Annotated in this window: 59 protein-coding genes (1 of these 59 only partly in view); 35 read left to right on the forward strand and 24 right to left on the reverse strand. The window is 54.5% G+C overall.

What is annotated here, in order from left to right; translation table 11 throughout:
• The 3 genes from B5F39_RS12580 to B5F39_RS14110 all read left to right on the forward strand — a co-directional run.
• A partial coding sequence (locus B5F39_RS12580) for a glycosyltransferase (protein ID WP_143330749.1) occupies positions 1-285 on the forward strand: 285 nt, incomplete at its 5' end.
• Positions 286-433: 148 nt separating this feature from the next.
• Positions 434-1,339 (forward strand): glycosyltransferase family 2 protein, encoded by a 906-nt coding sequence (locus B5F39_RS12585; protein WP_087368256.1) that lies wholly within the window; start codon positions 434-436, stop codon positions 1,337-1,339.
• Between the two features lie 115 nt (positions 1,340-1,454).
• Positions 1,455-2,537 carry a hypothetical protein gene (locus tag B5F39_RS14110; protein ID WP_143330750.1) on the forward strand — a complete coding sequence of 361 codons (1,083 nt, stop codon included), beginning with the start codon at positions 1,455-1,457 and terminating at the stop codon, positions 2,535-2,537.
• Here B5F39_RS14110 and B5F39_RS12590 read toward each other — a convergent pair.
• From B5F39_RS12590 to rfbB, 9 genes are all read right to left on the reverse strand, one after another.
• Positions 2,511-3,965 (reverse strand): oligosaccharide flippase family protein, encoded by a 1,455-nt coding sequence (locus tag B5F39_RS12590; protein WP_087368258.1) that lies wholly within the window; start codon positions 3,963-3,965, stop codon positions 2,511-2,513. The genes B5F39_RS14110 and B5F39_RS12590 overlap by 27 nt on opposite strands.
• A 58-nt stretch (positions 3,966-4,023) precedes the next feature.
• Positions 4,024-4,884, reverse strand: a complete 861-nt coding sequence (locus B5F39_RS12595) for an HAD-IIA family hydrolase (RefSeq protein ID WP_087368259.1) — start codon at positions 4,882-4,884, stop codon at positions 4,024-4,026.
• 20 nt (positions 4,885-4,904) lie between these two features.
• A complete protein-coding gene (locus B5F39_RS12600; protein WP_087368261.1) occupies positions 4,905-5,612 on the reverse strand; it encodes a phosphocholine cytidylyltransferase family protein in 708 nt (235 codons plus the stop codon).
• On the reverse strand, positions 5,612-6,646 hold the full coding sequence (locus B5F39_RS12605; RefSeq protein WP_087368263.1) for an iron-containing alcohol dehydrogenase family protein: 1,035 nt from the start codon (positions 6,644-6,646) through the stop codon (positions 5,612-5,614). Before B5F39_RS12605 ends, B5F39_RS12600 begins: the two co-directional genes overlap by 1 nt.
• Before the next feature lie 388 nt (positions 6,647-7,034).
• Positions 7,035-8,294, reverse strand: a complete 1,260-nt coding sequence (locus B5F39_RS12615; RefSeq protein WP_087368266.1) for a CDP-glycerol glycerophosphotransferase family protein — start codon at positions 8,292-8,294, stop codon at positions 7,035-7,037.
• Between the two features lie 33 nt (positions 8,295-8,327).
• Positions 8,328-9,218 (reverse strand): dTDP-4-dehydrorhamnose reductase, encoded by an 891-nt coding sequence (gene rfbD / locus B5F39_RS12620; protein WP_087368267.1) that lies wholly within the window; start codon positions 9,216-9,218, stop codon positions 8,328-8,330.
• A 13-nt stretch (positions 9,219-9,231) separates the two neighbouring features.
• Positions 9,232-9,780, reverse strand: a complete 549-nt coding sequence (gene rfbC / locus B5F39_RS12625) for a dTDP-4-dehydrorhamnose 3,5-epimerase (RefSeq protein WP_087368268.1) — start codon at positions 9,778-9,780, stop codon at positions 9,232-9,234.
• A gap of 3 nt (positions 9,781-9,783) precedes the next feature.
• The gene (gene rfbA / locus B5F39_RS12630) at positions 9,784-10,665 is read right to left on the reverse strand and encodes a glucose-1-phosphate thymidylyltransferase RfbA (RefSeq protein ID WP_087368270.1); all 882 of its coding nucleotides are present in this window, start codon (positions 10,663-10,665) and stop codon (positions 9,784-9,786) included.
• Complete coding sequence (rfbB, locus tag B5F39_RS12635) at positions 10,662-11,711, reverse strand: dTDP-glucose 4,6-dehydratase (RefSeq protein ID WP_087368272.1); 1,050 nt, start codon at positions 11,709-11,711, stop codon at positions 10,662-10,664. Before rfbB ends, rfbA begins: the two co-directional genes overlap by 4 nt.
• Positions 11,712-11,915: 204 nt before the next feature.
• On the opposite strand from rfbB, the gene B5F39_RS12640 reads away from it, so the two are divergent.
• The gene (locus tag B5F39_RS12640) at positions 11,916-12,380 is read left to right on the forward strand and encodes a low molecular weight protein-tyrosine-phosphatase (RefSeq protein WP_087368274.1); all 465 of its coding nucleotides are present in this window, start codon (positions 11,916-11,918) and stop codon (positions 12,378-12,380) included.
• A 30-nt stretch (positions 12,381-12,410) separates the two neighbouring features.
• Here the strand turns inward: B5F39_RS12640 and B5F39_RS12645 are convergent, their stop codons facing one another.
• Genes B5F39_RS12645 through B5F39_RS12655 form a run of 3 tightly spaced genes read right to left on the reverse strand, consistent with a single transcriptional unit; the run spans position 12,411 to position 14,400 of the window.
• Entirely contained in the window at positions 12,411-12,836 is a 426-nt protein-coding gene (locus tag B5F39_RS12645) for an adenylate kinase (RefSeq protein WP_087368276.1), read from the reverse strand.
• Between the two features lie 6 nt (positions 12,837-12,842).
• Complete coding sequence (locus tag B5F39_RS12650; RefSeq protein ID WP_158096054.1) at positions 12,843-13,658, reverse strand: MBL fold metallo-hydrolase; 816 nt, start codon at positions 13,656-13,658, stop codon at positions 12,843-12,845.
• A 49-nt stretch (positions 13,659-13,707) separates the two neighbouring features.
• Positions 13,708-14,400, reverse strand: coding sequence for a SprT family zinc-dependent metalloprotease (locus tag B5F39_RS12655; RefSeq protein ID WP_158096055.1), 693 nt, complete (start codon positions 14,398-14,400; stop codon positions 13,708-13,710).
• A 90-nt stretch (positions 14,401-14,490) separates the two neighbouring features.
• On the opposite strand from B5F39_RS12655, the gene B5F39_RS12660 reads away from it, so the two are divergent.
• From B5F39_RS12660 to B5F39_RS12675, 4 genes are all read left to right on the forward strand, one after another.
• The gene (locus tag B5F39_RS12660; RefSeq protein ID WP_087368279.1) at positions 14,491-16,344 is read left to right on the forward strand and encodes a YgiQ family radical SAM protein; all 1,854 of its coding nucleotides are present in this window, start codon (positions 14,491-14,493) and stop codon (positions 16,342-16,344) included.
• Positions 16,345-16,452: 108 nt separating this feature from the next.
• Positions 16,453-16,875: an OmpH family outer membrane protein gene (locus B5F39_RS12665; RefSeq protein WP_087368281.1), complete on the forward strand. Its 423-nt coding sequence runs from the start codon at positions 16,453-16,455 to the stop codon at positions 16,873-16,875.
• A gap of 233 nt (positions 16,876-17,108) precedes the next feature.
• A complete protein-coding gene (gene ahpC, locus B5F39_RS12670; protein ID WP_087368283.1) occupies positions 17,109-17,672 on the forward strand; it encodes an alkyl hydroperoxide reductase subunit C in 564 nt (187 codons plus the stop codon).
• Between the two features lie 266 nt (positions 17,673-17,938).
• The gene (locus B5F39_RS12675) at positions 17,939-20,026 is read left to right on the forward strand and encodes a glutamine synthetase III (protein WP_087368284.1); all 2,088 of its coding nucleotides are present in this window, start codon (positions 17,939-17,941) and stop codon (positions 20,024-20,026) included.
• A gap of 251 nt (positions 20,027-20,277) precedes the next feature.
• On the opposite strand, the gene B5F39_RS12680 is transcribed toward B5F39_RS12675, so the two are convergent.
• From B5F39_RS12680 to B5F39_RS12690, 4 genes are all read right to left on the reverse strand, one after another.
• Positions 20,278-21,108, reverse strand: a complete 831-nt coding sequence (locus B5F39_RS12680; RefSeq protein WP_087368287.1) for an SDR family oxidoreductase — start codon at positions 21,106-21,108, stop codon at positions 20,278-20,280.
• A 35-nt stretch (positions 21,109-21,143) separates the two neighbouring features.
• A complete protein-coding gene (locus tag B5F39_RS12685) occupies positions 21,144-21,671 on the reverse strand; it encodes a flavodoxin (protein ID WP_087368289.1) in 528 nt (175 codons plus the stop codon).
• 176 nt (positions 21,672-21,847) lie between these two features.
• Positions 21,848-22,003, reverse strand: a complete 156-nt coding sequence (locus B5F39_RS14305; protein ID WP_158096056.1) for a hypothetical protein — start codon at positions 22,001-22,003, stop codon at positions 21,848-21,850.
• Positions 22,004-22,549, reverse strand: a complete 546-nt coding sequence (locus B5F39_RS12690) for a flavin reductase family protein (protein ID WP_087368290.1) — start codon at positions 22,547-22,549, stop codon at positions 22,004-22,006.
• 170 nt (positions 22,550-22,719) lie between these two features.
• On the opposite strand from B5F39_RS12690, the gene B5F39_RS12695 reads away from it, so the two are divergent.
• The 4 genes from B5F39_RS12695 to B5F39_RS14115 all read left to right on the forward strand — a co-directional run bounded on the left by B5F39_RS12695 (position 22,720) and on the right by B5F39_RS14115 (position 26,567).
• On the forward strand, positions 22,720-23,640 hold the full coding sequence (locus tag B5F39_RS12695; protein WP_087368292.1) for an MBL fold metallo-hydrolase: 921 nt from the start codon (positions 22,720-22,722) through the stop codon (positions 23,638-23,640).
• Positions 23,641-23,661: 21 nt separating this feature from the next.
• Positions 23,662-25,002: a sodium-dependent transporter gene (locus tag B5F39_RS12700; RefSeq protein WP_239391276.1), complete on the forward strand. Its 1,341-nt coding sequence runs from the start codon at positions 23,662-23,664 to the stop codon at positions 25,000-25,002.
• A gap of 17 nt (positions 25,003-25,019) precedes the next feature.
• A complete protein-coding gene (locus B5F39_RS12705) occupies positions 25,020-25,883 on the forward strand; it encodes a VIT1/CCC1 family protein (protein WP_087368295.1) in 864 nt (287 codons plus the stop codon).
• Positions 25,884-26,171: 288 nt separating this feature from the next.
• Positions 26,172-26,567, forward strand: a complete 396-nt coding sequence (locus B5F39_RS14115; protein ID WP_143330751.1) for a hypothetical protein — start codon at positions 26,172-26,174, stop codon at positions 26,565-26,567.
• Between the two features lie 95 nt (positions 26,568-26,662).
• On the opposite strand, the gene gltA is transcribed toward B5F39_RS14115, so the two are convergent.
• Positions 26,663-28,075 (reverse strand): NADPH-dependent glutamate synthase, encoded by a 1,413-nt coding sequence (gene gltA / locus B5F39_RS12715; protein WP_087368299.1) that lies wholly within the window; start codon positions 28,073-28,075, stop codon positions 26,663-26,665.
• Positions 28,066-28,911: a sulfide/dihydroorotate dehydrogenase-like FAD/NAD-binding protein gene (locus B5F39_RS12720; protein WP_087368300.1), complete on the reverse strand. Its 846-nt coding sequence runs from the start codon at positions 28,909-28,911 to the stop codon at positions 28,066-28,068. The genes gltA and B5F39_RS12720 overlap by 10 nt, the downstream gene beginning before the upstream one ends.
• A gap of 249 nt (positions 28,912-29,160) precedes the next feature.
• Here B5F39_RS12720 and B5F39_RS12725 point away from each other — a divergent pair, with 249 nt between their 5' ends.
• On the forward strand, positions 29,161-29,406 hold the full coding sequence (locus B5F39_RS12725; protein ID WP_087368302.1) for a glutaredoxin domain-containing protein: 246 nt from the start codon (positions 29,161-29,163) through the stop codon (positions 29,404-29,406).
• A 121-nt stretch (positions 29,407-29,527) separates the two neighbouring features.
• Positions 29,528-30,928, forward strand: a complete 1,401-nt coding sequence (locus B5F39_RS12730; protein WP_087368304.1) for a glucose-6-phosphate isomerase — start codon at positions 29,528-29,530, stop codon at positions 30,926-30,928.
• A gap of 511 nt (positions 30,929-31,439) precedes the next feature.
• Here the strand turns inward: B5F39_RS12730 and B5F39_RS12740 are convergent.
• On the reverse strand, positions 31,440-32,072 hold the full coding sequence (locus B5F39_RS12740) for a hypothetical protein (protein WP_087368374.1): 633 nt from the start codon (positions 32,070-32,072) through the stop codon (positions 31,440-31,442).
• A gap of 275 nt (positions 32,073-32,347) precedes the next feature.
• Complete coding sequence (locus B5F39_RS12745) at positions 32,348-32,536, reverse strand: hypothetical protein (RefSeq protein ID WP_087368306.1); 189 nt, start codon at positions 32,534-32,536, stop codon at positions 32,348-32,350.
• A gap of 303 nt (positions 32,537-32,839) precedes the next feature.
• Here B5F39_RS12745 and B5F39_RS12750 point away from each other — a divergent pair, with 303 nt between their 5' ends.
• The 9 genes from B5F39_RS12750 (at position 32,840) to B5F39_RS12790 (ending at position 43,057) form a co-directional block, all read left to right on the forward strand.
• Entirely contained in the window at positions 32,840-34,240 is a 1,401-nt protein-coding gene (locus tag B5F39_RS12750) for a sodium:solute symporter family protein (protein WP_087368307.1), read from the forward strand.
• The gene (locus B5F39_RS12755) at positions 34,233-35,537 is read left to right on the forward strand and encodes a sensor histidine kinase (protein WP_087368309.1); all 1,305 of its coding nucleotides are present in this window, start codon (positions 34,233-34,235) and stop codon (positions 35,535-35,537) included. Before B5F39_RS12750 ends, B5F39_RS12755 begins: the two co-directional genes overlap by 8 nt.
• Positions 35,534-36,886, forward strand: coding sequence for a sigma-54 dependent transcriptional regulator (locus B5F39_RS12760; RefSeq protein ID WP_087368311.1), 1,353 nt, complete (start codon positions 35,534-35,536; stop codon positions 36,884-36,886). Before B5F39_RS12755 ends, B5F39_RS12760 begins: the two co-directional genes overlap by 4 nt.
• A gap of 43 nt (positions 36,887-36,929) precedes the next feature.
• On the forward strand, positions 36,930-38,111 hold the full coding sequence (locus B5F39_RS12765; RefSeq protein WP_143330752.1) for a hypothetical protein: 1,182 nt from the start codon (positions 36,930-36,932) through the stop codon (positions 38,109-38,111).
• Between the two features lie 291 nt (positions 38,112-38,402).
• Positions 38,403-39,599: an NRAMP family divalent metal transporter gene (locus B5F39_RS12770; RefSeq protein WP_087368315.1), complete on the forward strand. Its 1,197-nt coding sequence runs from the start codon at positions 38,403-38,405 to the stop codon at positions 39,597-39,599.
• Between the two features lie 54 nt (positions 39,600-39,653).
• Positions 39,654-40,403 (forward strand): 5-oxoprolinase subunit PxpB, encoded by a 750-nt coding sequence (gene pxpB / locus B5F39_RS12775; RefSeq protein ID WP_343217589.1) that lies wholly within the window; start codon positions 39,654-39,656, stop codon positions 40,401-40,403.
• Complete coding sequence (locus B5F39_RS12780; protein WP_087368319.1) at positions 40,400-41,464, forward strand: biotin-dependent carboxyltransferase family protein; 1,065 nt, start codon at positions 40,400-40,402, stop codon at positions 41,462-41,464. Before pxpB ends, B5F39_RS12780 begins: the two co-directional genes overlap by 4 nt.
• Positions 41,465-41,477: 13 nt before the next feature.
• Positions 41,478-42,251, forward strand: coding sequence for a 5-oxoprolinase subunit PxpA (locus tag B5F39_RS12785; protein WP_087368321.1), 774 nt, complete (start codon positions 41,478-41,480; stop codon positions 42,249-42,251).
• The gene (locus B5F39_RS12790) at positions 42,248-43,057 is read left to right on the forward strand and encodes a putative hydro-lyase (protein ID WP_087368323.1); all 810 of its coding nucleotides are present in this window, start codon (positions 42,248-42,250) and stop codon (positions 43,055-43,057) included. The genes B5F39_RS12785 and B5F39_RS12790 overlap by 4 nt, the downstream gene beginning before the upstream one ends.
• Before the next feature lie 81 nt (positions 43,058-43,138).
• Here B5F39_RS12790 and B5F39_RS12795 read toward each other — a convergent pair whose 3' ends face one another.
• The 4 genes from B5F39_RS12795 to B5F39_RS12810 form a co-directional block, all read right to left on the reverse strand.
• Complete coding sequence (locus B5F39_RS12795) at positions 43,139-43,990, reverse strand: DMT family transporter (RefSeq protein WP_158096057.1); 852 nt, start codon at positions 43,988-43,990, stop codon at positions 43,139-43,141.
• A 113-nt stretch (positions 43,991-44,103) separates the two neighbouring features.
• A complete protein-coding gene (locus tag B5F39_RS12800; RefSeq protein ID WP_087368327.1) occupies positions 44,104-44,907 on the reverse strand; it encodes a gluconate 5-dehydrogenase in 804 nt (267 codons plus the stop codon).
• A 16-nt stretch (positions 44,908-44,923) separates the two neighbouring features.
• Complete coding sequence (locus B5F39_RS12805) at positions 44,924-45,214, reverse strand: YciI family protein (protein ID WP_087368329.1); 291 nt, start codon at positions 45,212-45,214, stop codon at positions 44,924-44,926.
• Between the two features lie 61 nt (positions 45,215-45,275).
• Positions 45,276-46,430: a YjiH family protein gene (locus B5F39_RS12810; RefSeq protein WP_239391278.1), complete on the reverse strand. Its 1,155-nt coding sequence runs from the start codon at positions 46,428-46,430 to the stop codon at positions 45,276-45,278.
• A 538-nt stretch (positions 46,431-46,968) separates the two neighbouring features.
• On the opposite strand from B5F39_RS12810, the gene nadE reads away from it, so the two are divergent.
• From nadE to B5F39_RS12870, 12 genes are all read left to right on the forward strand, one after another.
• Positions 46,969-47,718, forward strand: coding sequence for an NAD(+) synthase (gene nadE, locus B5F39_RS12815; protein ID WP_087368333.1), 750 nt, complete (start codon positions 46,969-46,971; stop codon positions 47,716-47,718).
• 37 nt (positions 47,719-47,755) lie between these two features.
• Positions 47,756-48,502, forward strand: coding sequence for a YebC/PmpR family DNA-binding transcriptional regulator (locus tag B5F39_RS12820; RefSeq protein ID WP_087368334.1), 747 nt, complete (start codon positions 47,756-47,758; stop codon positions 48,500-48,502).
• Entirely contained in the window at positions 48,486-49,016 is a 531-nt protein-coding gene (ruvC, locus tag B5F39_RS12825; protein WP_239391280.1) for a crossover junction endodeoxyribonuclease RuvC, read from the forward strand. Before B5F39_RS12820 ends, ruvC begins: the two co-directional genes overlap by 17 nt.
• A 3-nt stretch (positions 49,017-49,019) precedes the next feature.
• Complete coding sequence (gene ruvA, locus B5F39_RS12830) at positions 49,020-49,625, forward strand: Holliday junction branch migration protein RuvA (RefSeq protein WP_087368336.1); 606 nt, start codon at positions 49,020-49,022, stop codon at positions 49,623-49,625.
• Positions 49,626-49,637: 12 nt separating this feature from the next.
• On the forward strand, positions 49,638-50,705 hold the full coding sequence (gene ruvB, locus B5F39_RS12835) for a Holliday junction branch migration DNA helicase RuvB (RefSeq protein ID WP_143330754.1): 1,068 nt from the start codon (positions 49,638-49,640) through the stop codon (positions 50,703-50,705).
• On the forward strand, positions 50,702-50,923 hold the full coding sequence (locus B5F39_RS12840; RefSeq protein ID WP_087368338.1) for a DUF2905 domain-containing protein: 222 nt from the start codon (positions 50,702-50,704) through the stop codon (positions 50,921-50,923). Before ruvB ends, B5F39_RS12840 begins: the two co-directional genes overlap by 4 nt.
• Positions 50,924-50,926: 3 nt before the next feature.
• The gene (locus B5F39_RS12845; protein ID WP_087368340.1) at positions 50,927-52,366 is read left to right on the forward strand and encodes a SpoIID/LytB domain-containing protein; all 1,440 of its coding nucleotides are present in this window, start codon (positions 50,927-50,929) and stop codon (positions 52,364-52,366) included.
• A gap of 1 nt (position 52,367) precedes the next feature.
• Entirely contained in the window at positions 52,368-53,420 is a 1,053-nt protein-coding gene (gene queA, locus B5F39_RS12850; RefSeq protein WP_087368342.1) for a tRNA preQ1(34) S-adenosylmethionine ribosyltransferase-isomerase QueA, read from the forward strand.
• 12 nt (positions 53,421-53,432) lie between these two features.
• Positions 53,433-53,675: a glutaredoxin gene (locus B5F39_RS12855; RefSeq protein WP_087368344.1), complete on the forward strand. Its 243-nt coding sequence runs from the start codon at positions 53,433-53,435 to the stop codon at positions 53,673-53,675.
• Between the two features lie 65 nt (positions 53,676-53,740).
• Positions 53,741-54,634, forward strand: coding sequence for a LysR family transcriptional regulator (locus B5F39_RS12860; protein ID WP_087368346.1), 894 nt, complete (start codon positions 53,741-53,743; stop codon positions 54,632-54,634).
• Between the two features lie 195 nt (positions 54,635-54,829).
• Positions 54,830-56,011 carry an alpha/beta hydrolase gene (locus tag B5F39_RS12865; protein ID WP_204245120.1) on the forward strand — a complete coding sequence of 394 codons (1,182 nt, stop codon included), beginning with the start codon at positions 54,830-54,832 and terminating at the stop codon, positions 56,009-56,011.
• A gap of 177 nt (positions 56,012-56,188) precedes the next feature.
• Positions 56,189-56,439, forward strand: the 5' portion of a protein-coding gene (locus B5F39_RS12870) for a flavodoxin (RefSeq protein ID WP_087368348.1). 220 nt of this gene lie beyond the right edge of the window; the window shows 251 of its 471 coding nt (coding positions 1-251); its start codon is at positions 56,189-56,191; the stop codon falls past the right edge of the window.

Here is a 56,439-nt window from a genome sequence, read left to right on the forward strand (position 1 = left end):
CGCAGAGAAGGATTAGGTCTTGCGGCTTTAGAAGCTATGACTTCTGGCTTGCCTTTAATTACTACATATGTTGGTGGAATCAAAGACTATACACAAGATGGTGTTACCGGATGCTGTTTAAACTGCCCATCAGATATTACAGCAATGACTTTAGCGATACGGACAATGCACGATCATGCCGAATTCAGGGAGCAGTGTGCTTTAAATAATGTGGAAATGGTAAAACAATTTGACCTCCATCGAAGCCTTTCTGTAATAGCACAAATATATAGAAACATGTATTAAATTGTATATAAGTATGTATAAATACAATAATGTTGGGTGTTTTGGGAAAATTTTTTGCCAGAATCATACATACTAGATTGAACGCTATTTTTAATAAGAACTACAGGTTAGTGCTTGTTAGGTTTGTATTAAAACGGAGGTCGTTTACATGTCCATAATTATATTGATGTCTACTTATAATGGAGAAAAATACCTAAAAGCGCAAATAGAGAGTTTATTATCCCAAACTATTAAGGTTGAAATCTTAGTGCGTGACGACGGATCGACAGATTCTACACAGCAAATACTTGATGATTATGCTCAAAGAGGAATGTTGAAATGGTACAGCGGCAAAAATTTAGGTTCAGGAAAAAGTTTTTTTGACTTGGCTTGTAAAGCGCCCGATGCTGATTTTTATGCTTTTGCAGATCAAGATGATATCTGGGAGAATAAAAAAGTTGAGCTCGCTGTGCAACAACTAATGAAATTACCAAATAATAAGCCAAATCTGTATTGTGGTAGTTTTGAGCCTGTTGATGCAGAGTTAAATCCAATTTTAGTGAATAAACAAGTAAAGAATAAAATAATATCTTTGGGTACAGCTTTGTTAGAATGCATTGCGCCTGGTTGTACGTATGTTTTCAATAAAAAGGCACTGGAAAAGTTTAAAAAATATAAAATGGAGTATATTTCAATTCACGATTGGGACTTATATCGAATCGTTATGTCTCTGGGCGGAAATGTCGTGTATGATAATGAGCCCCACATTCTTTATAGACAACATGGCAATAATGCTGTCGGATTTCAATCTAGGAATTTAAAACATTGGTATGGACGAATGAAACGTTTTTTATCTAAAAAGAATCGTAATACTAGGTATATGTCTGCGTGCCATATCAGAGAATGTTATTATGATGCAATGCCAGAACAAAATAGAAAGATAATATCAATACTAACTGAGTATCAAGACTCATTATGCAAAAGGCTGCGTTTTGCTAAATCCACTGAATTCGTTATGTCGCATAAAATTGATACATTTATACTCTCTATACTGGCTCTAATTAAAAGGGTCTAATGGTATGAAGCTACACTCATTATTTTCGAGATACCAATTTTTTCATATAGTAAATATTTTTCTTATTTTAGGATATGTTTCTTTTGTAATTTTTATGCCAGCAGATAATTTGTCTTTGAAAAAAATAGTTTTGTTTTTAATATTGATAATCAATGCGCCGCTCTTGATAAATAGATTTATTGAGTTTCGCCCGCGAATGATATATCTATTTGGCCTAATATATCCTGTGTGTATATGTTTATGTTCTATTATTAGCGGCGGATACGTATATGAATCTCTATCTGCTACATATTTTTTTATATCTTTGTTGCTAGTTGTTGTTATAATCGATTATGATATTCAGTATGAAAAAATTTTGGTTTTTGTGTTAGATTGTTTAGCAATTGTGATTTTGATTTCAGCTATTTTGGACTTTTTCGGTCTATATGACTTATATGATAATTATTTATTGATGTATTTACATCGTACAGGCAATGCAATGGTTGGTAAATCGATTATTTACACTGTGTTTTATATAATTTTCATAAAAACGTCACCTTTGTTGCTAATACCGTTATTGTATTATCTGAATAACCGGCGTTATCTAACGGCAATCGTTATATTGTCTGCTCTGGTTTTATCTGGAACTCGCGCAAATATTTTCATGGGCATATTGGCAACTTTTGGATTTTTTCTTTTGTGCTATGAAAATAGATATGCCAAAGTGATTATCATTATAGGGATTATTCTTCTTGGTTTTTATTGGAGCAACGAAATTTATAATATTTTAGTGAGCATTTTTCAAAGAAAAGCACATTCTGATGCTATTCGCTTAGGGCATTATTTATCAATCAGAGAAATACTGTCTGACCCTGTCAATCTTATATGGGGAATGGGATATGGCGTGCCTTTCTACAGTGCGGGTATCAATGCAATGACTTCTCAGACGGAGCTGTCTTATCTAGAAGTAATAAGGACGAGCGGCCTTCTTGGAGCTATTCCTTTGTTGTTTTTTTATATTTTTCCGCTTTATAAAATGTATAGTAATAAAAATAAAAGATATAAAATTATTGCTTGTGTTGGTTATCTTACTATTGCAGCAACAAATCCATTGCTGTTATCTACCACCGCATTTTTAATGTATATTTATATTTATGGTGATTATTATGTTGATTATTCTATAAAAGATAATTTATTTATTCTTTTTCATGCTGATTAAACTTTTTACAGTATCAATTATGTATCTGTGTTTTATGATCACAGCCAACGCGAGCGTAGCTATACAGGAGTAACGCAGGACAGGCGTCTTGTACGTAAACAGTATGGCGAAGCCGAAAGCCATGAAGAACGACGTGATGATAAAGAGCGTCTTCGTACTGTAGGCCTGCGCGCCGTCCAGATAGTCTCGGCATATTTTCTTCATGAATATGTAATGCATACCGGCGTAGACCATAAAGCACAGCAGCGTAGTGTATCCCGCGGCGTAGTAGCCGAATATGTCTATAAATATATAGTTCAGAATGAGCTTGAGCACGGCGCCGGACATCGTGGCTATAGCTATGAGGTGCGTCTTTTCGTAATAGAACTCAAAGACGGCGAAGAAGGTGTATGCGAACATGAAATACGAGCTCATAGCGACCGGCGGGATTATCCATATCGCGTCGTAGTATTCCGCTGGCGCGAATATCGCGACGACTTCTGGCGCGCAGGCCATGAGAGCGACGTTCACCCCAGCGATGATGATGAACGCGGGATAGGCCACGCGCGATATATTGCTTACATCGCGCGCCTTGATTTTCTTATAAAGCCACGGCTCTATAGTCTGGAGCATGGAGCTGTTAAACAGCGTCATGATGAGCGACACGGAGTAGGCTAGAGAATATATACCAGCCTCGCTCGCGCCTGTCATCTTCTCTATCATTATGCGGTCGGCTGTGTTCAATATAGAGCCGGAGAGATAATGCGGGACGAGCGGCAGGTTGAACAGCACCGCGTACTTCCAGACCTTCCACGAACAGAACTGCCTGCCGCGCAGCATCTGAGCAAAGAAAAGCCATGTATAGACGGCGAGCTCGACGACGGCAAGCCCGAGTATGCGGGCCGTGACCTTATCTTCCGCGTGAATAACGAGAAAAACGCCGAGCGCAGGCTTCGCGACGGCGACCAGCAAAGTGATTGCGACGAGCTTTATATACTTGTAGTCCACCCTCTGCTCCGTAGCCCAGAAACTGAAAACCGAAGAAGTCCATACCATAACGAGCATCGCCGTCATCTGCACGGTCGTCAGAGAGAACAGCCCGTTCCAGAAATCACGGAACAGAAAATACACGACGGCCCAGACGCAGACCAGCGTAAGGCAAAGCCCATGCATCGCTGAAGAATATTGCCGCTGCCTGTCCTCGAACTTCACCAGCCCCTGAATATACACCCCGCCGAAAAGATTTAGCGTAACGATGACCGTCACAATACTGAGCCAAGAAGTAAACACGCTGAACATTCCATACTCCGCAGGCGTAAGAAGCCGCGTGAAAATGGGCGTTGTGATGACCGAAATCCCCTTCTGCACAAAGGAACAGATCAGGAACCAGAACGACGCCTTGAGCTGAATTGGGATTAATCTATATTTTTCAACGATTTGTAATAGCATGTAATATCTTACTGCACTATTAAATAGCTATATCTCTCATCGCCGTTGCTGTATGGGTTCATTTATCCTCATCACAAGATCTATCCTCTGTAATACTGTTCAAACATTCATAGATCTCTTTTACACTGTAAAACGTATATGTAGGTTTGACATTTCCGCTGAGAATCGCTTTTACGTCTGCCTCTCCGGTCAAAACACAGATCGATGCAATCCCTGCATTTTGTCCTGAAGCTATATCTGTGTACAACCTGTCTCCGATAATCACAGCCTGTGCTTTTGTTGTATTAAATTTCGTAAGTACAGCATCTATCATTGTCGCTTTCGGTTTACCTATGTAAACCGGCTTTCTCCCTGTAGCATTTTCAAGCATCATGCAGATCGAACCGCAATCTGGTATAAAACCAAACGAAACAGGACAGGCCAAGTCTGGGTTTGTCGCTATATATGGGATATCCTGCTGTAGTAGCTCGCATGTTTTCCGTATTTTTCCACTGGTAAGTTCTGTGTCAAACCCCACCAACACGACATCAACATCGCCTGATATGCCATCCGTGATGTTTATGCCGTTTTTACGCAGCTCGCGAATAAATGACTCTGTCCCTTGGCAGTACACGTTAGCTCCAGGATACTGCGTTTTAATATATAGCGCCGTCGCTTGCGTCGAAGTGAAGAAATTATCTTCATCGGCTTCAATACCAAGTTTGTTTATCTTATTCACATAATCGCCGACAGATTTTGACGAATTGTTGGTTACAAATACATATTTCCCGCCTATATTTTTTATATAGTGGAGAAGCTGCAATGTACCGTCAAACAATATATCATCTGTGTAAATCGTCCCGTCCATGTCGAACAGAAACAGTTTTTTATTTATAAGTGACGTTGCCTCGACGCCAAAATAGTCACAATGTGTGTTCATAACCCCATCATCCCACAGTATCAGGCAAAAATTTTCTCTGCTTCCGCCAAGTCGTCAAGTGTATCGATTTCAAACCAGCGACCGTTAAGCGGACAGGCTTCAAATTCTACCTCTGCAAAAATATCGTTTATGGCGACCTCGCTCCATAGCTTAACATCATGCTTGATATCGATATATTCAGCACATTTGTTGAAAAATGCTTGGCTTCCATCTTCAAAAAACTTATATACATCTATGGATGTACCTAATGCCTCTGACGGAGGGATAGTCTTTGCAATTCTACATAATCTCCCGCCCTGCGCAGAGACTTTCATCGACTCTTCTAAATATCTGCCATACTCGGCGATAACGGCATTCTGAGCATTGAAGCTAAGCAAGGTTTTTAATACAGATGAATCAAAAAACACATCGGCGTTCATCATAAGAAACGGATGTCCATAAAAATGTTCGAACGCTAGATATGCAGAATACATATTGTTCGTTGAAGCGTATTCTTTATTCTCTATGATATTTATCTGCGTCCCGAATTTTTCCGAGATATATGCAGTCAATATATTAGCTTTATATCCAGCTATTATGGTAATGTCATATATCCCATTCTCATATAAATTATCTATTTGTTTTTCTAAAATTGGCTTGCCGTTAATAGACACTAACGATTTTGGACAAGTATCCGTAATCGGAGCCAATCTTGATCCTAAACCAGCTGCTAAAATCAGTGCTTTCATTATAGTTCACGCTCCAGTTCGTGATATATTTTTTCTAATCTTTGCGTGCTTAGGTCTGCCTCATTAAGATGCGTATATCTGTTTTTTCTCATTTTTGTAGCGTTTTGCAGGCAATGTATAAATGTACTTTGGTCTATTTCCAATTTGCGCGGATTGATGCATACGTCAAATTTAGATAAATATTCTGCGACGTTAGAATAATCAAGTCCTATTATTTTCAATACAGCAATAGTGCCCAGAGCCACTTGAATGCCGTGCAGATTACGTACTGTACCGTAATAATCTAAAGCGTGGCTGAAAAGATGTTCCGAACCGCTGACAGGGCGGCTGCTGCCAGCGAAGTTCATGGCAATACCAGACAGAACGAGCGAGTTCGCCAATACATTGATAAAGTCTGGACAGATAGAATTATATTGTGTCTTCATCATGATATCTAACGATGTCTTAGACATCAGATACGCATACCCGTTCATGTCATCCATGTACCTGCTGCATGCAAAGTCCCAGTCTATTAATGCCGTATAATTTGATATAGTATCGCCTATTCCGGCTTTAATCAGCGAGACCGGACTGCTTAGGATAAGATCCGTGTCGAGGAGCAGCATACTTGGCACTGCGCAGCCTAGACTTTTGGGTTTGTTATCCTTCCCCTTCAGCACAGCAATCGGAGAAGCTATCCCATCATTCGCCATGGTCGTCGGTATTGACAGAAGCGGAACTTTTGCAATATACGCTGCGTATTTGCAAACGTCCAGAACTTTTCCGCCGCCGAGGCCAACGATGCATTTTATTTCTGAGATGATAACGTTTTCTGCGATGGCCATAGCGTAGGAAATAGTATTGTTGTCTACCAATTCTTCCGCAACGCTGTCTAGATCTTTAAGCTGTTCTTTTACAACATCTCCGAACAGATTATCAACGACAAAATCGGAAACGTAAAGGATTTTCCCTTTACATTGGTTACTGACCAACATGTCTGCGACATGCGTTATGTTGCCAGCTGATATTTTCAGTGAATTGGAGTCCCTAAGCATATTATATCCCTCTTATCATCACGTAAGGTTAAATTCAGCAATGTTTATAAACGTATGTGGCTAGAGAAATATGTACATTTATTATTGCGTCTTTTCACATGGCACAGTATCTAGTTTTTTCTCTCCGGTCTCGATAAAATGCACTATGCACTGCGCTATCCTTTCAGACGCTTTGCCGTCCTCAACATTCCCGATTTCTTCGAGAAAACGCGAAACTCGCTCGCGATACACTGCATCATTGAATTCTTGGATATTTTTAATCAATTCTTCATTGGTATAAGAGATTGGGAACGGAAGGGAATCGTAATCAAGGTAGAACTCCCGTTCCTTTTTCTCGTATGATTTCAGTCATGGATGAATAAAACCTATACAAAACTGCAAAATACAATCATGTGTTATTGATAGCCATTTTAGCAGAAGTTGATGTTACATCTAAAATACATTCGTATAATTTATACATATTGTCTTCATTAGGATAAATTGGCGATGTCCCATATACTATATTTTTCACTTGCTCTAGTTGCGAGTTTACATTTATAATATAATCATATTTTGCATTTTTGATATTGAGAATTGAATTTTTTAATTCATTTATACTTTTTACTTTTCTTCCTGGTGTCATTTTGACATAATCATATAAAAATCCTCTGTCTTTATTTAAATAATATTCATAATCAAAACAATAAAAGAGTACAGGTTTATTTAATAAAATATAATCAAAGAAAACAGAAGAATAATCTGTTATTAACATATCTGATATATCCAAGAAATTATATATATCGCTTTCCTTTGGTAAGTTAATGATTACATCTTTTGCTCTGGCATATGAAACATTGCTTTGTGATGCTGCAAAATGGAATTTGGTAACTAAATATATATTATTTTTTTTAAGAAATGATTTCATTAATAAGGGAGTCTTTGCACAAATATCATTGAAAGTGATGCTATCTCTAAAAGTAGGTAAATACATAACAATATATTGACCCTGTTTCTTTGCCTCTAATATACTCTGTATAGCTGCTTTTTCATTGGGTAAATACATCTTTTTAATATAGCCCAGAATATAAGCGTGGCGTGGATATGGGCCAATTATAATTTTTTCATCGTTACACCCAAAGGCGAATTGCATATGTTTTGCTAACGTATCAGAAAATGCAAGATAAAAAGCATCATTCCATTTCCCTATCTGATATTGAGTTTTAGCTTTGTTTTGTGCGATAGCGTCTCTAATATTTTTTATGTCATTGTTGCAATAATAGCCGATTTTTTTTAATGGAAAACCATGCCATAAATTTATTCTTATAGCATCTGATGAACAAAATCGATTTAGATCTATGCCCCCTTCATCAACAATATGAAATTTTGCTCGTAGGTGATACCATATAGAAATCAAACTATTGGTATAAACAACATCTAAATTATTGTCCCTTAGTACTTTAAAAATAGTTTCATTTCGAGTTGTGAATACTACTTTCTTGAGGCCTAGTCTCGATTTATTCTGCACTAAAAATAGATAAAAAGCTTTTGAGTTATCTGCAAATCTCTGCCCAAACCATCCGCCTATAACGATAATTTTAGAAGTTTTAGGAACCAATATAGAAAGAACACCTAATATTATATTAATTATTTTTTTTATATAGTATTTCATGATATTGCGTTCAAAGTTCTGTGTTATGTATATTTATAGTACCTGTTTTAGTGAGATGTCCCAATCTAGAAGCCGTAGCATAAAGGTCTCATATAACTTGTGATGGGACAAAGCAGACAAATATGGTCTAAGAGCAACAGAACGATATTGTTCTGACGTTATTGGTAAAATTGTTGTAGATATATGTTCATGTACCTTTAGCATATCCTTTATAGCATTTGCAAACCCATACCACGTCGTGACTCCGCTGTTCGTCAGGTTGTAAACGCCGCTTATTTTACGCATATCTGCGCTGCACAGCGGGCTTTGTACCTGCGCGAGAGCCTGCGCGGTGGCTTCCGCTATCGTGCGGCACCAGGTGGGCGCGCCGTACTGGTCGTTTACTACGCGGATTTCGTCTTTTTCCCGAAGCATTTTGCGCATGGTTAGGTAGAAGTTTTTGCCTCTCGCGCCGTAGACCCAGCTGGTGCGGAAAATCAGGTGTTTGCAGCCGGAGCTCTGGATGTTGAGGTCTCCGGCCAGTTTGGATTCGCCGTAGACGTTGAGCGGGTTGGGCTTGTCGTCTTCCGTCCACGGCTCTTTTTTCGTGCCGTCGAAGACGTAGTCGGTGGAGTAGTGGGTCATGAGGGCGTCGTGCTTTGCGGCCCAGTCGGCCATTATGCCGGGGGCGTCGGCGTTGAGTTTGAAGGCGAGCCCGCGCTCCGTTTCCGCCCTGTCAACTGCCGTGTAGGCGGCGGCGTTGGCTATCACCGACGGCTTGTACGCGTCGAGAGTGTTTATTATCGAGGCTTTGTCGGTCAGGTCGCATTCGTCTATGTCGACGGCGCGGATCTCTCCGAGCGTCGAGAGCGTGCGGCAGAGTTCCCAGCCGACTTGTCCGTTTTTGCCGAATATCAGTATTCTTGATTTTTTAGTTTCGTCCATCGTTCGCCACCGTCTAATCGAATAGGAGTTCGTCTTGTAAATCTTTGAAATAGGGATGTTTCGTGTCCTTCTCGGAAATCACGGGCTCGCTCATGGGCCACGGGATGGCGAGCGTCGGGTCGTTCCAGATTATGCCGCGTTCGCTTTCGGGGCTATATCTGTCGGTGCATTTGTATTGGAATAGCGCCGTTTCGGATAGGACGCAGAATCCGTGAGCGAAGCCGCGCGGGACGTAGAGCTGTTCTTTGCATTCCCCGGTGAGCGTGAAGCCCTTCCATTTCCCAAATGTCGGCGAGCTGCGGCGCAGGTCTACGACTACGTCCCAGACTTCGCCCACGAGGACGGAGACGAGTTTGCCCTGCGTGTACGGCTTTTGGTAGTGGAGGCCGCGCAGGACGCCGCGAGAGGAGAACGAGACGTTGTCCTGTACGAAATCCTCCGTTATGCCGGAGTTTTCGTAGCGTTCTTTGTTCCACGATTCGTAGAAGTATCCGCGTGCGTCGCCGAAGATTTTCGGTTTTATGAGAACGAGTCCCGGAAATTCTGTCGTCAGTATTTCCATATTTTACAGTCCTTTTGCGGAAAGCTGTTTCATGAGGTATTTGCCGTATTCCGTTTTCGACAAAGGCGCGGCGAGTTCGCGCAAGTGGCTGTCGGAGACCCAGCCAGTGCGCCACGCTATTTCTTCGGGGCATGAGATCATCAGCCCCTGACGCTTCTGGACAATCTGGACGAAGTCCGCCGCCTCTATCAGGCTGTCGTGCGTGCCCGTGTCGAGCCACGTGAAGCCGCGCCCGAAGACTTCTACTTTCAGCTGTTTCTGCGCTAGGTAGACTTTGTTGAGGTCTGTTATTTCCAGCTCGCCGCGCGCGGAGGGCTTCATGTTTTTCGCTATGTCTACGACCTGACCGTCGTAGAAGTAGAGGCCGACGACGGCGCAGTTTGATTTCGGCTTCGCGGGTTTTTCTTCGAGGGACACGGCGTTTCCGTCCGCGTCGAATTCCACTACGCCGTAGCGCTCCGGGTCATCGACGGGGTAGCCGAAGACGGTCGCGCCGCTTTCCTGCGAGGCCGCCTCGCGCAGCATCTTCGTCAGTCCGCGCCCGTAGAATATGTTGTCGCCGAGCACGAGCGCGCAGCCCTGTCCCGCGATGAATTCCTCGCCGATGATGAACGCCTGCGCCAGTCCTTCGGGCTTGGGCTGCACGGCGTAGGATATTTTTATTCCCCACTGCGAGCCGTCTTTCAGCAGCCGGCGGAACGACTCTCCGTCCTCCGGCGTCGTGATGACGAGTATGTCGCGTATGCCCGCTAGCATGAGCGTCGAGAGCGGGTAGTAGATCATAGGCTTGTCGTAGACCGGCATGAGCTGTTTGCTGACCGGTATCGTGAGCGGCCAGAGGCGCGTGCCGGAGCCGCCCGCGAGGATGATGCCCTTCGTAATCATTGCTCGTCCCCTCCGAGGCCGAGGCGTTCACAGCGGTATTTACCATTTAAAATGTTCGCAATCCACTGCTGATTATCTAAATACCATTTTATTGTTTTCAGTATGCCGCTTTCGAATGTTTCCTGCGGCTGCCAGCCGAGTTCGCGCTTTATCTTGGAGGCATCGATCGCGTAGCGCCGGTCGTGTCCCGGGCGGTCTTTTACGAATTTTATCTGCTCTTCGTATTTCGCTCCGCCGGCCTTCGGGCGCAGTTCATCGAGTATAGAACAGATTGTCTTTACTATCTGTATGTTCTGCCGTTCGCAGCTGCCGCCGACGTTGTACGTTTCGCCCGGGACGCCAAGCCGCATTACCGTGTCGAGGGCGCGGCAGTGGTCTTCAACGTAGAGCCAGTCGCGGATGTTTTTACCGTCGCCGTAAACCGGAAGCTCCTTGTCGGCGAGCGCGTTGTGGATTATCAGCGGGATGAGCTTTTCCGGGAACTGGCGCGGCCCGTAGTTGTTGGAGCAGTTCGTCGTCAGCACAGGCAGGCCGTAGGTGTGGAACCACGCGCGGACGAGATGGTCGGAGGAGGCTTTCGACGCGGAGTAGGGCGAATTCGGAGCGTAGGGCGTGTTTTCGGTGAAATATCCCGTTTTGCCGAGGCTTCCGTAAACTTCGTCGGTCGATATGTGCAGGAACCGGAATCCGCTTCTGCGCTCGCCGTCCAGCGATTCATAATAGCGGCGCGCCGCCGTGAGCATCGAGAACGTGCCGTTTATGTTTGTCTCAATGAACGCTGCGGGGCCGTCTATGGAGCGATCGACATGGCTTTCCGCGGCCAGGTGGAATACTGCGTCTATGCCGTATTCGCAGAGAGTCCGATAGACGAGCTCCGTATCGCAAATATCGCCTTTGACGAAGCTCATACGTTCGCACGGAATCCCTTCGAGCGAGGCCGGATTACCTGCGTAGGTCAGCTTGTCGTAGACTACTACGTATGCGTCCTGCGAGGTCAGAAAGTGCGCCAGGTTGCTTCCGATGAACCCCGCCGCGCCTGTAAGCATGTATCGTTTTTGCGTCATGTAATTCTCACCATCTCTTAAGATGATAAATATATCGGAAGTGATTATATCATATAGAACGGCTTATAGCTGTAATTGAAGACTACTATAAAATATAATTGTCAGAGCGGCAGGACGGCAGGCTTCGCGTGTGTATCGCGCCGCGCGTCTTGATAGATTTTTCTTGCCTATAATGGAGGGATTATGATGACACATAAAATATTATTCGTCTGTCACGGCAATATTTGCCGCAGTCCAATGGCGGAGTTTGTTATGAAGGATATGGTGAGAAGGGCCGGCCTGGATGCTGAATTTGAGATCGCTTCTGCGGCGACTAGCGCGGAGGAGATTGGAAATCCCGTGCATCAGGGGACGGTCAGGAAGCTTGCGGAGCACGGTATAAGCTGCGCGGGGAAGAGGGCGCGCCGTATGACGCGGGAGGATTACGCCGTTTACGATTACCTTGTCGGGATGGACGGCGCGAATATTCATAATATAAAGCGCCTGTGCGGCGGCGATCCCGACGGGAAAATACGTCTTTTGCTCAGCTTCGCGGGGCGCGGGCGCGATATCGCCGATCCGTGGTACACCGGGGATTTTGACGCGACGTGGCGGGACGTCGGAGAGGGCTGCCGCGGGCTGCTCGATTTTCTGACTGCGGAGCGAAACTGACGAAGGCGGAAGCGATAGATTCAACGCGCGTCATAGGGTGATTTCTATATTGTACGCTTCGTCTATCAATATGATTTCTCCGCCGGCGCCGGCGTAACTTTTTATTTCTTCGAAGTTGTTTTCGATGTATTTAGGCGTCATAACGAGGCAGAAGCAGCGGATATGGCGCAGGTATTCCGCGTCGAATCCGCCGCGCCAGTCCAACGGAACGTAGCAGCCCTCCACAATCAAGCTTTGGTTGTTTTCCACTGCTGTCTTGATTATCTCGCGCACGACCGGCCAGAGGTATGCCGTGAGTTCGCCGTCGTCTTCCGGCGTTAGATTTGTGAGACCGCTTCTTATCAGCCCCATTTTGAGATGGTCTATCGATAGGTAGGGGATTTTATATTTTTCGAGCAGCCTCTGCGCGAGCGCCGTTTTGCCCGTGTGCGAGGCTCCCGTTATCAGTATTATCACGGCCGGTTATAGTTCGGCGTATTCTGGGTTTTGCCCGCAAGCGCGCTGCTCGTAGACTTTGAACGAATCGAGGTCTACGACCATGCCGTCTGTCGCTGGAACGACTTTCGTTTCAGGCGTGTCTAGGTCCTTCAGGCAGCCGGCGCATTCGCCCGATGTCAGCATCGCGCCGAGGTGTGTCAGCACGGCTGTTTTCGGGTGGATTTTTGATAGAAGTTCGCGCGCTTCAGCTATTGATATGTGGTCCAGCCGCGGTTTTTTGTCTGGGAACGTGGCGTTGATTGAGAGGAAAGCGCACGACGAGTAACGCTGGCGGAAGTACGGCATCATGCGGCTGTCGCTGATGATTCCCCAGCAGTTCAGCCCTTCCTTGCGGAAGATGTAGCCGAAGCAGTCCACGCCGTGATGAAGGTGTATTACCGGCTCGACGGCTACGCCGCTGCCGAGGTCTATCGTTCCGCCCTCCTCCGGGATTTTTGTCTTAAGTATTCGTTTCTGCGTGTATTTGAGCACTACGGGGTCGGAGCCGCGCAGCGCGTCGTCCGGCGCGACGAGTATTCCGCGCGGGTCGAAGCCGCCGTGAGTGATTCCTTCGACGACGACGTTCACGTCGGTGCTGTGATCGATATGTTTGTGCGTGAGCATCACTACGTCTGCCGAGGCTATCTCGAGTGCGGGGCGCGCCGCACAGATGTGCGCGAGGCTTCCTGGACCAGGGTCTATGACGCCCTGTACGCCGCCGTATCGGAACCAGAGGCCCCCGGTGCTTCTGAGCTGGCGTATCATGGAGAAACGCCCGCCGCTTGTTCCTATATATTTCAAAAAGTTTTGTGGATATTCAAAATTTTTTATGACTTTCATTTTTGCCGCCTCACCATCTATATTTGCCGCCGTCGGTTTTCAGCTCTTTTCTCCGCACCGCATAGTCCGGGCAGTATTTTGCGACGCGCGCCCAGAAATTTTGCGAATGGTTCATCTCCGCCATGTGGCATAGCTCGTGTATCATCACGTATTCCGAAAGCGGCGGCGGAACGAGCGCGAGGCGGACGTTGAGCGTGACGCAGCCCGATGTCGAGCAGCTTCCCCAGAGCGTCTTGGCGTTTTTGATCGAAACGCGGCGCGGCGCGGCTCCCATTTTTTTGCAGAGCGGGGGAAATTCACGCTGTATTATCTCCCGCAGCCGCAGCCTGTACCAGACCTCGAAGTTGTGCCGTATTTCTTCTGGCTCCAGCCCTTCAAATGAAATAAAGGCGCCGTCCTCGAGTTTTAATGGGTAGACGCCGCAGCGAGGCGCGAAACGCAGAGGGTGCTGATCTCCACGGTAGTAAAAAAGCTCGCCTTCAGCGTAGCTGTGTCCTATGCTCTGTCCGGCCGTCCTGCTCATGAGCTTTTTGCGCAGCTCGTCGCCGCTTTGTTCAATTACCGCGGCGAGCGATTCGCGCGGAACTCCGAGCGGCGCGGCTATGAAGAACGCGCCGTTTTCCATGCCGAGCGCGACGTTTTTTCTTCTCGTATTTCTTCTGATCTCGTATTTTATTCCGTCAATCGTGATATATTCCGTCATCGCGTCCCGCCGGCTTCCCATAATGATAGAATTATAATGCATCGCTGATGTTTCTGTCAGCGTGCCATAACGATTTACGGGGACGTGGACATGAGGACGAAAGGGACAAAGACAGCGGCGAGCGGCGCGAATGTTTGGGGATACGCGAAGCCGCCGCGCTCCGCTTTTCTGCCCGTCGGCGCCGGTGACGTGCGCGCGCGCGGGTGGGACGGAATAGAGATACTTGTGATTACTGGCGACGCCTATGTGGACCATCCCAGCTTCGGACACGCAATCATAGCGCGATGGCTTGAGGCGCACGGCTTCCGTGTCGGCGTAGTGGCGCAGCCGGACTGGCGTGGTACGGACGATTTCGCGAAGCTCGGGCGTCCGTCGCTCTGCGTCATGCTCGCGGCTGGGAATCTGGACTCCATGCTGAACCATTACACGGCGTCGAAGAAGAAGCGCCGGTCAGACGCATACACGCCTGGCGGCGAGGCCGGAAAACGCCCAGACCGCGCGACGATAGTCTACTGCAACAGGATCCGCGAGCTGTGGGGCGACATTCCGCTGATAATCGGCGGGGTGGAGGCGAGCTTGCGCCGTTTCGCGCATTACGATTTCTGGAGCGACTCGGTACGCCGCTCCATATTGGCGGACAGCCGCGCAGATCTGCTTGTTTTCGGAATGGGAGAGCTGGCCTCTCTTGAAATCGCGGAGCGGCTTGCCGCCGGGGAGCCGGTTTCGGCGCTGCGCGACGTCGCTGGGACGTGCTGGAAGACCCACGACGAGGCTCTGGCGAACGACGCTGTGAAGCTGCCGTCTTACGGCGAGGTCTGCGCTGACAAGAGAAAATTCGCCGAGGCCTTCGCGTCGTTTTACGCGGAGCAGGACGCCGTGCGCGGCAAAAGGCTCATACAGGACCAGGGCGCGTGGCATGTCGTGCAGAACAGGCCCGCGCGCCCGCTGACTCAGGCCGAGATGGATAAGGTCTACGCGCTGCCGTACACGCGCGCGTGGCACCCGGATTATGACGCCAAAGGCGGCGTGCCGGCCTTCGACGAGGTACGTTTCAGCATCACGACGCACAGGGGCTGCTTCGGCGAGTGCGGATTCTGCGCCATCGCGTCTCATCAGGGGCGCATAATACAGCGCCGCAGCGACGAGTCGATACTGCGCGAGGCCGAGATATTGACGAAAGAGCCCGGCTTCAAGGGGTATATTCACGACGTCGGCGGCCCGACGGCGAATTTTACCGAGCCGTCATGCCCCGACTCCCTGAAACGCGGCTCGTGTAAGGGGAAGTCGTGCCTATATCCAGCGCCGTGCCGTAAGCTGCGCGCCGGGCACGAAGGATATATAGAGCTGCTGCGCAAAATACGCGCGCTGCCTAAGATAAAAAAAGTGTTCATCCGCTCCGGCATACGGTACGATTATATACTTGCGGATAAAAACGGAGATTTTCTAGAAGAGCTCTGCCGCTGGCACGTCAGCGGACAGCTCAAGATAGCCCCGGAACATATAAGCCCCGCCGTGCTGAGATACATGCGCAAGCCCGGGCGCGAGGTTACGGAAGAATTCATACGCCGCTACAGGAAGGTCAACGAGAAGCTTGGGCTGAAACAGTATCTTGTGCCGTACTTCATCTCGGCGCATCCAGGCTCGACGCTGAAGGAAGCGGTCGAGCTCGCGGAGTTCATACGCGACAGCGGCCTGCGCCCGGAGCAGGTGCAGGACTTCACTCCGACGCCGGGCTCGCTCTCGACCTGCATATACTACACGGGGCTCGACCCGTTCACGATGGAAGAGGTCTACGTCCCGAAGGGGGCAGAGGAGCGTAAGATGCAGCGCGCGCTGCTCCAGTACTGGATGCCGGAGAACCGCAAATATGTCGTGAAGGCGCTAATGCGCGCGGGCCGCCGCGACCTCATAGGGTGCGCCCCGAAGTGCCTCGTCAGGCGCTGAGACAGGGCGCGAACCCGCCTATGGACAATAACGGCGATAGGTTATAAAATTCTAGCGTGCGTCATAACGTATAAGACAGTGTGAAAGGAATCTACAGGAGGTAACGGAATGAAAAAAATTATGGCATTACTGCTGGCGGTCGCCGCCCTCTTTGCGGCAGGCGCGGCTTCGTACGCGGCCGAGGACGTCGTCGGCTATGTAGACGATATGCAGGTGCTCCAGCAGTATTCTAAGTTCGAGCAGGCGCGCAAGCAGCTCAACGATCTCGGCAACAAAAAGTCCAACGCGGCCAAAGCCGCTTTCGATAAAGAGACGGACGAAAAAAAGAAGAACGAAATCGTACAGACCCTCCAGCTCGAAATGCGTGAGGAAGAAGCGAAGATCATGACGCCTATTCTCAAAGAGGTCAACGAGACTATAGCGAAGGTAGCGAAGCAGAAGGGCGTGACGATCGTCGTAAACAAGGCTCTCGTCTATTACGGCGGAACGGACCTTACTCAAGACGTCATCAACGCGCTGAAAACGAAATAACCTGTCTATTAAGACGTTCATAAATAACGTACGCCGCCCCATATAAGGGCGGCGTTTTTTGTATTTTTGCGCGCCGGCGTATAGTGCACCGTTTCCCGCCAAAATTCGACTTTCTCAGCTTTATACAAAATGCAAAAACTCGTAATAATTTTAAAAAATTGACAAATTTGGGCAGCGATGATATTCTGAGATCAGTTAGCTAAGGCTAATAAAAAAATCACGGAGGTATAGCAATGTCTCTTATTGGAAAAGAAATAGCCGACTTTACCGTAAACGCATACCACAACGACGAATTCAAGAGCATATCGAAGGCCGACGTGCTCGGCAAGTGGTCTGTCTTTTTCTTCTATCCGGCGGACTTTACCTTCGTATGCCCGACCGAGCTCAAAGACCTCGCCGACAAGTACGACGACCTGCGCGAGATAGGCTGCGAGGTCTATTCCGTATCCTGCGACACGCACTTCGTCCACAAGGCGTGGCACGACGCTTCGGATGCCGTCGGTGCCGTCAGGTTCCCGATGCTCGGCGACCCGACCGGGCAGCTGGCGCGCGACTTTGACGTTATGATAGAGGGCAAAGGTCTCGCCGAGCGCGGCACCTTCGTCGTAAACCCAGAGGGCAAAATCTGCGCCTACGAGGTGAACGCCGGCAACGTCGGGCGCGACGCCGACGAGCTCTTCCGCAAGGTACTTGCGCTTCAGTTCGTGGAGAAGTACGGAGACCGCGTCTGTCCCGCCAAGTGGGCTCCGGGAAAAGAAACTCTCAAACCCGGGATAGATCTTGTCGGCAAGCTTTAGCAGACGAGCCGCCGGGTATAACAACTGCAAAAACGGCGCCGGAGAGCCTCGCGTCCTCCGGCGCCGTTTTTTTGCCGGCGATAGTGCCGTGGATGCGTCAAATTCGAATCTGTAAGTGCTTATTTTTGTCGATATACAGTTTTAAGATGGATATAAATAAAAATAAGCGCGATTTTTTCTAAAAAAATATGCTTAGGCATTGACAATATGATGATATAGGAATATTATCTCCGCATTGAATAAACGTTATGCGCGAGGTGATGTTGATGGCAAAGGTGGAAGAAATTTTCGGGTCGATGGTTTTCAACGAGGCGACGATGAAGCAGCGTCTGCCGAAGGAGACCTATCGGGCGCTGAAAAATTCTGTTAAAGAGGGCACTCCTGTGCCGCGCGACGTTGCAAACGTCGTAGCCAACGCCATGAAAGACTGGGCGGTGGAGAAGGGCGCGACGCATTTCACCCACTGGTTCCAGCCTATGACCGGCATTACTGCCGAGAAGCACGACAGCTTTATATCGCCTCTCGACAACGGAAGCATCATAATGGAATTTTCTGGGAAGGAGCTCATAAAGGGCGAGCCCGACGCTTCGTCGTTCCCGTCTGGCGGGCTTCGCGTGACTTTCGAGGCCAGAGGCTATACTGCGTGGGACCCGACCTCCTACGCCTTTATAAAGGAAAACACTCTCTGCATTCCGACGGTCTTCTGCTCTTACGGCGGAGAGGTGCTCGACAAGAAGACGCCGCTGCTGCGCTCCATGGAGGTCATGAACACGCAGGCTCTGCGTATACTGCGCCTCTTCGGCAACGCTTCGGTCACACACGTCACGACCACTGTCGGCCCGGAGCAGGAATATTTCCTCATAGACAAGGAACTTTATAAGAAGCGCAAGGATCTGCGCTATACCGGGCGTACGCTCTTCGGCGCGAAGCCGCCTAAGGGGCAGGAACTGGACGACCACTACTTCGGCGCTATAAAGCCGCGCGTCGCGAAGTTCATGGCCGAGCTCGACGAAGAGCTATGGAAGCTCGGCATCATGGCGAAGACCGAGCACAATGAGGTCGCGCCGTCGCAGCACGAGCTCGCGCCTGTGTTCAGCGACACAAACATCGGCTGCGACCACAACCAGCTCACTATGGAGATGATGAAGAAGGTCGCGGACCGCAACGGCCTCGTATGCCTGCTCCACGAAAAGCCGTTCGCCGACGTGAACGGCTCCGGCAAACACGTCAACTGGTCGATAGCGACCGACACCGGCGTGAATCTTCTCGACCCCGGGAAGACGCCGTCGGAGAACGCGCAGTTCCTGCTGTTCCTCTGCGCCGTCATAAAGGGCGTTGACGAATATCAGGACATGCTGCGCGCGACCGTCGCGACCGCGGCGAACGACCACAGGCTCGGCGGCAACGAAGCGCCGCCGGCGGTCATATCGATGTTCATCGGCTCGGAACTCACGGAGATACTCACGGCGATAGAGGAAGGCCGCCCCTACAACGGTCGCGCCGCGAGCCACATGAACATCGGCGTAGACATGCTGCCCGTGTTCCGCAAGGACGCTACAGACCGCAACAGGACGTCGCCGTTCGCCTTCACTGGGAATAAGTTTGAATTCAGGATGCTCGGCTCGAGCCAGTCGATAGCCGGCCCGTGCATCGTCCTCAATACGGTCGTAGCCGAAGAGCTCGAACAGTTCGCCGACGCGCTCGAGGGCGCTGAGGATTTCAACGCCGCGCTCAACGAGCTTATTCGCAAGACGATCCGCGAGCATAAACGCATACTCTTCGACGGCAACGGCTACGACGATTCGTGGATAGAAGAGGCGGAGCGCCGCGGGCTGTCGAATTACCGCACTACGCCGGAAGCTATGCCTCATTATGTCGACGCGAAGAATATAGCGCTTTTCTCGAAGCACAAGGTCTTTACGGAAGTCGAGATGCGTTCGCGCTGCGAGGTGCATCTTGAGAATTATTGCAAGGTAATCCGCATCGAGGCTCTTACGATGGCGGAAATGGTTCGCAAGGATATAATCCCGGCGTCGTACACCTACCTTAAACGTCTCAGCGAGACCGCGGTGGCGATAAAGACGGCCTGCCCGGATGTAGACTGCGTGATGGAGATAAACATGCTTAAGCATCTGCGCGGCTACACCGATTCGCTTTACATGGACCTCGGCAGGCTTGACGAGGCGCTTGCCTCCGTCCCGGAGGCGGGCGAGCTTGAAAAGGCGGTTTATTATAAGGACAAGGTCATTCCGATAATGGAGGCGCTGCGCGCTGCGGCCGACGAGATAGAGAAGTTCGTCGGGGAAAAGTACTGGCCGTACCCGACTTACGGAGAGCTGCTATACAGCGTATAAAAACCCCTTACTGTGCAATGGGGCGGGGCGTTTCGGCGACGGAGCGTCCCGCCCCGCTTTTTGCGCGCTTCAGCAGAGGAGCGTGGCTTTTACGATTCGCGGCGGAGCGCCGTCAATAAAAAAGCCGCCCTATTGGAAGGCGGAGATACAAAGCCGGCAAAAACGAGGCGGCCCGCGAATCCGTGATTAAAGCGGGTTTACGGGCCGTCCTTTTTTGACCTATCGCTTTTAGCGCCGGACGTGCGGAATTTTTATGCCGAAGGTTTCAGCGGGCCGTAGAAGTACGAGGCCGTAGCTCCGCCGTCCACAAGGAAGTCCGAGCCTGTGATGAAAGCGCCCTTATCGCTCATCAGAAGCTCCGCTACGTTCGCCACCTCGTCCGCCGTGCCCGGGCGCCCCGCGGGGCATTTCGCGAACATGTTTTTATAGAAATCGCCGCGCGGGCCGTTAAACTCGTCCAGCGCGAGCGGAGTCACGATGATGCCCGGCGAGATGGAATTTATGCGCGCGCCCCTCGAGCCCCACTTGACCGCCTCGGCCATGACGCGCTTGACGTTGCAGCGCTTCGCCATCTGATAGGCGTGCAGTGTGTCGCGTATGTTTCCCGGCTGAAGCATGTCGAGCTTCAGCAGTTCTTCGGCCGGAGTGCATGCAAGCAGCTCGTCCTGCTCCGGCGTGAGGGCCGGCATCCTGTGCCCGGACTGACTTGAAATCGTTACGCCGGCGCCGCCCGCTGCGATGACCTTTCCAACCTCTTCGAGCAGGACCGCGGTCCCGTAGAGGTCTACCTTCAGTATCGTCTCTATGGAAGCCTGGCTCGGCGATACGCCGGCGGCGTTCACGAGCATTTTTATCTCGCCGTGCTTTTGCGCCTCTCCTATCAGCTTTTTGACAGAATCGCGCGACGCGAGGTCCGTTTCCATTGGCTCCGCGTCGAAGCCTGCCTCGTTCATTATCTTGGCTATCGCCTCGGCGTTTGCCGGCTTTTTGTCACCGATTATTATTTTCATGCCCGTTCCCATGCGGCGCGCGATGGCCATGCCTATCTGCCCCGCGCCCGCCAGTATCATTACTGCTTTCATGTGACGCTTCCTCCCTTATGTTCCGTCAAATATTCTTAACGCGCCTCGCCGAGGCTTTTTAACCATTCTTCGATTTTCGCGCGCGATGAAGAAACCTCTGCGCCGTGGATGGCGAGCCCTCTCTCGACCTTTGCGCCGGGGCAGAGCTTCTTCAGATCGCGCTCGCTGTTCCCCATTCCGCTTCCTTCGTTCGTGCAGAACGGCATTATACGCTTGCCGGACATGTCGTAGCGCCCGAGGAAGGCGAACATAGCCATAGGCATAGTTCCCCACCAGTTCGGATAGCCGACGAATATGTCGGAGTAGCCGTCCATGTTTTCAACGAAACTTTTCAGCTCCGGCCTCGCATTGTCTCTGAGTTCTTTCTTCGCGGCCTCCGTGCAGGCGTAGTAGTCCGCGGGATACGGCTTGACGGTCTCCACCTCGAAGAGCCTGCCGCCCGTCGCCTCGGCTATTATCTCGGCTGCGGCCTCGGTGTTGCCTTTCGCCAGGTTTTTTATTTCTCCGTTCCAGTAATTTTCTCCTTTGCGTGAGTAGTAAACTATGAGGATTTTATTCTGCATCGGTTCCGTCGCCGCCTTTCTTACGATTATTTTATGGCGGCGGCGGAATAATACAATTCCGCTGTCGAATGCGTCGGATAAGCGTTTCTTATGCGCGGGGCCCGAAAACGTGGAAGCCGGCCCCGAAGGCCGGCTTTTGCTTATTTTTGTGAGGGCGCGTCCGCTCCGCGGGCGCGTTATTCGTCTTTCTGCTTTTCGTCCTCGAAGGGTATCTTGTGCTCTTCCGCACATTCGTAGCAGATTACGACGGTTTCGCCGTTTTCGTCCAGCGCCTCGTGGAAGAGGTCGCAGCATTCGCGCAGCGGTTTCTGACATATCGCGCATCTAAGCATTTATCTTTTCGCCTCCTGTTTCTTCCGGACGGAAAATCCGAATTTTCCAAGCTCGCGGCCCAGCGCGCGGTAGCTCCCGTGGACGTATGCGACGAGGCCGGCGCGGTCCAGGCGGAGCGTGCCCCTCGCGTCGAGCAGCGATTCGTTGACGTTTACGGCGATCACCCTCGCGAGGAACATGTCGTGGCTTCCGAGCTGCAGGCATTGTTCAACGCGGCATTCTATATTCACCGGGCTTTCCGCTATGAGCGGCGCGGAGACCGCGGACGCCGGCGCTGGCGTTAGGCGGCATAGGCGGAACTTCTGCACGTCGCGCCCGGACTTCACTCCGCATAGGTCGGCGGCGCGAGTCAGCCGTTCCGTCGTGAGGTTTATAACAAATTCTCCGCTCTCTTTTATCATCGCGTGGGAATATCGCTCGGGACGGACCGACACGTACGTCATCGGCGGCTCGCTGTTTACCGTACCCGTCCACGCAGCCGTGATGATGTTCGGCTTTTCCATTGTGCCGCACGACACCATTACCGGCGGCAGCGGATAGAGCATTGTGCCGGGTTTCCACGTTAGCTTCGGCAGGGTGAATCTCTCCTTCGTCTTTTATCTGAACGGGGAATTTTTTATTCCCGCTTAGGTTATTATAGTACGTTAAGGGCTTTAGCGCTAAAATTATTCTGCGCGCGTTTCGCGCTGCGAGTTTCTGGAAAGGAAGTTGTTTCATGGCTTGTTCGGAGCTTTTTCCCGGTTTTTATAAAATAAATCTCCCGATACCGCGCGGCGGCTTCGAGTCTTTTCTCGACGGCTGGTTCATAAAGGACGAAGCGCGCGGTCAAAACATACTTGTCGAGACCGGACCGGCGAGCGCCGCGGCTGAGCTTTTCCGCAGTCTTGAAGAGCTCGGCGGCCCGAGCGTAGATTATCTGATATATACGCACATACACCTCGACCACGCCGGGGGAGCGGGGCAGTTTATACGCCGTTATGGAAAGACGAAGGTGCTCGCCCCGTCAAAGGGGCGTCCGCATCTTATAGACCCGTCGAAACTCATCGCCGGAAGCCGCGCGACGCTCGGCGGCCTGTGCGACGTCTACGGCGAGCCGCTTCCCGTTCCGGCGGAGAATATGCTCGGCGACGGCGACGAAATACCCGGGCTGACTGTGATAGACACTCCGGGCCACGCTCCGCACCACAGCTCGTATATTTACGAACTCGGCGGGCGCAGGATACTCTTCGCCGGCGAGGCCGCTGGCTGCTGGTTCCGCCTCGAGGACGGAAGTTATTTCACGCGCCCGGCGACACCGCATAAATTCTATTACGACACGGCTATGGCGTCGCTTGAAAAGCTGCATGCGCTGGACGATATAGACATGGTATGCTTCCCGCATTCCGGCTGGCTCGCTGATGCTCGCCCGGCCTTCGAGCGCGCGAAAAAACAGATGGAGCTGTGGCTCGAGATACTTTCCGCGCTCCCGCCCGAAGCCGGACGCGAAGAGGCGGCCGCAGAGCTTTTGAAGAAAGATCCCGTTATGGCGAAGCTAAAAAAGCTGCCCGAGAACGTCAGAAAAAGGGAGTCGTTCTTCATTGGGCAGTCGGCTAACGGCTATCTCGGCTGGATACGGAGAACCGCGGCCGCGCGGTAAACTGCGAAAGGATTGGTACATTTGGGAAAAGATAAAAGCATGGGCGGCGTTGAAAGCCGCGACCAGTGGGGCAGCCGCTGGGGGTTCATCATCGCCTGCGTCGGCTCCGCCGTCGGCATGGCGAACGTCTGGGCTTTTCCTTACCGCGCCGCGAGGTACGGCGGCTCGTCGTACCTCATACCATATATAATCTGCGTCGTTGTGCTGGGCTGCACTGGCGTCGTCTCCGAGATAGCCTTCGGGCGCTGGGGGCGCAGCGGCCCGTACGCGACGTTCCGCAAGGCGCTCACTGAGCGCGGCAGGCCCTTCAAAAATATCGGCATCATCCCCGTCTTAGGTTCCTTCGCGATGGCTACCGGCTACGCGATAATAATGGGGTGGGTGCTGCGCTATCTCTGGGGTTCGCTTTCGGGCGCCATGTTCGCGGCAGAGGACGTCGGAGCATATTTCGGCGCGATATGCGGCGACTTCGGCAGCTTCGGCTGGCACATGCTCGCCCTCGGCCTCGGCTTCGCGATGGCTACGGCCGGAATATCCAAGAGCATCGAGCGAGTCTGCAAGGTTATGATGCCGCTCTTCTATGTAATGTTCATCTATATGGCTGTGCGCGTCGCCATGATGCCAGGCGCGTCCGAGGGCTACAAGTATCTCTTTATACTTCCCGACACGGCGCACCTGCTTGATCCAGAGACGTGGATTTTCGCGCTCGGGCAGGCCTTTTTCTCGCTCTCGCTCGCGGGCAACGGGACGATCGTCTACGGCTCGTACCTCGATAAGAAAGAAAACGTGCTGTTCTGTTCCATGAACATCGCGGTATTCGACACGCTTGCGGCCATGCTCGCCGCGATAGTCGTCATTCCGGCGGTATTCGCCTTCGGCCTCGACCCTGCCTCCGGGCCGCCGCTCATGTTCATAACCCTGCCGATGATTTTCCGCGAAATGACGGGCGGCGCGATGTTTGCGATAATATTCTTCGCAGCGATACTTTTCGCTGCCGCCACATCGCTCGTGAATCTCTTTGAAACTCCGATAGAGATGATACAGGAACGTTTCCGCCTCTCGCGCCCGCGCGCGGTCGGCCTCGTCATAGCGGTCTCTGCGCTCTGCGGAATCTTTCTTGAAAACGGAAACGTAATCGGTGAATGGATGGACGTCGTGTCGATTTACGTCTGTCCCGTCGGCGCTTTCATAGCGGCCTTCATTTTCTACTGGATAATGGGGCCGCGCTTCGCTGAGAAACAGATCGGCCTAGGAAGAAACGGCGCGGTTCCAGCGTGGCTGATGCCGCTCGGCAAATATCTCTACTGCGGCATAGCGCTGCTCGTACTGGCGTTAGGCATAATGCTCGGCGGCATAGGCTAATACAGGAGGATTGTGATATGAACGAAACATCGCTCGCCGCGATAAAGGCGATGCAGCTCGGAGAAATAACGGAACACGTGATATACGGCTACATGGCGCGCCGCGTAGGCGGCGATAACGGGAAAACGCTCGCGCGCATAGCGGCCGAGGAAAAACGGCACGCCGAGATATGGAGCGGCTTCACCGGCGAAATGCCGAAGCCCAATCTCGTCAAGGTCACGCTTTACAGACTCTGCGGCCTGATCTTCGGACTCACCTTCGTCATAAACATGATGGAGACGGGCGAGCAGAAGGCCCAGGCTGAATACGCAAAAATCGCGGAGGCCGCTCCGGTGGCGCTCGACATATTCAAACAGGAAGAAGAACACGAACAGGCGCTCATCGCGATGATAGACGACGAGCGGCTCCAGTACATCAGCTCGATGGTACTCGGCATCAACGACGCTCTCGTCGAGCTGACCGGCGCGCTCGCCGGCTTCACATTCGCGCTCGGCGACTCAGCAGTGATCTGCATGGCCGGGTTCATCACGGGCAGCGCCGCGACTCTGTCGATGGCGGCGTCGGAGTACCTCTCGAAGAAAAACGACCCGTCCGAGAAACAACCGCTGAAAGCCGCAGTCTACACCGGCCTCGCCTACATGTTCGCCGTCTGTATGCTGCTCGCCCCGTACGCGTTGATTCCCTCGCCTCTCGTAGCGCTCGGCGGATGCCTGCTCAGCGCCGCCTTTGTTATATTCATCTTCACCTTCTACGTCTCCGTAGTGCGCAAAGAGCCGTTCGCTCCCGCCTTCCGCGAGATGATATGTATCAGCTTCGGCGTCGCCGCCGTCTCGTTCGTCATCGGCTGGGGCGCGCAGCGGCTGCTCGGAATTTCGATGTAATAGGGGAAGACGAACTAAAAGACGCGCCGCGGCGTGAATACGGGGACGATGCTGGCGATTCAGGAGATAACGCTTACATGGGGCAAAGATGAACGGGGCGGACGAAACGCTGCAACGCGCGCGCGTTTTCTTCGTTCTTACGCCGAGGCGCCTGTGCCGGCGCACTATGCGGCGGCCGTATTCAGACGCGCCTTTTTTCAGGATAGTGATGAACTCTCGGACGCGGCCCGCCGGCTGCGCGTGCGCGGCGCGTTGGACGGCGAGACGCTGGAAAAGCGCATTCGCCGTATGAAGAAGCTGCACGTAAGCCTATACGCTTCATTAGACGATATAAAGGCGACGGGGCTCTCCGTGGAGCGCTTCGGAGATTCTTACTCCGTCTGCTTCTTCTGGGACGAGAGCCGCTGCGGAATGCCGGTCCGACGCGGCTCAAACAAAGATTACAACAATCGCGAATCGCCTCTGTGCGGCAAGGACGTTTTGAACGAAAGGGCGTTTATATTGTCTGCGGAACAATACGGACGAATAGTCTGGAACGAGCGCCTGCGCGACGCGGACACCGGAGGCTGGTTCTACCGACTTCATATTTACAATTTGTTCCACGCCCCGCGCACTTTCGCCGGCTCGGAGTTCGTCTCTCGCAAACCGGACTTCCTGTATGAGCAGCTGGCCCATCTGAATTGACTAAAAACGGGTCAAAACTGCTCGTGCATAATGCCTTCCAATAAAAATCCCCCGCGTTGAGCGGGGGATTTCGCGTAGCTTTTTATTTCCGCTTGTTACTTCGCGGCTTTCTTTTCCGTGATGTACTTGTCGATCGCGACGGCGGCCTCTTTGCCCGCGCCCATAGCGAGGATGACGGTGGCCGCGCCGGTTACGATGTCTCCGCCGGCGAATACGCCGGGGACGGAGGTCGCGCCGGTTACGGGGTCGGCCTCGATGTAGCCCCACTTGTTGAGCTTCATCTCGGGGAAGGTGGAGAGAAGGACCTTGTTGGAACCCTGTCCGATGGCTTCGATGGCGCAGTCGGCTTCGATGAAGAACTCGCTTCCCTCGACGGGGACGGGGCGGCGGCGTCCGGAAGCGTCGGGCTCGCCGAGCTCCATCTTGATGCACTTGACGCCCTTGAGCGAGCCGTTGCCGTCGTCGACATATTCGGTCGGGTTCGTGAGCCAGTTGAAGACGATGCCCTCTTCGACGGCGTGATGATACTCTTCGATACGCGCTGGGAGCTCTGCGAGCGAGCGGCGGTAGACTACCGTCACTTCTTCCGCGCCGAGGCGCTTCGCGGAGCGCGCCGCGTCCATAGCGACGTTGCCGCCGCCGATGACGACGACCTTATGCGCCTTCTTGGCGGGCGTGTCGAACTTCGGGAACTCGTAGCCGTGCATGAGGTTGATGCGGGTAAGGTACTCGGAAGCGGAGTAGACGCCGTTGAGCGTCGTTCCTGGGACGCCCTGGAAGTGCGGTGCGCCGGCTCCGACCGCGATGTAGCAGGCGTCGTATTCCTGCATGATCTCCTGCATCGTTATCGTCTTGCCGACGACTACGTTGGTCTCAATGTCCACGCCGAGTTTCTGCATGGCTTCGATTTCCATTTTAACGATTTTCTTCGGAAGACGGAACTCGGGGATGCCGTAGATAAGGACTCCGCCGGCGGCGTGGAGGGCTTCGAATATCTTGACTTCATACCCCATCTTCGCGAGGTCGCCCGCGACTGTGAGGCTCGACGGGCCGGAGCCGACGACGGCCACCCTGCCCTTTTTCTCGCCTTCATAGGGCTTCGCTTCCATGTTCTCCTGCGCGTACTTCCAGTCGGCGACGAGGCGCTCGAGCTTTCCTATAGCGACGGGCTCGAAGTCCTTCATCTTGCCGACGGTGCACTTGCCCTCGCACTGCGATTCCTGCGGGCAGACGCGGCCGCAGACGGCGGGAAGGTTCGTGTACTGATCCATTATCGCGGCGGCGCCGGCCATGTCGCCCTCTTTGATGCACTTGATGAAAGCCGGAATGTCTATCTTAACTGGGCAGCCCGCGACGCATGGCTTCGTCTTGCACTGGAGGCAGCGTCCTGCTTCGGTCCGTCCCTCTTCGAGCGTGTAGCCGAGGCAGACTTCGCCGAAATTGCTCCTGCGGATTTCCGGGTCCTGCTCTTTAATGGGGGTCTTCCACTTCGAGAATGTTACAGCCATGTCTCTTCACCTACTTCTTCAATGTACTTGTCCATAGAAATCTTTTCCTCGTCCTTGTACTGGCGCATGCGGCTCATAAACTCGTCCCAGTTGACCTTGTGTCCGTCGAACTCGGGGCCGTCGACACAGGCGAAGAATATCTTGCCGTCGACCGTGACGCGGCAGCAGCCGCACATTCCGGTGCCGTCCACCATGAGCGGATTGAGCGATACCCATATCGGGAGGCCTAGCTCTTTCGCGGCCTTCGTACCGAACTTCATCATGATGGATGGGCCGATGCACCAGCAGCGGTCTACCTTCTCTCCGCGTTCGATTACGAGCTTCATAGCGTCGGTGACTACGCCCTTCATGCCCTCGGAGCCGTCGTCGGTCGTGACGATGAGTTCATCGGAATACTTGGCGCACTCTTCTTTCATGACGACGAGGCTCGAGGTGCGCCCGCCGAGGATCGTGATGACCTTGTTGCCCTGCAGCTTGAGGGCCTTGATGATCGGGTAGAGTGCCGCTATTCCGACGCCGCCGCCGACCATGAGGACCGTGCCGTATTTCTCGACTTCGCTGGGCGTGCCGAGCGGGCCTGATATGTCTAGGATCGCGTCGCCGGGTTCGAGGCGCGAAAGAGCCGCAGTGGACTTGCCGACGACCTGGAAGACGAGACGGATCTGTCCCTTTTCCTCGCAGTGGTCGGCTATGGTGAGAGGAATTCTCTCGCCAGTTTCGTTCACGCGCAGAACGACGAACTGCCCGGCCTTCGCGTGGCTTGCGATGCGCGGAGCTTCGACCCACATATCGAACTCCTTAGGCGCGATCTTCTGCTTTGATACTATTTTGAACATGACGTACCTCCTTAAGAGTGTAAGAGCAAAATACCCACGATTATCCTCATTTTCACAAACTTATATAAATTTAGCGCAATTCCTTGATTTTGACAATGTGCATTAGCATAAATGAGCCAATCGACTATAAAATAATTTGCAATATTTCGATATCTGGATAATTTTTCGTAGTTTTTTCATCCCGTGCGTGCCATTTTGCCTGCCGCAGGTTATAATGGTTTCAGAATGACTCGTAAGGAGTGGATGAAAATGGAAGTAAAAGTGTATTCGACGCCTTCCTGCCCGTGGTGCGTAAGGGTAAAGGAATACCTCTCCGGCCTCGGAGTGCCCTATACGAACGTGAACATAGCGGAAGACAGGGCCTCGGCCATGGAGCTCGTCAAGAAGACGAAGCAGATCGGTGTGCCGGTGACTTTCATCGGAGATAAATTCGTCGTCGGCTTCAACGAGCCGGAGCTTGAGGCGCTGCTTAAGGAGAACGGGCTTATAGCGTAGCTTTTTGTCCCGCGTGGCGTGAAAAAATTCCCAATAGGGTATATTATAATGACGGCGCGGCGTTTGACGCGCCGTCATTCGCTTTTTGCAAAATACAGACGGAAAGAGGCCGGTGATAACGATGGATAAAATTTCATTCTCCTTCGGCGCGGCGTTCGGCCGAAGCGCCGCGGATTGGTGTTCGCTCCGCGCGAAGTACGAGGCGGCGGCGCTCGAGGCGCAGAGCTGGATCAACGGGACGCCGTTCGGGACGGAGGGCCACGGCTGGATGGCACTGCCCGATTGTTCCGTCGCCCAGGTCGACGAGACCGCGGAATGGCTGCGCGGCTATGACAGCGTCATTCAGGTCGGCATAGGAGGCTCGGCTCTCGGCAACCTGATGCTTAATCAGGCGCTTCTCGACGGCTTTTACAACGAAACTGAGGCAAAGCCGAAGTTCTACCTCGCGGACAATCCGGACCCGGACAAGACGCGCTCGATATGGGAGCGTGTGAAGGACGGAAAGGTCGCGCTCGTCGGAGTCAGCAAGTCGGGCTCAACGGCGGAGACTATGACGCAGTTCCTATGGTATCGCGACGAGATGCTGAAGAAGGGGCAGAGCGACAGAGATATACTCGTTATCACCGACCCTGAAAAAGGCATCTTCCGAGCTTTCGCTAAAGATTCCGAATGCCGCGTTATGGAGCTTCCCGCCTCAGTCGGAGGACGCTACTCGGTGCTTTGTCCGGCCGGGCTCGTCACGGCCGCAGCTCTCGGCATAGACGCCGCGGCGCTGCTGCGCGGCGCCGGCGCTATGCGCGATTTCGTATCCAAAGAGACGGACTTCGCCAAAAACCCGGCCATGCGTCTCGCCGCTCTGCACATGACGCACGCCGAGGAACGCCGCCCGATGTCAGTTCTCATGCCATATTCAAGCAAAATGGCATACTTCGCGGAATGGTACGCGCAGCTCTGGGCCGAGAGCCTGGGCAAAGAAGGCAAGGGGACGACGCCCGTCCGCGCGCTCGGCTCCATAGACCAGCACTCGCAGGTGCAGCTTTACACAGAAGGCCCCGACGATAAATTCTTCACGCTCATCAGCATAAAGGATCACGGCCCGGAAGCCGTAGTGCCTAACATAGATCACGAAGCGCTGAAGCCGCTCGAATATCTCAACGGTCAGGGTATAGGCGCGATGCTGAACCTCGAAGCGAAGAGCACCGCCGCCGCGATAGTCAAGGCTGGTCGCCCGCTCGTCTGGATAGAGCTTGAAAAGCTCGACGAGGAGACCGTCGGCGCGCTCGTCTTCTTCTACGAATACCTTACGGCGCTGACGGGCCGGATGATGGGCGTCAACCCGTTCGACCAGCCCGGAGTGGAGCAGGGCAAAAAATATACCTACGGCCTGATGGGCCGCTCCGGCTATGAAAAAGACGCCGAAGAAGTCGGCGAGTGGTTCGCGAAAATCACCGCTGACAGCGTCGAGGCGGTTTACAAGGAACTACGAGCCGGCGACGAAACGGGGATTGGAGACCGCAAATAAAGGCAGCGTATCGGGCACCGGGAAGGCGCGAGATATTCAGCCGGTTTTGTTGTCCCTGAACCCCAAAGGAGTCTGCACTTTGGCGCACGACTTTGCTTGCAAAGCATAGCGCGTTATGCGTTCTCCCGGCATCTCTGCGAAGACGCAGGTGCCGCCGGGGACTGCAAACAGATTTGAAGCGGCCGGAAAACAGGGCTGTAATTGCGCGGCATGAGACTCCATAAACGCTGGGCTTGTCTCATCAGCAGACAGTGCGTACATGAAAGCCCTCGTACCGTACTGCGACGGACTTGGGAATAAAATGTCCAGAACTTGTGGACGTACTCTTACAAAAATTGAAATAGGCGGGAGGACATTTTAAGGTTTTCCCGCCTAGTTTGCCCATCGGCACGGAAAGGCGAGCCAGCCGGCGGCGGCACATGAAATGCGCCCTGCCTCTTGCCGTTGGCTGGCTCGGCTGGCTTCGTTATTTCACTGGTGAATAATACTTAGAGCATTATTGTGTGATTTTTTATTTGTTTAATCGTTTGACCGGCATAGACATCACATCAGTAAAATGCTTACGTAAAATCTCTATAAATAGCGCACCCTTAATAAATGGTTTAAGATTACTTGCTGCAATCTCAAAATATTGGGAATAACTCCAATCTAGCACATCTTCACCGCACCAGAAACCAAACAGTTCAGCCGCCAAATCCATCTGCTGGCTGGATAGGGACTTCCACATAATCTGTAACCGAAGGCGGTCGCAGTTTTTTTCGAGCTGTTCGGCGCGGATGTTCTGTTGAGCAAAATCATGTACATTTGTCCAATACTGTTTCAAATCAATATGATTGGAGAAAAGGATGCTGCAATCAATGTAGGAAAATATCTCTGCCATACAGAGGATGCGCCGCCGGTGAAATGCCTCCATTTCCCGTTCCAACCCTTCAGCCCGGTTTATTTGATGTCTCTCCCTGCAAGCGTAGGCTTCATTTTCCATCGCTTGGAATGCTTCATCGACTTTCTTTGCAATAGTAAACATTTGGATTTCATCGGCATTATTGCGTTTTCGAAGGTTGTTCCAACTATCCTGCTCTAACTTATCTTCTTTGGAATAGCAGACCGGGCATATAGCCTGTACAGGCACGATTTCTCTTGCCAAACAGTAGGGACAAAGGATTCTTGTTTTTGTGCTCAATGTCGTCACCTCCGTGGATTTTGTGGATTTTATATTTTGATTTGTCAATTTCTTGTTTTTTCACGCTTCGGGTTGAGGGGGGCAGCGAGTCCGACTTCTGTGCAAGCATTTTTCAACCGCTTTTTCTTCTTCGGGCAGCTTCTCAAAATGCAATTTATGAAAATATAAAAATAGCCATAGCAGAGCGGCCGCTATTTGCCGCGCGGTTATTTTTGAGTCAAAAGCTTATTTTACGCGTTTCAGTCCGAAATTTTCAGCCTGATGAAGTCGCCCGTAAGATTCCAGCTTTTTTCTATGATGTTCGCCGTTTCGCCGGGCTGCATCCATGGGAGCATGTTGGCGATGCCGAAGGCGTCGACTATCGTGATGAATCTTTCTCCGCTGTCGTTGATGTAAAGGTATACGCCCTCGGGCTGCTGTTTCGCCATTTATCGCGCCTCCAAACTTCGTCTGCCGATAATTATACTACACACGGATTTCTTTTGAAAAAGCCGGCCGGCGCTTGCGCTTCATCGGAGAGGACGTCTTCGGCGCGCAAGTTTACTATATGAGCCGTTCATATATTATAATTTATATGCGAGATAAAGTTTGTTGAAATTTTTGCGGGCGCATAGAGCCGCCGGCTGGTGGTGACATGAGGATGGTCTCAATAGTATGGATAGTGTTCGTTCTGCTTATAGCGGCCCCAGGCATAATCGTGCGCGTGTTCTTCAGGGGAGGGAGGCGCTGACGTGCCGCCGCTCGCGTATTATCTCGCGGCTTTCGCCGTGTATACCATATCGATAATCCTTCTTACGGGGCAGTCTTTCCCGATGAAGGAGAGCGTCAGGTCGTTCTATCTTGGCAACCGCGCAGTTCCGCTGTGGCCTACTGCGGCGACTTTCTGCGCGACGTGGATCAGCCCGCTTTCTCTCGTCGGCTTCAGCATGTGGTATTACCGCGATGGATGGGTGGCATTCTGGTCGTCGGTCAACGGCTGGATGCTCGGCTTTCTCTTTTTCCCGTTTATTGTGAAGCGTCTGCGCATGGCGCGCGTCATGTCGATGCCTGAGTGGCTCGAGAAGAGCTGCGGCGACGTGCGCGTGCGCCGGCTCGCGGCGGCGGCGATGATTTTCCTCTACACTGTGTACCTCGTCATTCAGTTCCGCGCATTCGGCGTCATAGTCTCGTATATGCTTCAGATACCGCAGGGGTTCGCATCTACGTCGCTTATTTATCTTTTCGTGCTTTATACGACTTTCGGCGGCTATCCGTCGGTGGTCCGCAGCGATTCACTGAATCTTCTGCTGATAATCATAGGCGTGAGCGCTGCCGCTTACTTCGCTTTGCCCGGCGGCTTCACTTTGTCCGATGCCGCCGAGGTGCTGCGGAGCGAAAGTCTGCGCTCGCCGCCGGAGACTATGAGCGCGGCTGAAATTTTTTCAAGCTTCGCGGTCATGCTCACGTGGGGCTTCGGCGTCGCTGCCAACCCTCAGTACGCCGTTAGGATCATCGCATGCCGGAGCCGCCGCGAAGCTTTCCGTCTGCTGTCGGCCGCGCCCTATATAATCGGGTGGATATATCTGTGTGTGAGCTTTTTCGTCATGGTCTGCCGCGTCTGTCATCCCGACATCGGCGTCATGGAGGAGACGCTCGGATTTGCCGTTCTTGGGCAGTTTCTGCCGCCTTTTGCGAGTATGCTTCTTCTGGTATGCGTCATAGCTTCCGCCGTGAGCACGGCGAATTCGCAGCTTTTGCTCGCGGCCTGCTCGCTCTGCTATGATCTGTTTCCGAGGCGCGCGCCGCGCGGCGGCGTTTTCGGCGATGAACGCTTTTTGATCGCGAACCGCGCCGCAGTCACGGTGATAGCCTCGGCGGCTCTGCTGCTCGGCACGGCGGAGCTTCCGGGCTATATGAGGCTCGGTTCGATAAGCTGGACGCTCGTCGCCATTTTGTATTTTTACCCGCTTTTTACGCCGCGTCTCGTCGTCCGTGAGATTCTGTTCTCTGTGCTTTTGTGCGCCGTCGCGGCTCAGCTTTTTCTTATTTTCGTATTCGGCCTTGAGCCGGAGTACGCGATGCTCGCGGTGATGGCGGGCGAGGGTCTGGTATTCGCGCTGCGCCGCCGCGCGCGGGAGGCCTCCGATGTTTAGACGCATAAGCCTCGAAAGCCTTATGAAATGGATATTCCTGCTGATCGCTCTTTCTACGGCGGTTCTGATTCTCGGCACGCGGCTTTATCAGAGTTACGCGCAGAAGCGGGAGTCGGCGGCGGCCTCAGCCGAACGTCTCGTGAGGCTGCTAGATATGTACGACATCAATTATTCCGAGGCGGTAATCCTTGAGGAGCTCGGGCCGTACTGGCGTCGGTGCGCCGCGGGCGAGCCCCCATCGCTGACGGTCGAGAGCGGAGGGAGGTATTACGGTTTCGTCCCTGCGCCCGAGGCGATCTACTCCGATATGGTGGAGGAGGAGCGCTATCTGATACTCGTCGGCATACTCGGCCTCATCGTCGCCGTCGAGCTCGCCGTGTTTCTCTCGTACATACTTACGCGCCCGCTCAGGCGGCTCACGCGTATGTGCAGGGAGATTGCGGACGGCAAGCCGGTGCGCGCGCCGCTGGCGCTTTTGTCGCCGTCGGAGTTTTACGAGCTTACCGCGAGTTTCAACGATATGTCGGCGCAGCTTGAGCGGTGGCGCGAGGTGCAGCGGCAGCTCAGCAGGATGGACAGACTTGCGGCCCTCGGAGCGATGATTTCCAGCCTTTCTCACGAGATACGCAATCCGCTCGCGAGCATGAGGATTCAGGCAGATTTGCTGCGTGACGGGATAGAGCGGTTCGCGTCCGGCGATTTCAGCGGCGAAGACATTGGCGACGCGGAGGAGCAGATAAAGGTCCTCGGCGAGGAGATAGACAGGCTGAACAACATCGTCGTGCAGCTTCTGTCCTTTGTCAGGCCGCGTCCCGCAGTGCTGACGCCGACGAAGCTCGACGCGCTTCTGCCGTGGGCCGGCTCAATGCTAGGCGCGCAGGCGCGGAAGCACGGAGTTAGACTGACGCTCAAAAGCACGGAGCCAGACGTGACTGTGATGGCGGACGGAGAGTCGCTGCGGCAGATTGTGATGAATCTCGCGCTCAATTCCATTCAGGCGATGGAGGAGGGCGGCGGAAGCCTCACCGTTTCCGTCGGGCTTTCGCCGCCCTCGGCCGGCGGCGGCGAAAGGGGCGTGATCACCGTCGCGGATACCGGCGGCGGCATACCGAGCGGGATAGAGCACAGGATATTCGACCCGTTCTTCACGACGAGGAAGGACGGCACGGGGCTCGGGCTCAGCATCGTACAGAGGATAACGGAAAATCTTGGCGGCGAGCTGTCGCTTGAGAACAGCGGCGGCGGAGCTGTATTCAGAATATATTTCAAGCTTGCGGAGCGGAGGATGGAACAATGAGCATCTGGATAGTAGACGACGAAACGAACCTCGCTAACGGCCTCAAACGCGCTTTTGAAAGAAAGGGCTACGACGTTGAATGTTTTTCCGGCGTGAGGGAGCTATACGACGCGCTGAACGTTTCTATACCGTCGCTGGTGTTCCTCGACCAATGCCTTCCCGACGGGAACGGGCTGGACGCGCTGCCTGCGGTGCTGAAGGCAGCGCCGCGCTGCAAGGTAGTAATGATGACGGCATTCGGCGATTCGAGTCTGATAGTAAAAGCGATCAGGCAGGGCGCGTACAATTATCTCGACAAGCCGTTTCCGCTGGACGCGGCGATGAACATGGCGGAACACGCTTTCGAGTCTATACGTCTGCGCAGTATGAGCGCCCCGGCCTACTGCGACAGCAATCTGCTGGGCTCGTCCCCCGCGATGATGAAGGTGCGCGACGCACTGCTCAAGGTCGCGCCGTATCAGGAGACGACAGTGCTGCTGACCGGCGAAAGCGGGACCGGCAAAGAGGTCGCGGCGCGGATGCTGCACAGCGCGTCGGGCTGCAAAGGCGAGTTCGTCGCGGTCAACTGCTCCGCGATACCCGAAGCGCTGCTCGAGGCGGAGCTTTTCGGCTATATGAAGGGCGCGTACACGGGCGCGGATTCCGACAAGCCCGGGCTTATCGAGGCGGCGGGCGGCGGAACGCTGTTTCTCGACGAGATAGGCGACCTGCCGCTGTCTCTTCAGGCAAAGCTCTTCCGCTTTATGGATCAGCGCACGGTCCGCCCGATAGGCGGGACGAAGGAGAAGAAGGTCAATCTTAAGCTGATATGCGCGACCTGCCTCGATCTTGAGAAAAAGGTGCGCGACGGCAGCTTCCGCAAGGACCTGTATTTCAGAATATCCGTCATACCGCTCAGGCTCCCGCCGCTTCGCGAACGCGGCGGCGGAGATATCGCCGAGCTTGCGGCCTATTTTCTGGAAAATATATCCAGGCGTATGAACAAGAGCGCGCCGGAGCTCACCGACGAAGTGCGCGAGGCGTTTGCGAGCTATCCGTGGCCCGGCAACGTGCGCGAGCTGCGCAACACGATAGAGAGGATTCTGATACTCCGCAGCCCGGACTCCCCGTTCGTGCGTCTCGCAGACCTTCCCGCCGAAATGCTCGAGTGCGGCGCTCAGCCTGTTTCCGGCGGCGCCGAGCGGCGCGGCGCCGGGGTGTCTCTCGGGGAGACGCTCGACGGCGTCGAGCGGCGGCTTATTACCGAGGCTCTTTCGAAATGCGGCGGCAACAAGACTCAGGCGGCTGCCGAGCTGGGCATTTCGCGCTTTTCTCTCATAAGGCGGATGCAGAGGCACGGCCTTGAATGAGCTGAAACTTTTACGCTCTATATACGGCGCGCCGAAAGCTTCAGTGACGCCGAAGCTTTTCCACGGCGCGAACCTTCTTCTGACGCCGCTCGCGGGGCTGACGGAGGCGTGCCGTATGCTGGCGGACGGCAATATGTTCATATCATTCGCGCCGCCGCGCAATTTTTCCGAGCGGATAGAGAACGCGGCGGAATTCTATGAAAACATCCCGGCTCTTCCGTCTATGGACGAGTCGCTATATCCGCAGGTGTGCGGCTGCCCCGGCTACGCCGGTGTGCGGCAGCGCGCGCCGGCGGGCTTCTGGTGCTCGCTGCTCGGGCCGGAAGGTTATCTGAACTGTACGCCGGATCAGGCGGCGGAGCTATCGGGGCTCGGCTTGCGCGAGACGCTGGCGTTTATAGAAAATCTGAAAAATCACGTCGAACCGCCTGGGCTCTTCGCCTCAGGCCTCGCCGAATCGCTCACGATACAGCTCCGGCGCGCGGGACTTGAAGGCAGCGCGGCTTGGTTTCTTATCACGGAGGGAAGAGACGCTCTCGCAGATGAAAAGCTCGCTGAGTGGCGCGTTTCGCGCGGCGTCGGCGAAAGCGTCGTTGACGAGGCGATGCGCGTGCTGCGCGCCCTTGACCCGGCACCAGGCAGAAATTTTTCGCAGCCGCGTTACATTGCGGCAGACGTCGAGTTTTCCGTCTGCGGCGGTGAGGTCGAGCCGCGCCTTATAACAGGCAATCTGCCGTCGCTCGAAGCTCATTTCGCCGAGTTCGGCCTCGCGCGCGGCGAAGCTCCGAGCGAGCGCTGGATGCGCGGCGAGTGGAGCGTTGCCCGCCGCGCGCTGAAGCTTCTCGGCCTTCGCTGCCGCACGGTCATGCGCCTGTCGCTGTACATAGCGTCAAAGCAGCGCGAAAAGATCCTCGACATGAGCCTGCCGCCGAAGCCGATGACCTACGCGGAGGCCGGCGCGGCCCTTTCTCTCCATGCTTCAACGCTGCACCGCTGCGCAAAAAACACGTACTGCATGATAAACGGGCGCTGCTTTCAGATGAGCGCTTTTTTCTCGCGCGCCTCCGCCGCCGACAGAAAAATGAGCGTTTCCGAACTGCGCGCCCGAGTAGCTGAGCTTCGCGCGGCAGGCATGACGAACCGCGCCATCGGAAAGCTGCTCGGCGTTCCGGAGCGCACGGCCGCATACCACGCCCTGAAGTCCGGAACGTCACGCCGGCGCTGACGCTTCGCCCTCTTTCGCCTTCTTTTTGCCTTTTCGGTTGCGTATTTTCCGGTCTTGTTCCGTATGTGCGGAGCCGCTCGTACATCCGCCCTATTCGCGTGCGATTGCGCACGCCGTGCGCGGCGTGCGTTAGGCGCACTATGCTCAGCGCGCACGCCGGCGCGGCGGCATCGCGAAAAGCCAGTTCCCGAGCCGCTCCGCCGTTTTTACACCGGCCACTTGATTTCGGCAACTTTTTTGCATGTATATAGGCGAGGGTTAATCATCCATCATCCACAGGAGGTATGAAAAATGGGCGAGAAGAAAGAATCTGCGGTAAGCGTACTTATTGGGGCGGCGTTCCTTATGGCGACGTCAGCCATCGGGCCTGGGTTCCTGACTCAGACGACGGTGTTCACGGACAAGCTGAAGGCTGCGTTCGCCTTCGCGATAATCGTATCTATCCTTATCGATATCATCGTGCAGCTCAACATCTGGCGTATCCTCGGCGTCTCCGGCAAACGCGCGCAGGACGTCGCGAACGAAGTTTTCCCTGGGCTCGGTTATTTCCTCGCGATACTCGTGGCAATAGGCGGACTTGTATTCAACATCGGCAACGTCGGCGGCGCGGCGATGGGGCTTAACGTCATCTGCGGGATACCGCTCGCCCCGGCGGCGATCATAAGCGCGCTCTGCGCGATCGTGCTCTTTGTAAGCAAGGAGGCCGGCAAGGCTATGGACACCTTCACAAAAGTCCTCGGCATCATCATGCTCGTAATGGTCGGCTTCATGGTGGTCAAGACACAGCCGCCTGTCGGACTGGCGCTGAAGGAGACTGTGCTCCCGTCGCAGATAGACTGGCTTACTATATTGACGCTCGTCGGCGGCACGGTCGGCGGCTATATAACCTTCTCCGGAGCGCACAGAATCATTGACGCGAACATTACGGGAATCGAAAACCTCGACAAAATATCCAAAGGCTCGATTTCAGCCATCGGCATCACCGGCCTCATGCGCTACCTGCTCTTCCTCGCCATTCTCGGCGTCGTAGCCGGCGGCGCGCAGCTCGACCCGGCCAACCCGCCTGCGTCGGCGTTCAGGATAGGCGCAGGCGAGCTCGGCTACCGCATATTCGGCGTAATACTATGGTGCGCCGCTGTAACGTCGGTCGTCGGCGCTTCATATACGTCGATTTCCTTCCTGCGCACGCTCTTCGCGCGTGTCGAGGCCAAGCACCGCTGGTGGATAATCGGCTTCATCTGCATTTCGACTGCGATATTCACGACGCTTGGAAATCCAGTCACGCTGCTCATATTCGCCGGCTCCGTCAACGGCCTGATACTGCCGATTTCGCTCGGCGCTATACTGCTGGCTGCGCACAAGACGAAGATAGTGGGCGAAGGCTACAAGCACCCGATGATACTGACGGCGCTCGGCTGGGTCATGGTCGCCTTTACGGCGTGGATGGGCGCAAGGTCGCTGACCGGGATAATGCAGCTTTTCTCGTAAGAGGCGCGGAGGCGTTAAAATAATGGATAAGCTGAAATTTTACTCGCGAAAGAGGTGACCGCTTTGGCGATATACATCGACGAACCTAAATTTCTGGCTGCGGGGGAGTCATGCGTCGTAGTCGAGTTCGCCGACGAGATCAGCCGGGAGGCGAACGACGCGGTGACGGCGCTGGCGAAGCACATGAGGTTGCAGAAGCGCGTGCCGCTGATGGAGTGCCTGCCGACGTACAGGTCGCTTGCGATATACTTCGACCCGACCAAGACGGCGCGCGAGGCCGTCATACAAGAAGCACGTTCGGCGCCGGCGTTTTCGGCGGACTGCGGAACTTACGGCACGGAGATAGAGATTCCCGTCTGTTACGGCGGCGAGTACGGCCCGGATATAGCGAACGTCGCGGAGCACGCCGGCATAGCTGAAGAAGAGGTCGTCCTACGCCACAGCGCGAAGCCGTGCCACTGCTACATGATCGGCTTCCTTCCGGGCTTCGCCTATCTCGGCGGAATGGACGAGAGCATAGCGACGCCGCGCCTCGCGAACCCGCGCACCGTAATCAAGGGCGGCAGCGTCGGCATCGCCGGGAAGCAGACAGGCATCTATCCGATAGACAGCCCAGGCGGCTGGCAGCTCATCGGCCGCACGCCGCTGCGGCTTTTCACGCCCGAGGCGGCGCGCCCGACTCTTATCGAGGCTGGTTACGAGGTGCGTTTCGTCTCGGTGTCGGAAGACGAATACAAAAAGATAGAGGCCGAGGTCGCCGCGGGCGTTTACAGGCCGGTAATAAAGGAGGCGGATACGCTATGACGGAGCTTAAGGTCGGACGCGCCGGAATGCTGACCTCGGTGCAGGACCTCGGGCGCTGGGGCTTCCAGTCCAGCGGCGTCCCCGTAGCGGGCGCGATGGACCTTCCGGCGCTGCGTCTCGGAAACGCAATGCTCGGCAACCCCGAGGGGGCGGCCGCTCTCGAGGTTACGCTGCTCGGCCCTGAGCTCGAGGTTTGCGGAGCCGGCGCGGCGGTGTTCGCGGGAGCGGATTTGGGCTTCTCCGTCAACGGACGCGCCGTGGGTTCGTGGCGCGTAGTGGAATTAAAAAACGGCGACGTGATTTCATTCTCCGGGCCGAAAAACGGCTGCCGCGGCAATCTGTGTTTCGCTGGCGGCGTTGACGTGCCGCCCGTCATGAACAGCCGCTCGACATACATGCGCGCGAAAATCGGCGGCTTTGAGGGACGCGCGCTGAAAAACGGAGACGTTGTAAAAATAGGCGGGCCGTCTCCGCTCTGGAAAAAGCTTGACGGCTTCGCTCTGCCCCCTGAGCTCAATCCGGCGCTGCCCCCGGACGCGCCGCTCTCTCTCATGACCGGGCTTCAGGAGGATATGTTCACGGAAGAAGGAAAGGCGGCTCTCTTCTCGTCGGAATACACAATCACCACGGACTCCGACAGGATGGGATGCCGTCTCGACGGGCAGAAAATCGAACACGGCGGCAAAGGCGGAGACATAGTCTCCGACGCCGTGCCGCTCGGCGCGGTACAGGTGCCGTCGCACGGAATGCCGATAGTGATGCTCGCGGACCGTCAGACGACAGGCGGATACACGAAGATAGGCGTGCTGACGCCGCTTTCTATAGAGGCGCTCGTACAGAAAATGCCGGGAGCTGCGGTGCGCTTCCGCGAAGCATCGATAGACGAGGGAACAGCCGAGCAGATGAAGATAGCCGCCGCCGTGCGCCGGGTAAACGAGCTGCGCTGCTCCTACGTGTCGCGTCCGCGCGCGGCGCTGACGCAGGCCGGAGCGACAGTGTCAAGGCTCCGCCTGACCGTCTGCGGAAAACAGTACGATGTAACCTGCGAAGAGATGCCATAAGGAGGAATGCACGATGTACAAGGTAGACCTGAACAGCGACATAGGCGAAAGCTTCGGCGCATATAAGCTCGGCGACGACGCGGCGGTGATGGACGCCGTAACATCCGCCAACGTGGCCTGCGGCTTCCACGCCGGCGACCCGCTCGTGATGAAGAAAACTCTTGAAAACTGCGCGGCGAAGGGCGTCGCCGCCGGAGCGCACCCCGGCTATCCGGACCTCGTGGGCTTCGGACGCAGAAACATGAAATGCACGCCGGACGAAGAATACGCCGACTGCCTGTATCAGATCGGCGCGCTCCAGGCTTTTTGCCGCGCGAACGGCATGACGCTCCAGCACGTGAAGCCGCACGGCGCGATGTACAACCAGGCCGCTAAAGATCCGTCCCTCGCCTCCGCGATAGCGCGCGCCGTCAGGGACGCTGGGGAGGGAATAATCCTCATGGGACTCGCCAACTCCGAATTCGAGAGGGCGGCCGAAGAGCTCGGCGTACCGTTCGCCGCGGAGGCGTTCGCCGACAGGGCCTACATGCCGGACGGATCGCTCGTCCCGCGCTCCCAGCCCGGCGCCGTGATACACGACGCTGCGAAGGCGGCCGGGCGCGTGGTCCGCATGGTGACAGAAGGTACGGTCGAAGCAATAGACGGAACCGTCATAAATTTCCGCCCCGACTCGATATGTATGCACGGAGACACGCCCGAGGCGGTCGAAATGGCGAAGGCCGTCCGCGCGGCCCTCGAAGCCGCGGGAGTGAAAGTAACCAGCTTAAAGGAGGTCGTACTGGGATGACTCTGCCGTTTGACGTAACGCCGTTCCGCGCGACGCCGCCGAAAGAAATGCGCCGCATCATACGCGAAGGCGAATGGCCGCACCCGACGTCCGGACTCTGCCGCTTCCACGTGCAGGCGAACATGATAGTTCTGCCGAAAGACTGGGCCTATGACTTTCTCGTATTCGCACAGCGCAATCCGAAGCCGTGCCCGATACTCGACGTGACCGAGCCTGGAGATTGGGAGGCGCGCCTCATAGCGCCTGGCTCCGACGTGCGCACCGACATACCGAAGTACCGCGTCTGGAAAGACGGCGAGCTTATAGACGAACCGTCGGACGTCGTGAAATATTGGCGCGGCGACCTCGTAGCCTTCCTGCTTGGCTGCTCCTTCAGCTTCGAAGGCGCGCTGCTTGAAGCCGGAATATCAATACGCCACATCGACATGAACCGCAACGTACCGATGTACATAACGAATATCCAGAACAAACCGGCAGGGCGTCTCTCAGGCCCGATGGTTGTCAGTATGCGCCCGATACGATATGAACAGGTGCCTAAAGCGGTGCTCGCGACGGGACGTTTCCCCGCGGTACACGGCGCTCCCGTACATATCGGGGACCCCGCCGCCATCGGCGTCAAGGATATAAATAAGCCGGACTTCGGCGACGCGGTCGAAATACGCGAAGGCGAGACGCCAGTCTTCTGGGCCTGCGGGGTCACGCCGCAGGCGGTCGTGATGAACGTCAGGCCGCCCTTCGCGATAACGCACGCGCCTGGACACATGTTCATAGGCGACCCGAAAGACGTGGACTACGCAGTATTTTAACTGAAAGTCGTAAAATTTAGGGCAAAGCGCGGGGCTTTCTGCTCCGCGCTTTGCAGTGCGGAAGCGCCGTGTTTGTGCGCTTTATTTTTCTTTTAAGGAAACCCACATAACTCCGGCGAGCATCAGAAGCGCTCCTGCGATCTGCCTCGCGCCCATGACTTCCCCGAGGGCCGCGAAGGCGAAAACGGCTGACGATACGGGTTCAAGCGTAAGGATTATCCCCGCAGCCGTCGGCGTCAGATGCTGCTGAGAGACGGACTGCGCTATAAAACAGAACGCCGTACAGAAAACTCCTATGACCAGCGCCCATTTCCAGAAATCAAACGCGGACGGGAGAGAAAAGCCGCCCGAGACGAGCTGCGTCGCTCCGGCGTAAAGCCCTATGAAAAGGAACTGCATCGTCCCTATGGCGATCGGGTTCGCCCCGCGAAGAAACCTCGCCGCGAAAACGACGTAGGCTCCGTAGCAGAAGGCGCTCGCGAGACAAAAAACGTCGCCGCCGTGAAAGCTCATACCTCCATCGAGCGTCAGCAGGCAGATTCCGACGAGAGACATCGCGAGCGCGAACGCGGCGTGGAGGCCGATACGCTCGCGAAAGCATATAAACTGAATCAGAGGAATGAACACCACAGAAAGGCCCACGAGGAAGCCTGCGTTCGTCGCGCTGGTAGAACCGACTCCCAGCACCATGAAAAGACACGCGCAAAACATCATAATCCCTAGCTGCGCTGAGTGGAGGACCTCGGATTTTTTCAGCGGCGTTATCCTTTTGTAAAAAAACGGAAAAGTCACGGCGAAGGCCACGAGGAAGCGCACCGTCAGAAGCGTGAAGGCGTTCGTGTATTCGAGGCAGATCTTCGATATGCCGTACGTGGCCCCCCAAAGCACCGCTACAAGCGCGAGCAGCAAATTGTACTTGTACCTTCCGATCATACGCATCACCGGCGGATATTATACACTACGACGATAAACAGAAGACCGCGCCTCAGTCATTTTTGATTTGTCCGGGCGCGGTCGTGATTATTTTTTAAAGTTCGGCTCAGTGTTTATGCGCTTTTTCCAAGATACGCCAGAAAGCCTCCGTCTACGTATAGCATGTGGCCGTTGACGAAGTTTGAGGCTTCTGAGGCAAGAAAAACTACCGGCCCCGCAATGTCTTGCTCCGGATTCCCCCAGCGTCCCGCCGGCGTTTGTGTGCAAATGAAAATGTCAAATGGATTCGGCGAACCGTCTGCGCTTTTTGCGCGCAGAGATGCGTTCATATCAGTCGCCATATAACCGGGGGCGACTGCGTTGCACTGAATGTTGTACGGCCCGTACTCCGACGCTATGTTTCTCGTGAGCATCTTGAGGCCGCCTTTCGCTGAGGCGTAGGCCGCCGCCGTTTCTCGCCCGAGCTCGCTCATTATCCCGCAGACGTTTATTATCTTTCCGCCCTTTCTCTTAATCATATACGGAATGACGGTTTTAGCAGTAATGAACGGCCCAACCAGGTCTGTATCCACAATTCTGCGGAAATCGGCAGTTTCCATTTCAGTCATTGGAACTCGGTTGATTATCCCAGCGTTATTGAGAAGTATGTCTATATGTCCGCCGTTATTCTCAATTTCTGAGAAAAGCCACCAAACGCCAGTAGGGCTTGTAACGTCACAGACATATCCTTTCGCGTCTATTCCTCTTGTCTTGTACGCTTCCATACCTTTTTCAACGGACTCTTCGCTGCGCGCGCAAAAAAGAATCTCTGCGCCGGCTTCAGCGAGAGCGCAGGCCATCGCAAATCCAAGCCCGCGAGAACCTCCCGTCACAAACGCATGCTTCCCTTTAAGAGAAAACAAATTGACAGATGACATGCAAATCACCGTCCTTTTAACCTTCTACGAACGTCTTAAATGCGTCAGCGTATTTCGTTGGAATTATTTCGTAAAGTTCACATTCTGTTACCCCATTTTTGCGGAACGGGTCGTGTGATAAAATCTCGGAAACCTCTGCTTCAGTGCCGACATTGAACAGTATCGCCCCGCCGGTGCGCGGATTTCTCCGTCCTGAAAATATCACCTTTCCCTGTGCATAGTACCTGTCCAGAAATTCCGAATGCGCGGGAAGAAACTTATCTACGTCTTCTGTCGGCCTGACATACTTTGTTAAAACTAAAAACATGGCGATTCCTCCTTTTTAGTAAATTTACGGCCAATTTTCTGCATTTCCGGCTTGTTTGTCTTTACTGCGCAATTGCTGCCGCAACATCCTTGAAGCCCAACGCCATAGCGATTGGGATCGTCACTACGATGCTGAACACTACTCGTTCAAACCAAATAACGACTATATCTTTCAAAGTAAGCGGAATGTCCGTTCCCATGAGGCACGGGATACTTGCCGAGAAGAAGAGTATTTCCGATATGCTTACGACGGCGATGACGAATTTGACAAGCATAGTACCTTCTTTTGCGACAAGCACGGCGGGGAGGAACATTTCAGGCAGCGAAAGAGCCGCGGCTTTGCCTGCGAGCGCGGCCTGCTCGATCCCGAATATTTTGAAGAACGGGTAGAAGACGTAGCCGAACCAGTCAAACAGCGGCGTATACTCCGCAAGCACAAGGCCGAGCAGCCCGATGGACATGATTGACGGTATCACGCTGAACGCCATATTCAGCCCTGCATAGAGATTTTCCCATATCAGTTTCGAAAGCGGGCCTGTTTTTGAAGCCGTTTCGATTCCGGCCTGCCATGCGCGCGAAAGCATGTTGCCGTGATATTCAGGCTCCGGCGTTTTTTCACCGGTGAAGTATGTGTCCGGTATGGAACTCAAAGGCCACAGCCTGGCGGTAATAGCCGTTACTGCGAACGTCACCACGAGCGAGACCCAGAAATATAATCCCCAGTGATCCATAATGTTCAGCGTTTTGGCCACGATGAGCAAAAAGGTAGCGGAGACGGTGGAGAAGCCGGTCGCTATTATCGCTGCTTCCTTTGCGGAGTATTTGCCCTGTCTGTAAACGCCGTTAGTGATGATCAGCGCTATGGAGTAGCTTCCGACGAACGACGCGACAGCGTCGATGGCCGAACGTCCCGGCGTCTTGAACACTGGGCGCATTACCGGGGTCATAAGCACGCCGGTAAACTCCATAAGTCCGAAATTCGCGAGGAAGGCGAGAAATGCGGAGCCTATGGGAATGACCAGTCCGACGGGAGTTGCGAGCGACTTGTAGAGAAACGGGCCGAAGTCTGGCCGGCTGAGCCACTCAGGCGGATTAAGGTTGAATACGAGTATCGTCCCTATCACAGCGCCGCATATCTTCGCTATCGAGAAAAAAATCGTAACCGCGTCTTTTTCCCATGTTTTTCTGATAAACGGCAGTGCTGCCCCAATGTACATAACAAGCAGAATATAGAATTTTGCCGGCTCAGCAAGGTTAGAGGTAATGAACGATATTATATGATCCACCGGTATTGTTGACTTTCCGCCGATTTCAAGAGGATAGAAAAACATAAATATCCCAAAGATACTGAACGCGACGAATTTCAAAGCAGCATTAGAAGCGGTGTTTTCCGTTTTCATGTTATTCCTCCTGATGTTAGTTTTCAGACTCGTTATCTCTGGCAGTATCTTTCTTGTGTGTATGCGCCTATTTTGCGTGTGTGCGCTGTTCTGCAGCCGCTGAAAGCCCGTGGCTTTTCAGTTTTTCACCTCCTTTTCAGGCGGCCTGTTTATTCCAAATCCTATCTTGACGTTATAATAACACCGAGGGTATAAAAAATATATAAAATAAAGAGTAAAAATACTGAAATGCTATTTTACAAATGCGCGACGCTTGACGCATAAATTGCGCGGGGGCCTATTTTTCCGTAAAAGCATTTATGCTAAAATGTAATTTGCGCTAAAGTTGGGCGCGCATGAAAGAGAGGTCTTGATTATGTCGATATACCGCAGCCCGGAGAAAATAGCAGGATATTTGGAAAACTGGATAAGAGAAAAATTCAGAGAGGCCGGAGTCAAACGCGCGGTGCTCGGCATAAGCGGCGGGATAGATTCGGCGCTGCTGGCGGCGCTGCTGGCTAAGGTGCTTGGCCCGGAGAACGTGACGGGCGTCATAATGCCATGCCACAGTATGCCCATAGACGAGGAATATGCGAGACTGCTGGCGGACGCTCTTAAAATCAACACCGTGAAGGTGGAACTGTCGCAGGTGTACGACGCGATGACCGCAGCGTTGGCTGAGGGCGGAGCCGCCCCGGACGGCCTTGCGTCGGCGAACATCAAGCCGCGTCTGCGCATGACCGCTCTATACTCGATAGCGCAGCAGCAGGGCGCGCTGGTATGCGGCGGCGGCAACAAGGACGAAATAACAATGGGATATTTCACCAAATACGGCGATGCCGGCGTCGATCTTCTGCCGCTCGCGGATCTTTTGAAGGGCGAAGTCTGGGCCACGGCCGAATATCTCGGAGTCCCGCACGAAATAATAGACCGCCCTCCGACCGCGGGGCTGTGGGACGGTCAGACCGACGAGGCCGAGATGGGACTCACCTACAGGGAACTGGACGCGTACATCGCGACCGGAGAAGGCGCGGAAGAAGCCAAGGCAAAAATCGAGGCCGCGAAGAAGCGTTCTGAGCACAAAAAGAAATTCCCGCCTATGGCGCGGCTTCCGGAAAATCTGTAGTATCAAAGTTTTTAAATAAATTTATGAGGTGATTCTTTTGTCAGGACATTCGCATTGGGCGGGCATCAAGCACCGCAAAGCAGCTCAGGACGCCAAGAAGGGCGTCGCCTTCCAGAAGCTTATAAAGGACGTAATAGCTGCCGCTAAGGCCGGCGGCGGAGATCCCAATTCCAATTTCCGCCTTAAAGTCGCTATAGACAGAGCGCGGGCCGGCAACGTCCCCGTGGACAACATCGAGCGCGGCATCAAACGCGGCACAGGCGAGCTCGGCGGCGAGATGGAGGTCGTGCTTTACGAAGGCTACGGCCCGAACGGCGTCGCCGTCATGGTTGAAGTCATGACCGACAACCGTAACCGCACCGCTCCGGAGATGCGTTCGCTTTTTACTAAGACCGGCGGGGCTATCGGAGAGATGGGATGCGTCGCGTGGAATTTCGACCGCAAGGGCGTGATCGAGGTGACCGGAGACGGCATCGACGAGGACGCTCTTATGATGGCGGCCATCGACGCTGGGGCCGACGACCTTGAGGCGGAGGACGGAGGCTTCCAGATCACATGCGATCCGTCCGTGCTGTCGCAGGTCGGCGAAGCTCTTAAGAACGACGGATACAACGTTGATACGATGGAAATCCAGATGATACCGAAGAACACCGTCACGATCAACAACAAAGCGGACGCGCAGAAGCTTCTCGCGATGGTCGAGCGCTTCGAGGATCACGACGACGTTCAGGCCGTCTACTCGAATTTCGACATTCCGGAAGAGATTCTTGCTGAAATCGAATAGCAGCGAAGATGGCGCTATTCGCGCTTTAGGGATAGACCCCGGGCTCGGCACGCTGGGCTACGGGGTCGTTTCGCAGTATGGGAACTCGCTGAAATGCGAAACCTACGGCGTGATAAAGACTCCGACCGGCTTGTCTCTCGCGCAGCGTCTCGCGAGGCTCTATTTCGAACTGAAACAGGTAGCGGAAGAATTCCCGCCTGACATGGTGGCCGTCGAGAAGCTATTTTTCGGCAGGAACACGACTACTGCGGAGATGGTCTGGCAGGCGCGCGGGGTCGTGCTTCTCCTCGCGGCGCAGCTCGGCTTCGAACCGTACGAGATAAAGCCGAACGAGGTCAAGCTCGCGGTCTGCGGCTACGGAGGCGCGGAGAAGGGGCAGGTGCAGGGCATGGTCGCCCACATGCTCGGTCTCGCAAAGAATCCGAGCCCCGACGACGCGGCGGACGCGCTCGCGATAGCCATAGCGGGCCTCGCGGTCCACACTTACGACAGAAACATCATGAGAGGCTGTTGAGCTATGATAACTTTTCTCAGAGGTACGCTCGCCGAAATCTCCAAAGAAAGCATAATAATCGACGTTTCCGGCTTCGGTATAGAGGTATATCCGACCAAGGCGCTTCTCGCCTCCGCCGTTGTAGGCGAAGAGATGAAGTGCCTGACATATATGCAGGTCAGCGACGCCGGCGTCGCGATGTTCGGCTTTGCGAGCGAATCAGAACGCGACTTCTTCATGGAACTGCTTCACGTCAAGACGATCGGCGGAAAGCTCGCTATAATGCTCATGCGCTGCCTCGACATGGCGCGCATCGTCGAGGCGATAAAGGCCGGCAACGTCTCGGCGCTTTCTGTGCCCGGGCTCGGCGCCAAGCGCGCAGAACGCATCTGCTTCGAGCTTAGGAGCAAGGTCGAGAAAGAATTCGCATCGGTCGGAGCGGAATTTTCGGCCGCCGGCGGCGTTTCGTCGTTCGACTCGTTCGTGGCCGAGGCTCTTGCCGGCCTCGGTTTCTCTCACGGCGAATGCGCACGCGCGATAGCGACGGCTAAGGCGCAGGCGGACGACGGAGCGGCGTGGACGGAGGAAAGCCTGCTCAAAGCCGCGCTCGGCGTGCTCCAGCGCAGGTAGCGAGGTGTTGAAATGGAAGACAACGACCGTTCTCACAAACTTATAGAAACGATGCGCCGCGAGAAAGAGGATGAGATTTACACTCTCCGCCCGCAGGCGCTTAACGACTTCATCGGGCAGAGCGCGCTCAAGGACAAGCTGACTATCTTCATGACGGCCTCGCTTCAGCGCGAGGAGCCGCTGGACCACACTTTATTCTACGGCCCTCCGGGCCTCGGCAAGACGACGCTCGCCGGGATAATAGCGAAGGAAATGAAGGGCAACCTGCGCGTTACCACTGGTCCGGCGCTCGAACGCGCGGGAGACCTCGCCGCGATATTGTCGAACATCCAGCCGAACGACGTGCTTTTCATCGACGAGATACACAGGATGTCGGCGAACATCGAAGAGATACTGTATCCCGCGATGGAGGATTTCTCGCTCTCGATAGTGGTAGGCAAGGGGCCGCTCGCGCGCAGCATCCGCCTCGCGCTTCCAAAATTTACCCTGATAGGCGCGACGACTCGCCTCGGCCTGCTGACCTCGCCGCTGCGCGCGCGCTTCGGCATAGTGGAGCAGCTTCACCTATATTCGGCCGAGGAGCTTACCGCGATAGTCAAGAGAGGCGCCGGCGTGCTCGGAGTGAAAATTCTCGACGACGCGGCGGAAGAGATAGGGCTGCGTTCGCGCGGGACGCCGCGCGTGGCTCTGCGCCTTCTGCGCCGCGTGCGCGACGTCGCGGAGGTCAAGCGCGTCCCACAGGTCGAACGCGACCTCGCGCGCTACGCGCTGGACATGCTCGGCGTAGACCCGGAAGGGCTCGACGACGGCGACCGCAAATTCCTTCGCGCGCTGATAGAGCTTTTCGACGGCGGCCCCGTCGGTCTTTCGACGCTCGCCGCGGCGCTCAACGAAGACGCGCAGACGATAGAGGATATTTACGAGCCGTACCTGATACAGAAGGGGCTGCTCGAACGCACGCCGCGCGGAAGGCGCGCGACGCGCAACACATGGGACTATCTCGGCATCCCGGTCTCGCAGCACTTCATGCAGTATCAGCAGAACCAGCAGAGCCTCTTCACGCCGGAGGACGAGCAATGAACCAGCTCGGAAAAATGCTCATCTGCATGGGGCTGCTGCTCGCGGCGGTAGGCGTCGTGCTCGTCCTAGCGGGCAAGCTCAACATCCCGTTCGGCAAGCTGCCGGGCGACATCACGTACCAGAAAAAGAATCTTACGGTCTTCGCGCCGTTCGGGACGATGCTCGTAGTCAGCCTCGTACTCTCGATAATCTTCAATATCTTCTCCAGGTGGAAATAATCGATGAAAAAAATTATCTTAGCAGCGGCGGTCATATCCGTCTTTCTATGGGGCGCTCAGGCGTCGGCGCGGGAAATAACCGTGCTTCTCAAGCAGGGCGTCTCTCAGGGCACGATCGGCGGCTCCGGCGTGGTGCTCACCGACGCCGGAGGAATGTACACGAAGCCGTTCAACGGTACGTTCAAGATAAGCTATGCAAACGGCGCGATGAAGGCCGGGAAGGTCACATATAAACTGCCCGTGACGATGAAAAGCAGTTCCGGCGTCGTCGTTGACGGAGTTAAGTACAAGGGCTCTCTGGTCATCGAACGCAATTCCAACAAGCTCAACATAGTCAACAAGGTGGACATAGAGGAATATCTGAAGGGCGTCCTAAAGTCGGAAATGCACCCTACGTGGCCTAAAGAGGCGCTCAAGGCGCAGGCCGTGCTCGCGCGTACATACACTCTGGCCTCCAAGAAACACGGCGGCTACGACATCTGCAATACGACGCACTGCCAGGTCTACGGAGGCGTGGCGGACGAGTCCTCGAACATCGTGCAGGCCGTAAACGAGACGAAAGGGCAGATACTTACCTACGGAGGCGCTCCGGCGCAGATTTTCTTCTTCAGCGACAGCGGCGGCATGACGACGGGCTCGGAAACCGTATGGGGCTCGGCTATACCGTATCTTACCCCGAAGGCCGACCCCGTGTCGAACGACAGCCCGAACAAAACGTGGCAGACCACTCTCACGATGGCCCAGATCGGCCAGAAGCTCAACGCGGCTGGAACCGGAGTCGGGACGCTAAAATCGCTGCGCCCGCATAAGCGCGATAAGAGCGGCAGGATAGAGCAGATCGAGCTCAAAGGGAGCGCCGGAACGAAGATAATCAGCGGCAACAAATTCCGCACCGCCGTCGGAGCGACCGTCGTAAAGAGCACGCTCTTTGAATTCAACCGCCGCAGCGGCTACAGCGTGAAGTCATCTCCGGCCTCGAAGCCCGCCGTCAACCTCGTCCAGATACCGAAGCAGAACGCCTCGTCCGCGCAGGCGGCTCAAATCGCGGGAATGCCCGAGTGCGACGCCGACAAGCTCTACTGGATGGCGCAGAACGGCGTATTCACGATGAGGGAGCTGCTTGCTATGATAGGCGACGACAGCAAATATCCTCAGTACGTCGCGGAAGGCCTCGCACGCATGGCGAAGATGAAAAACCCGCCGGTGAAGGCAGAGAAGCCCAAACCTGCGCAGCCGGCTCCGTCTCAAGCCGCCGCAGAGGTTTCCGCGTCTCCGCTCTCGATGGAGGGGACTTCATCCGGCACTGTGGTAATGTACGGGCGCGGATACGGTCACGGAGTAGGCTTCCCGCAGTGGACCGCAAAGGCCCTTGCCGAGGCCGGGTGGGATTACAGGCGGATGCTCGAATATTACTTCCAGGGCACGAAGCTGGAAACGCGCTGACATGGAACGCGACCTGACTAAAACGGCGGCCTACGACTACGAGCTGCCGAAGGAGCTGATAGCGCAGGATCCTGCCGAGCCGCGCGACTCGTCCCGGCTCATGGTCGTCCACAGGGACTGCGGCGCGACGGAGGACAGAATATTCCGAGACGTCACGGAATATCTCGACGACGGCGACCTGCTCGTCCTCAACGACACGCGCGTGCTTCCGGCGCGCGTCAAGGGCGTCAAGAAAAGCGGAGAACACGGCGCGCACGTCGAAATATTCTTTCTCAACCCCGGCGGAGCTCCGAACGAATGGACGGCGCTCGTGCGCCCGGGGCGCAAACTGCCCGAGGGGACTAAGGTCGCGCTCGACGCCGAGACGGAAGTGGTCGTAGGCGCGCGCCTCGAGGACGGCCTTAGGACGCTTATTTTCGACGAAAAAGCTGACCCGCTCGCGATAATACATAAGTTCGGCAAGACGCCGCTTCCGCATTACATCACAGAGACGCACGCCGAGCCTGAACGCTACCAGACCGTCTACGCGAAAGCCGAGAAGGAGAACTCTGTCGCCGCGCCGACGGCGGGGCTGCACTTTACGCCGGAGCTTCTCAACAAGCTTGAGGATAAGGGCGTGCCGCATGTATTCGTCACGCTTCGCGTCGGCCTGGGCACCTTCCGCCCCGTGAAGGCCGAGAATATCGCCGACCACATAATGCACGAAGAGTTCTGCGAAATACCCCGGGAGACCGCCGATGCCATAAACGCGGCGAAGGCGCGCGGCGGGCGCGTCGTCGCCGTCGGCACCACCGTAGTGCGCACGCTTGAATCATTCGCGATGCGTTACGGCAAAGTCGTCCCCGGCGCGCTCGACACGCGGCTTTTCATAAGCCCGGGCTTCGAGTTCAGGGTCATAGACGCGCTGATAACCAACTTCCATCTGCCGATGAGCACGCTGCTTATGCTCGTCTCGGCCTTCGGCGGATACGATACGATGATGAACGCCTACAACGAGGCGGTGCGCAAACGCTACCGTTTCTTCTCGTTCGGCGACTCTATGCTTATAGAATAGGAGGCGGCTGTAATGACGGTGAAAATGTTCGGAACGAAAAATTGTCCTGACGTGCGCGCGGCGCTCGAAACTATAGCGGAGAAGGGGCTTCCCGTCGAGTTCGTCAATATCGACGAAAGCACGGCTAACCTTAAGCTTTTTCTGCGGCTGCGCGACAAGGCTCCGGAATTTGACGAAATAAAGAAAAAAGGCTCTATAGGCGTGCCGTGTTTCGTGGACGGTTCACGGATATTCTTCGACATCAACGAGCTGTAAATCGTTCGCGGACGGGGAGGATGCCTCTCCGTCCGTTTTTTATAACCTATGATGGAGGTGGTCCGATGCTTTTGAGACAGCTTAAATATTTCGCCGCGGTCGTCGAGCGCGGCAGCTTCACCGAAGCGGCGGCTGACTGCTATATTTCGCAGTCGGCCGTGTCGCAGCAGATAAAGGCTCTTGAAAACGAGCTGGGCGTGAGGCTGCTCGAGCGCAGGAACCGCGGCTTTTCTCTTACTCCGGCTGGAGAGCTCTTCTACGGGCGCGGGAAAAAACTGCTGCGCGAGGCGGAAGAGCTGTGCCGCGACACGGTGGCCGCTTCGCTCGGAGGAGCGCGCAGGCTCCGCGTCGGCTACCTCAAATGCTTCGGAGGCGACGAGCTGCGGCTCGCCGTGGCCGAATTCTCCGAGAAATACCCCGAAACGTCGATAGAAACTATAGGCGGCAGCCATGAGGAGCTGTACGACCTTCTGCGCTTCGGCGGCGCGGACGTCGCCATGAGCGACCAGCGCCGCGCCTTTTCGGACGAATATGTGAACTTCCATCTGTCGTACTGTTTCTGCTGCGCGGAGTTCTCCGGGCGCAGCGAGCTGGCCTCCCACGCGGAGTACGTCGATGCGGAGGCGCTGTCGAAAATCCCCTGCATACTCGTCGCGTCGAAGGAGCAGCGCGACAACGAAGCCGATTTTTATCAGAACACGCTCGGCATCGGCAGCAGCTTCATATTTGCCGAGAGCATCGACGAGGGGCGCATGACGGCGGCCGGGAACGCCGGCTTTCTGCTCGTCGAATACGGCGAACGCCGTCCGGCGCGGGACGCATCTCTGCTGCGCCTTCCCATATATTCCGGCGGCTCGCCGCTGCGCCGAAACTACTGCGCCTTCTGGCGCAAAAGCGCGGAAAAGCCGGAGTCGGCGGAATTTGCGGAAATCCTTTACGAAATATTCAAAAGCCGCTGAAACAGCTGAAAACGGCAAAAGCTGAAAAAACGCCGCTTCGTCCCGACCGGACGGGCGGCGTTTTTCGTATAAGCGATACTTATCCGCGCCATTAGAGGACGAAATTGTTTCCGCGGCGGAGCTTGCCTAAAATAACAACGTACACAATAAAACATGCCCGAAGCGGCGAATATATGAAAGGAGATGCTCGCAGGAATGAAAACGAACGGCGTCGGTAAAATTGCAGTAAAGCTTGCCATGGCTCTGACCGCGGCGGCGTGCCGCAGCACCGTCCAAAAAATAAAAACTTTGAGGCATGACACAGGAAGGGGAAACAACATGAAGAAGTATTTCGCATTATTGGCGCTTGCCGCCGCGTTAGCCGCGGCTCCGTCACAGGCGGCGGATCTGGCAGGACTTCCCGGCGTTCCGCAGACTGAGAAGGCGACTGTCACAGAGGTAGGCGCGAACACCGGAGTCACGGTACGCAAGGTGACTTTCAAACGCAGCAACGACATAACGCTTGTCGGAAACCTGTTCCTGCCGAAAGATTTCGACATGAACAAACGCTACGCCGCCATAATCAGCGTGCATCCGGCGGGAAGCGTCAAGGAACAGTCGTCGGGGCTCTACGCGCACAGGCTCGCCGAAAGAGGATTCGTCACGCTCGCCTTCGACTCGGCCTACGCGGGAGAGAGCGGAGGAACGCCGCACCTTTCGGAAGCGCCGTACGAACGCGTTGAAGACATACGCTACGCGGTAGACTACCTCGTGACGCTTCCGTTCATAGACGAAACGCGCATCGGCGCGCTCGGCCTCTGCGCCGGAGGCGGCTACGCCGTCGCGGCGGCCCAGACCGAACGCAGGATAAGCGCCGTCGGAGCGGTCAGCGGCGCTGACATCGGCGCGGCGAACAGGGGAAGCTGGCTCGGCGGACGCCCGATCGAGGAACAGATAAAAATACTCGAAGACGTTTCCGCGCAGCGCACACGCGAGGCGCGCGGCGAGCCTCTGATGGCAGTTCCGATGTGTCCGGAGCCGCCGACCGAGGACACCGCGCCGTCCTTCCGCGAGGGCTACGAATATTACTGCACTCCGCGCGGAATGCACCCGCGCGCGAACAACCGCTACCTGCGCCGCAGCCAGGAGACGAAAATGGCTTTCTCCGCGATAACCAACATACAGTATCTCACGCAGCCGGTGCTGCTCATCGTCGGCGAAAAGGCCGACTCTATATGGCAGAGCCGGCGCATATACGACGCGCTGCCCGGCAAGGACAAGGAGATATTCACGATAGCCGGCGCGAGCCACATCGACCTCTACGACAAACCGCAGTACGTCGGCCCGGCGGTGGAGAAGCTTGACGGCTTCTTCAAGCGGACGCTTGCGGAAAAATAAGAAAAATATTCACCTGCGAAAAACATGACGGAGCGCCGCATACAGCGGCGCTCCATGCGTGTCAGGCATGAGCCGCCGATAAAAAACCGGCATTTTACAGAGCGCCGCGAAAGCGTAGAATTATATCCGAAAAGTAAAAGGCCCGCCAGTCGGGCCGCACGAACGGAGGAATTGACAATGAAAAAACTTGTGGCGTATTTTTCAGCCAGCGGTGTGACCAGAGAGGCGGCGCGCCGCGTCGCTCAGGCGGCGGGAGCCGATCTTTTCGAGATAAAGCCCGTCGAGCCATATTCGCACGCAGACCTCGACTGGACGAATAAGAAAAGCCGCAGCACGCTCGAAATGAACGATCCGGCCTCGCGTCCCGCGACAGCCGAAAAGCTGCCGAACATGGACGAATACGGCGTCGTCTATCTCGGATTCCCGAT

The organism is Cloacibacillus sp. An23, assembly GCF_002159945.1.
Lineage (GTDB): Bacteria > Synergistota > Synergistia > Synergistales > Synergistaceae > Caccocola.

Excerpts from the sequence above, each read along its gene's own strand:
- B5F39_RS12585 (WP_087368256.1), top strand. The coding sequence starts at position 434 with ATGTCCATAATTATATTGATGTCTACTTATAATGGAGAAAAATACCTA.
- B5F39_RS12590 (WP_087368258.1), bottom strand. The coding sequence starts at position 3,965 with ATGCTATTACAAATCGTTGAAAAATATAGATTAATCCCAATTCAGCTC.
- B5F39_RS12595 (WP_087368259.1), bottom strand. The coding sequence starts at position 4,884 with ATGAACACACATTGTGACTATTTTGGCGTCGAGGCAACGTCACTTATA.
- B5F39_RS12600 (WP_087368261.1), bottom strand. The coding sequence starts at position 5,612 with ATGAAAGCACTGATTTTAGCAGCTGGTTTAGGATCAAGATTGGCTCCG.
- B5F39_RS12605 (WP_087368263.1), bottom strand. The coding sequence starts at position 6,646 with ATGCTTAGGGACTCCAATTCACTGAAAATATCAGCTGGCAACATAACG.
- B5F39_RS12615 (WP_087368266.1), bottom strand. The coding sequence starts at position 8,294 with ATGAAATACTATATAAAAAAAATAATTAATATAATATTAGGTGTTCTT.
- rfbD (WP_087368267.1), bottom strand. The coding sequence starts at position 9,218 with ATGGACGAAACTAAAAAATCAAGAATACTGATATTCGGCAAAAACGGA.
- rfbC (WP_087368268.1), bottom strand. The coding sequence starts at position 9,780 with ATGGAAATACTGACGACAGAATTTCCGGGACTCGTTCTCATAAAACCG.
- rfbA (WP_087368270.1), bottom strand. The coding sequence starts at position 10,665 with ATGATTACGAAGGGCATCATCCTCGCGGGCGGCTCCGGCACGCGCCTC.
- rfbB (WP_087368272.1), bottom strand. The coding sequence starts at position 11,711 with ATGCTTACAGGCGCGGCGGGGTTCATCGGAAGCAACCTGGCGCACTTT.
- B5F39_RS12640 (WP_087368274.1), top strand. The coding sequence starts at position 11,916 with ATGACACATAAAATATTATTCGTCTGTCACGGCAATATTTGCCGCAGT.
- B5F39_RS12655 (WP_158096055.1), bottom strand. The coding sequence starts at position 14,400 with ATGACGGAATATATCACGATTGACGGAATAAAATACGAGATCAGAAGA.
- B5F39_RS12660 (WP_087368279.1), top strand. The coding sequence starts at position 14,491 with ATGAGGACGAAAGGGACAAAGACAGCGGCGAGCGGCGCGAATGTTTGG.
- B5F39_RS12665 (WP_087368281.1), top strand. The coding sequence starts at position 16,453 with ATGAAAAAAATTATGGCATTACTGCTGGCGGTCGCCGCCCTCTTTGCG.
- ahpC (WP_087368283.1), top strand. The coding sequence starts at position 17,109 with ATGTCTCTTATTGGAAAAGAAATAGCCGACTTTACCGTAAACGCATAC.
- B5F39_RS12675 (WP_087368284.1), top strand. The coding sequence starts at position 17,939 with ATGGCAAAGGTGGAAGAAATTTTCGGGTCGATGGTTTTCAACGAGGCG.
- B5F39_RS12680 (WP_087368287.1), bottom strand. The coding sequence starts at position 21,108 with ATGAAAGCAGTAATGATACTGGCGGGCGCGGGGCAGATAGGCATGGCC.
- B5F39_RS12685 (WP_087368289.1), bottom strand. The coding sequence starts at position 21,671 with ATGCAGAATAAAATCCTCATAGTTTACTACTCACGCAAAGGAGAAAAT.
- B5F39_RS14305 (WP_158096056.1), bottom strand. The coding sequence starts at position 22,003 with ATGCTTAGATGCGCGATATGTCAGAAACCGCTGCGCGAATGCTGCGAC.
- B5F39_RS12690 (WP_087368290.1), bottom strand. The coding sequence starts at position 22,549 with ATGCTCTATCCGCTGCCGCCGGTAATGGTGTCGTGCGGCACAATGGAA.
- B5F39_RS12695 (WP_087368292.1), top strand. The coding sequence starts at position 22,720 with ATGGCTTGTTCGGAGCTTTTTCCCGGTTTTTATAAAATAAATCTCCCG.
- B5F39_RS12705 (WP_087368295.1), top strand. The coding sequence starts at position 25,020 with ATGAACGAAACATCGCTCGCCGCGATAAAGGCGATGCAGCTCGGAGAA.
- B5F39_RS14115 (WP_143330751.1), top strand. The coding sequence starts at position 26,172 with ATGAAGAAGCTGCACGTAAGCCTATACGCTTCATTAGACGATATAAAG.
- gltA (WP_087368299.1), bottom strand. The coding sequence starts at position 28,075 with ATGGCTGTAACATTCTCGAAGTGGAAGACCCCCATTAAAGAGCAGGAC.
- B5F39_RS12720 (WP_087368300.1), bottom strand. The coding sequence starts at position 28,911 with ATGTTCAAAATAGTATCAAAGCAGAAGATCGCGCCTAAGGAGTTCGAT.
- B5F39_RS12725 (WP_087368302.1), top strand. The coding sequence starts at position 29,161 with ATGGAAGTAAAAGTGTATTCGACGCCTTCCTGCCCGTGGTGCGTAAGG.
- B5F39_RS12730 (WP_087368304.1), top strand. The coding sequence starts at position 29,528 with ATGGATAAAATTTCATTCTCCTTCGGCGCGGCGTTCGGCCGAAGCGCC.
- B5F39_RS12745 (WP_087368306.1), bottom strand. The coding sequence starts at position 32,536 with ATGGCGAAACAGCAGCCCGAGGGCGTATACCTTTACATCAACGACAGC.
- B5F39_RS12755 (WP_087368309.1), top strand. The coding sequence starts at position 34,233 with ATGTTTAGACGCATAAGCCTCGAAAGCCTTATGAAATGGATATTCCTG.
- B5F39_RS12760 (WP_087368311.1), top strand. The coding sequence starts at position 35,534 with ATGAGCATCTGGATAGTAGACGACGAAACGAACCTCGCTAACGGCCTC.
- B5F39_RS12770 (WP_087368315.1), top strand. The coding sequence starts at position 38,403 with ATGGGCGAGAAGAAAGAATCTGCGGTAAGCGTACTTATTGGGGCGGCG.
- B5F39_RS12780 (WP_087368319.1), top strand. The coding sequence starts at position 40,400 with ATGACGGAGCTTAAGGTCGGACGCGCCGGAATGCTGACCTCGGTGCAG.
- B5F39_RS12785 (WP_087368321.1), top strand. The coding sequence starts at position 41,478 with ATGTACAAGGTAGACCTGAACAGCGACATAGGCGAAAGCTTCGGCGCA.
- B5F39_RS12790 (WP_087368323.1), top strand. The coding sequence starts at position 42,248 with ATGACTCTGCCGTTTGACGTAACGCCGTTCCGCGCGACGCCGCCGAAA.
- B5F39_RS12795 (WP_158096057.1), bottom strand. The coding sequence starts at position 43,990 with ATGATCGGAAGGTACAAGTACAATTTGCTGCTCGCGCTTGTAGCGGTG.
- B5F39_RS12800 (WP_087368327.1), bottom strand. The coding sequence starts at position 44,907 with ATGTCATCTGTCAATTTGTTTTCTCTTAAAGGGAAGCATGCGTTTGTG.
- B5F39_RS12805 (WP_087368329.1), bottom strand. The coding sequence starts at position 45,214 with ATGTTTTTAGTTTTAACAAAGTATGTCAGGCCGACAGAAGACGTAGAT.
- B5F39_RS12810 (WP_239391278.1), bottom strand. The coding sequence starts at position 46,430 with ATGTACATTGGGGCAGCACTGCCGTTTATCAGAAAAACATGGGAAAAA.
- nadE (WP_087368333.1), top strand. The coding sequence starts at position 46,969 with ATGTCGATATACCGCAGCCCGGAGAAAATAGCAGGATATTTGGAAAAC.
- ruvA (WP_087368336.1), top strand. The coding sequence starts at position 49,020 with ATGATAACTTTTCTCAGAGGTACGCTCGCCGAAATCTCCAAAGAAAGC.
- ruvB (WP_143330754.1), top strand. The coding sequence starts at position 49,638 with ATGGAAGACAACGACCGTTCTCACAAACTTATAGAAACGATGCGCCGC.
- B5F39_RS12840 (WP_087368338.1), top strand. The coding sequence starts at position 50,702 with ATGAACCAGCTCGGAAAAATGCTCATCTGCATGGGGCTGCTGCTCGCG.
- B5F39_RS12845 (WP_087368340.1), top strand. The coding sequence starts at position 50,927 with ATGAAAAAAATTATCTTAGCAGCGGCGGTCATATCCGTCTTTCTATGG.
- queA (WP_087368342.1), top strand. The coding sequence starts at position 52,368 with ATGGAACGCGACCTGACTAAAACGGCGGCCTACGACTACGAGCTGCCG.
- B5F39_RS12855 (WP_087368344.1), top strand. The coding sequence starts at position 53,433 with ATGACGGTGAAAATGTTCGGAACGAAAAATTGTCCTGACGTGCGCGCG.
- B5F39_RS12860 (WP_087368346.1), top strand. The coding sequence starts at position 53,741 with ATGCTTTTGAGACAGCTTAAATATTTCGCCGCGGTCGTCGAGCGCGGC.
- B5F39_RS12865 (WP_204245120.1), top strand. The coding sequence starts at position 54,830 with ATGAAAACGAACGGCGTCGGTAAAATTGCAGTAAAGCTTGCCATGGCT.